Below are 57,671 nucleotides of genomic sequence, written 5' to 3' on the forward strand. Positions count from 1 at the left end.
AAGCCTGCCCGGCAGCCAGCCTCTTCTATGGCTTCTGCTTCACCGGCATGGGCCTGCTCGTCACATTCGTCTTCGAGCACGCCTACCAATACACCTCGGCAGTCACCACTGGCTTCCTGCTCCTCGCCCCGTTCTTCGCGATGGGCCTGTACGAGCTTTCCCGGCGCCGGGAAAAAGGCGAAGCCTGCGCCCTGGCGCCCACTCTCACCGTGTGGCGGCGCAACGCCGGCAACATCGCCGTGTTTGCCGGTGTGCTTACCGTCATCTTCCTGATCTGGGCGCGCGCCTCCCTGGTGGTCTTCGCCATGTTCTACACTCAGGAGCTGCCCAATCTCACGGGCTTCCTGACCCAGGTGCTGGCCCTTGAGAACCTGGAGTTCCTGATCGTCTATTTCGCGGTCGGCCTGGTCTTCGCGCTGCTGGTCTTCGCCGTCAGCGTGGTGTCCATTCCGCTGATGCTGGACCGCAACCAGGATGCCATCACCTCCATGCTGGCAAGCATCCGCGCCCTGGCGGAAAACCCCCTGCCGCTGTTGTTCTGGGCCGTGCTGATCGTCGGAGCCACCCTGCTCGGCTTCCTCAGCTTCCACATCGGCCTGGCCGTGCTGATGCCGGTCGTCGGCCACGCCACCTGGCACGCCTACCGGGATCTGGTGGAACCGTTGCCGCGCTAAGAAGCCGGGCGCTTGCCACGGGCAAGCGCCGCCACCGCAGCCAGGCCCAGCACAAGCGCCGCAAGGACGAAGGTCACCACGGGCTCCAGGGTCGACAGGGTGGCGGCATCCGCGGCCCCAAGACGCCGCAAGCCTGCAAAGAACCCCACCATGGCGACGATGGTGGACACCAGGGCAATCGCGATGACCGCCGCCCAGGCGGTGGGGGTGGTCGGTGGCGCAGGCACCTGCAAGAGCATCTGTACGCCGAACACGGCCGCTGCCGCCAGCATCACCACGGCGGCAGCCGCCAGCGGGTCCTCCTCGCGCAACACCTTGCCCCCGACCAGGATGTAGACCGAATAGATCAGCGCCGCGGCCAGGCCGAAGCCGATCCCGAGCGGGCTGCCATCGATGCCGGAACCCAGGATCAGGGCCGTGCCGCTCAAAGCCGCCAGCACAGCCCCAAGCCGCAGCCGGGTCAGGCGCTCTCCCAGGAAAAGCACGCCCAGCACGGTTACGATGAACGGATAGAGGTACAGCAACAGCGCAACCAGCCCCGCCGAAGCATGCCCGAGGGCTGAGAAGAAGCAGAACGACTGGCCCACGTAGCCGACCGCCCCCATCAGGATAAGGACGCGCTGGTTTCGCCCCACCGGCCAGGGCCGGCCGGACACGGCCATGAAGACCGCGAGCAGGCCACCCGCCACCGCAAAACGCAGGAAGAGCATGGTCGGCACGTCCACACCCTCGGCCAGGGCGAGGCGCGCGAAAATGGCCATCGCCCCGAAGGACGCGGCGGACAAGGCCACCAGGCTGGCACCCAGGGCACGAGAACGATCCATGACAACAATCAGCAAGGCAAAGGGCCTCGATCCTGCCTCCCGCCCCCGGCCGGGTCAAGCCATGGCGGACATTCACCTGTCCTGCGGCCCGTTACAAGCGCAGCTCCTCGCCCGACGCTTGCATCCGCCAGCCATTCGGCGAGAATGACGCCGTTCCGCACAGCCTGTGCCATCAGCCTTCAAGGAGCCGCTCCATGAGCTTCCGTCCTGCCCCCCTCCTCACCCTCCTGGCCGTCGCCCTCACCGCCGGCTCCGCATGGGCCGCCGAGCCTCCAGGGCCGCCCACCGCCGATCTCTCGGTGGAAGCCTCCCGCAGTACCCCCAATGACCTGTTCCGCGCCGAAGTGTACGCGGAGGCCACCGATGCCAGCCCCGGCGAGCTGGCCCGGCGGGTCAATCTCACGGTGACCCAGGCCATCCAGACGGCTCGCGCCTATCCCGCCGTCAAGCTGCGCTCGGCCGGCAACGCCACCTATCCGGTGTATGGCAAGACCGGCAAGAGCATAGACGCCTGGCGCATGCGCTCAACCCTGGCCCTCGAGAGCGGTGACTCGGCGGTGCTCTCCGAATTGCTCGGCAAGCTCCAGCAAAGCATGGCCGTCACTGGGCTAAACGCCAGCCCGTCGCCCGCCACCCTGAAGAAATCGACCGATGAAGCCATCGTCGAGGCCCTTGGCGCCTTCGAGGCCCGGGCCCGGCTGGTGGCCGGCACCCTGGGCAAAAAATGGAAGATCCGCCAGGTGTCGGTGCACACCGGCGGGATCCAGCCCAAGCCGATGATCGCCTATGCCCGCGCCGCGCCCATGATGAGTGCCGATGGTGCTCCGCCCGCCCCCATCGAAGCCGGCGACAGCCCTGTCACGGTAAACGTCAGCGGCCAGATCGAACTCCTCGAATGATCGCCCTGATCCAGCGCGTCCTCGAGGCCCGCGTCACCGTAGCGGATCGGACAGTCGGCGAGATCGGCCCCGGCCTTCTCGCGCTGGTGGCCGTCGAACGGGGCGACGGGCCGGCCAACACCGCCCGCATGGTCGAGCGCCTGCTTGGCTACCGGGTATTCCCGGATGAGGGCGGCCGCATGAACCGTTCGCTGGCAGACACCGGAGGTGGTCTGCTGCTGGTATCCCAGTTCACGCTGGCCGCCGACACAGCCAAGGGCACCCGCCCCAGCTTCACGCCCGCCGCGGCCCCGGACGTGGCGGAACACCTCTTCAATGAATTTGTCGCCCTCGCCCGCCGGCAGCACACCGAGGTGGCCACCGGGGAATTTGGCGCGGAAATGACGGTATCACTGGTCAATCATGGTCCGGTCACCTTTCGGCTTACGGCCTGAGCTCGGCGCCGCCCTGCTGTTGCTTACCGCGCTGCTGGCCGGCTGCGGCCAGAGCCCCAGGCGCTTTGACAGCCCGGCCCCCACCCCCCAGGTCCACCGCCCCCCCAACGGCGGCTGGTTTGCCCTGCCCAGCGAGGACCACGGCCAGGAGATGGTGATGTTCGCCCTGGGGCTGCTCGACACCGGCTATCGGTTCGGAGGCAAGAACCCGGACGCCGGTCTGGACTGCAGCGGCATGGTGAGCTACATCGTGGAGCAGGTGAGCGGGCGCCGCCTGCCCCACAACGCCGCCGGGATTGCCGAGCGGACCCGTCCGATTGCCACCCAGGCCTTGCGCCCCGGTGACCTGGTGTTCTTCAACACCCTCGGCCGCCCCTACTCCCACATGGGCATCTACATGGGCGACGGCAGGTTCATTCACGCCCCCAGCAGCAAGGGCAAGGTCAGGATGGACCGGCTGGACAGCCGCTACTTCGCCGAGCGCTTCGAGGGCGCCCGCACGCTGCTGCCGGAAGGCTGAACACATCTCCAGGGCCATGGCCAGCCCCACTCCTCGCCGGGGCCATGGCCATGAGGCGAACTGGATTCAGGCGCCGTCTTTCAACCAGCGGGCCGCATCCAGCGCATAGTAGGTGAGGATGCCATCCGCACCGGCCCGCTTGAAGCCTACCAGCGACTCCAGCACGCAGGCCTGCTCGCTGAGCCAGCCATTGGCCACCGCGGCCTTCAGCATGGCGTATTCACCGCTCACCTGGTAGACGTAGGTGGGCACCTTCAATTCACTCTTCACCCGGCGCACGATATCCAGGTAGGGCATGCCCGGCTTCACCATGAACATGTCGGCGCCTTCCGAGATATCGAGCGCCACTTCACGGATGGCCTCATCGGAATTCGCCGGATCCATCTGGTAGGTGTATTTGTTGCCCTTGCCCAGGTTGCCCGCCGACCCCACCGCATCCCGGAAGGGGCCATAGAAGGCCGAGGCATACTTGGCCGAGTAGGCCAGGATGCGGGTGTGGATCTGCTGCGCGGCATCGAGCTCGGCCCGGATGCGGGCGACCCGGCCATCCATCATGTCGGACGGTGCAACCACGTCGGCACCCGCCTGAGCGTGGCACAGGGCCTGGCGGGCGAGCACTTCGAGGGTCTCGTCATTCAGCACATAGCCCGATGCGTCGATCAGGCCGTCCTGACCGTGGCTGGTGTAGGGATCAAGGGCAACGTCAGTGATCACGCCCAGTTCCGGGAAGCGCTGCTTGAGGGAATTCACCACGCGGGGCACCAGGCCGTCCGGGTTGTAGGCCTCCTCGGCCCCCAGCGACTTGCGCTCACTGTCGATCACCGGGAACAGGGCCAGGGCCGGCACGCCCAGGGACACGGCCTCCTCGGCCACCTCCAGCAGTTTGTCGAGGGACATACGGCTGACACCGGGCATCGACGGCACCGGCTGCACGATCCCTTCACCCTCGAGCACGAAGACGGGGTAGATCAGGTCGTCCGCCGACAGTCGATGCTCGCGCATCAGGCGGCGGGAAAAATCATCGCGGCGCATGCGACGCATGCGGGTTGCGGGAAACACGGAATGGACTGGACTCATGGAGATCTCGCGAACTTACATCCGGATACGAATCGGGGGCGGAACTTTCCCGCCGCCCGACGAACAAAGGAACAGATGGTGCTGAACCGTCTCCCGCTATACCTCCCTGAGCGGGTGCCTTGAGCAAGCAAGGCATTTTTCTGCCCCCGGCCCCCCTCGCCGGGGGTTTTTTCTTTCTGACCCCGGCCAACAGGCTGCCGTTCGAAGCGCTCCGGATTTTAAGCCCTCACGGGGCTGTCGGGATTTGATCCAGGAAAAAGAAAACCGCCCGAAGGCGGTTTTGCCCGAAGGCATATTTCCCGTCCTACAGCCCGGAAACACAAAGCCCTCAACAACCCATTACGAGCAATTCAGGGTCACTTCTTCTCCGACCCCTCGCCAGGCAATGGCGGCGACCAGCTTACGAGATGGGCCATACAGTTATCCATGACACCCGCCCAGTACTCGATCCACCAGGACATTCCGACCATGACGTTCTCCTTTTACTGTCTTGACAGCTTATGACCGGCCTTGGGGGCATTCTCCCGGAAGAACATCCATTCCGCATCCCCGATTGGCCAGCTCTCTGAGGGACATGTTGAGCATGCACCCGAAACCGGATGCCGCACCCGGAACTATGCCGCATGGTGCACTGCATCAGTGTAAATTCATTGACGTGTCACTTGAATCTCCATCAGCGGCAAGACCTGCATGAAAAAAGGGGACCCGCAGGTCCCCTCCCTTCCGCATCAGCAGCCCGACTCAGAACTGCTCTTCGGACAGCGCCAGCGCACCGCTCGCACCATTGACCACCGCATAGGCCAGGCCGGGAGCCTGGGACAGCACATGATCAGCGTAGAAGCGGGCCGTCACGATCTTGGCCTGGTAGAAGGATGCATCGCCATTCCCCTCGGCAAGACGACGGCTCGCCACCAGTGCGGCACGCCCCATCTGCCAGCCGCCCGCGACAATCCCGAGCAGTTTGAGGAAAGGCACCGACCCCACTGACGCAGCCTTGATGTCGCCACCATAGGTGGCGACGATGTAGGCTACCGCTTCTTCAAGCGCGGTCACAGCGGACGACAGTGACTTGCGGATGGCAGCAAACTCATCGCCCGCAGCTTCGGCCAGCTGGGCCTCCACTTTGCGCATCTCGCCAATCACGGCCTTCACCGTCAGTCCGTTTTCGCGGGCGATCTTGCGGCCGATGAGGTCGTTGGCCTGGATCGCGGTGGTGCCTTCGTAGATGGCGGTGATCCGCGCATCACGGAAATGCTGGGCGGCACCGGTCTCCTCGATGAAGCCCATGCCGCCATGAACCTGCACGCCGGTAGAGGTGATGTCGATGGCAGCCTCGGTGAGCCAACCCTTCACCACCGGAATCATCAGATCCACGAATGCCTGGTTGCTGGCCCGCACGGCCTGGTCCGGGTGGTGATGGGCCATGTCGGTGGCAGCGCCCACCACATAAGCCAGCGCACGCTGGGCTTCGACCTGCGACTTCATGCTCATCAACATGCGGCGAACGTCGGCATGATGAATGATGCTGACCTTCGGGCCACCGCGGACCCCCGCCTCGGTACCCTGGACACGGTCCTTGGCGTAGGCCAGCGCTTGCTGGTAAGCCCGGTCGGACAGTGCCAGACCTTCCATGCCCACGGCGAAGCGGGCTTCGTTCATCATCACGAACATGTACTCGAGGCCACGATTCGCCTCGCCGACCAGGGTGCCGATGGCGCCGCCGTTGTCACCGAAGGCCAGCACCGCCGTCGGGCTGGCATGGATGCCCAGCTTGTGCTCGATGGAAACGCAGTGCACGTCGTTGCGGGCACCCGGCGTGCCGTCGGCATTGAGCAGAAACTTCGGCACCACGAACAGGGAGATCCCCTTCACCCCTTCCGGCGCATCCGGCAGACGGCCGAGCACCAGGTGCACGATGTTGTCGGTCATGTCGTGCTCGCCGTAGGTGATGAAGATCTTCTGGCCGAAGATCTTGTAGGTGCCATCACCCTGGGGAACGGCGCGGGTGCGCACGGCGGCCAGATCGGAACCGGCCTGGGGCTCCGTCAGGTTCATCGTGCCAGTCCACTCGCCGCTGATCATCTTCGGCAGATAAGCCGCCTTCTGCTCGTCGGTGCCGCACAGCTTGACGGCCTCGATGGCGCCGTTGGTCAGCATCGGGCACAGGGAGAAGGCCATGTTGGCGGCCTGCCACATTTCCATCACCACAGTGGAAACCAGCTTGGGCAGCCCCTGGCCACCAAATTCCGGATCGCAGGCCAGAGCCGTCCAGCCGGCCTCGGCAAACTGGGTGTACGCATCCTTCCAGCCGGTCGCGGTGCGGACCTCTCCGTTGTCCCAGCGGGCGCCCTCCTGGTCGCCTGTCCAGTTCAGCGGTGCCAGCACACCGCTGGCGAACTTGTTGGCTTCCTCGATGATGGCATCGACCAGGTCCGGGCTCGCATCCTCACATCCGGGCAGGGCCGATACGGCCTCAATGTCGGCGAGTTCGCGCAGGACGAACTGCATGTCACGGATCGGTGCGTTATAGCTGCTCATTGTTTTTTCTCCACGATGTTGTTGTAGGTGTTACGACCTCCGGACCCGCGAGGCCGGCTTACTTGTTCAGATAGCTGCGGTCATCGAAACTTGCGACCCACTCCGGGCGATACACCACCATCAGGGTCAGGGCCATGCCTGACAACCAGGCCTCGGCAAAGCCCAGCAACAGGAAAAACGGCAGGTATTCGGACAGCAGCTTGTCCGCCGGGTAAGCGCCGGCGGCATACAGGCTCAGGGACGCGACAAAGCCCTGCACGAGGACGATCACCGCGGCGCCCAGGAAGGCATTGACAAATATGTAAACGAAGAAATGCCGGGGCAGCCAGCGCTCGACAGTCCGGAAGAACAACCGCCCCGTAGCGACCGGAACGATCACCATCATCAGCAGATTGATGGGGTAGGCAGCCCACTCGACGCTGCCGTTGAGCGTCACACCGGCAAGCGCCAGGGCCAGCACGACCAGGGCCAATTGCGGGCCGAAGATCAGGGTGGTGGCCATCGCCCCCAGCAGATGGAGATTGAGCCCCGGATAGACCCCGGCATTCATGCTCCACAGGAGGGTCAGGATAACCGCCGCCCCCAGCAAGGCGTTGAGCTGATGCCCGTCACCCAAGCGCCGCCAGGGAGCCGTTCTGAAGACCCACACTCCGACCCCCAACCCGCAAAGCACGGCGAAAGCGTGCCAGCCTGCGGGAAAGAGGTCGGGCGCGAAGTTCATTCAGCCGGCCCTGCGTCTCTTGAAAGCCTGGCTCAGACCGCCGAGGTGAGCTGCGGCACCGCTTCGAAGAGGTCGGCCACGAGACCGTAGTCGGCCACCTGGAAGATCGGCGCTTCCGGATCCTTGTTGATCGCCACGATCACCTTGGAGTCCTTCATGCCGGCCAGATGCTGAATGGCACCGGAGATGCCGACTGCCAGGTAAAGCTGCGGAGCGACGATCTTGCCGGTCTGGCCGACCTGATAGTCGTTCGGCACATAGCCCGCATCCACCGCAGCGCGGGACGCGCCCAACGCGGCGCCGAGCTTGTCGGCCAGCGGCTCGAGAACCTTGTGGTAGTTCTCGCTGCTGCCAAGGCCGCGACCACCGGAGACGATGATCTTGGCGGCGCCCAGTTCCGGGCGAGCCGACTTGGTCAGCTCGCGGCCGGTCAGCCGGGAGAGGCCGGAGTCGGCCACCGCGGCAACCTGCTCCACCGCCGCAGCGCCGCCCTCACCCGCAGCCTCAAAGGCGGTGGTACGCACGGTGATGACCTTCACCGGATCGGCGGACTTGACCGTGGCCAGCGCATTGCCGGCGTAGATCGGGCGCACGAAGGTGTCGGCGGACTCGATCGCGACGATCTCGGAGATCTGAGCCACATCCAGAACGGCAGCCACGCGGGGCAGCACGTTCTTGCCAAAGGTGGTGGCCGGAGCCAGCACGTGGCTGATGGCGCCGCCGGCCGCCTTGACGACTTCCACCACCTGGCTGGCGAGGTTCTCGGCGGACTGGTCGGCGAAGACCGCGGAATCGGCCACCAGGACCTTGCTCACGCCGGCCACCCGGGCGGCGGCCTCGGCGGCGCCACCGGCGCCGGCGCCGGCGACCAGGATGACGACATCACCGCCCAGCTTGGCAGCGGCGGAGACGGTATTGAGGGTTGCGCCCTTCAGGGACGCATTGTCGTGCTCGGCAACAACCAGGATCGTCATCACAGCACCTTCGCTTCGTTCTTGAGTTTTTCGACCAGCTGAGCCACGTCAGCCACCATCACACCCGCGCTGCGCTTGGGCGGCTCGACCACCTTCAGGGTGGTCAGGCGAGGCGTCACGTCCACACCCAGATCCGCCGGTTTGACGGTCTCGAGGGGCTTCTTCTTGGCCTTCATGATGTTGGGCAGGGTGGCATAGCGCGGCTCGTTGAGGCGCAGGTCAGTGGTCACCACCGCCGGCAGGGCGATCTCGAGGGTCTCGAGGCCGCCATCGATCTCGCGGGTCACCGTGGCCTTGCCTGCGCTCACCGCCACCTTGGAGGCGAAGGTGGCCTGGGGCCAGCCCATCAGCGCAGACAGCATCTGGCCGGTCTGGTTGGCGTCGTCGTCAATGGCCTGCTTGCCGCAGATCACCACCTGGGGCTGTTCCTTGTCGCACAGGGCCTTGAGCAGCTTGGCCACAGCCAGCGGCTGGAGCTCGACATCGGTCTCGACCAGGATGCCGCGGTCGGCACCGATGGCCATGGCGGTCCGCAGGGTTTCCTGGCAGGCGCCAACGCCGCAGGACACTGCCACCACCTCGGTGGCCACACCGGCCTCCTTCAGGCGTACGGCTTCCTCGACGGCGATTTCGTCGAAGGGATTCATGGACATCTTGACGTTGGCAATATCCACGCCGGTGCCGTCGCTCTTGACCCGCACCTTGACGTTGTAATCGACCACGCGTTTAACGGGAACCAGGATCTTCAATGCTGCGCTCCTTAAATAGGATTTCTCCACTGATCTTGTCGGCCTGCGGGACTCCCATCCTTGAACCGGGATGCTCCCACGAGCCTTTTCTTGGACTGCCGGCCAGTCGCGCCGTATGCGCGCAGCACGCGCCGGATCAGCAGACGCCAGCTTCTCACAGGCATCTTGCTTTGTCACTTTCCGTACGGTAGCGTATGGGCCAGAAACCGTCAATACTACGCCGAATGGAAAAAACACCCCGCCTGCAACTCGACCGCGCGGCCTGGATTCAGGGCGCCCTCGACATCCTTGCCGAAGAAGGCGTCACCGGCGTGCGCGTCGAAGTCCTGGCCAAGCGGCTGCATGTCACCAAGGGTAGCTTCTACTGGCATTTCAAGGACCGCCAGGACCTGCTCTCGGGCGTACTCGAGACCTGGAAGGAAGGCCGCATCCGCGACATCGTGAAGCAGACCCGGCGTGAACCCGGCGGCGAGGTGGCGCAGATCTTCCACGTGATCGACGTCTACAGCGCCAGCCGCAACCGCAAGGGCATCCTGATCGAGCTTGCCATGCGCGAGTGGGCCCGCCGCGACGCCGCCGCCGCCGCCATCGTCGAGGAGGTCGATGCGTGGCGCCTGCGCTGCGCCCGCGACCTCTTCCTGGCCTGCGGCGTACCCATGCACGAGGCATCCACCCGCAGCATGCTGCTGTATGCCTATGTCTTCGGCGTCTCGATGATGAACTGCGAAAAGTTCGATGGCGACGTGGCGCGCATGAAGGACGACATCCGAGCGCTCATCGCCCGCAGCCCGACCCCGGTGCCAGCGGCCTCCTGATCCGCTCCAGACCTGGAATCGCGGCAAAGGCATTGGCGCCGGTCACCTCGATCACCTCGGCCACATCCATCCCCCTCAACTCGGCCAGCACCTCCGCCATGCGCCGGATGTTGGCCGGATCATTGCGCTGCCCCGCCCCCCAGGCCGGCGCGATATCCGGCGCGTCGGTTTCCAGTACGATGGCCGACAGGGGCAGTGTCGCAGCCAGGTCCCGGATACGCCTTGAGCCGGAATAAGTCATCGCCCCGCCAAAGCCGAGTTTGAAGCCCAGCCCGATGAAGGCCTCGGCCTGCTGCCGGCTGCCATTGAAGGCATGGGCGATGCCCCCCGGCGGACGATGCCTGCGCAAGGCCTTGAGCACGCGGTCCTGGGCGCGGCGCACATGCAGGACCACCGGCAGCCCGAAAGCCACCGCCAGCTTCAGTTGGGCATCGAGGAAACGCTCCTGGCGCGGCAGATCGCCATCCTGCACAAAACCGTCCAGACCGATCTCGCCCACCGCCACCGCCGTCCCGTCCGCCAGCCGGTCGCGCAGGGCATCCACATCCTCTTCGCGGGCCTGCTTCACGTACAGGGGATGAATGCCGTAGGCGTGGACGCAATCCGGGTTGGCCGCAGACAGGCCGGCCACCGCCCCGAAGTTGTCCAGCGCCACCGCCGGCACCAGGAAACCCGCCACGCCCAAGGCGCGGGCGACCTCGATGACCGCCTGGCGGTCGGCATCGAACTCGGCTGCGTCCAGGTGGCAGTGGGTGTCGATCAGCAAGTCAGCGGCTCACTTGCCCGTCCACACCGGCTTGCGCTTGGCCATGAAGGCGTCGATGCCCTCCGCCGCGTCCTCGCACATCATGTTGCAGGCCATCACCTCGGCTGCGTGCTGATAGGCCGCATCCAGCCCCATCTCGAGCTGGCTGTAGAACATCTGCTTGCCCATGGCGATGGCCGCCGGCGACTTGGCGCAGATCGACGCGGTCAGGCGCGCCACCTCTTCGTCCAGGCTGTCGAGGGGCACCACCCGGTTGACCAGCCCGCGCCGCTTCGCTTCCGCTGCGTCGATGAAGTCGCCGGTCACCAGCATCTCGAAGGCCTCCTTGCGGCCCATATTGCGGGACAGGCCCACACTCGGCGTGGCACAGAAGAGGCCGACATTGATGCCCGACACGGCAAAGCGCGCCACGTCGGAGGCCACCGCCAGATCACACATCGATACCAGCTGACAGCCCGCCGCGGTGGCGATGCCGTGGATGCGGGCGATCACCGGCTGCGGCATGGCAACGATCTGCATCATCACCTTGCCGCACAGGCGGAACAGGGCCTGCTGGAAAGACTTGGTGTAATTGCCGCGCATCTCCTTCAGGTCATGGCCGGCACAGAAGGCCTTGCCTGCCCCGGCCAGCACCACCACGCGCACCGACTTGTCTGCCGCGACGGCTACCAGCTCGGCCAGCAGCACCTCGAGCATGGCCTGCGACAGGGCATTGAACTGGCCCGGGCGATTCAGGGTGAGCGTACACACACCATCGACATCACTACGCAGCAACATCGGTTCCTGGACATTCTCAGCTACTGCACTCATGGTCCTCTCCTCCTTGATTGGATGCCGGCACGTGCCTGCCGGTCATGGCTTGAAACTCATGGCGCGCACAGGGCCCGCGGCTTGCGGACATCTGCCGGTGCGGCGCCCTCCTCATTCAGTCCGTTCAGCCAGCCCGCCAGTTCGCGCGCCAGGTCCCGGGTAGCCGCCTGCAAGGCCACCACACCGCCCGCCGCGTCGGCTGCAGGAGCCGGCCGGCTGAGCGAAAAGGCGCGGCTGGCCACCGTCTGCTCGGCCCGCGGTGGCAACAGGCTGGCACGGGCTTCGATGACGCCGCGGCTGTCATCACCCGGCCCGAAGACCTGGGCAAACTCGTCCAGCTCGATGCGCAGGCGGCAAACCCCCTGCCCCGGACCGAGGGCACGCCGCAGGGCCAGTTCGACGAGCGGCGCCGGCGGCGCTGCCCAGCGGCTTTCCGCATAAACCTGGCGGCGCGTCGGCTGAACCTGCAGCAGTCGATAGCCGATGGCAGTGCCAGCCAGCCACGGCGCCGGCTGCACCTCGACGCTGCGCAGCGCCGCAATGCCGGCCGGTGCCGCCACCGCGTCGAGCACGCCAAAGTCATGCACCGCCTGGGCCGCCGGACGGGACGGCACGGCGCAGGCGGCCAGCAGCAAGGCCAGGGGCAAGGCAAGGGTGAATCGGGCAAGGCGCATGAGGGGGACGGACTCCGGAAAGACTATCGGACGGGGGGCCTGAAACCCGCCTCGCCAGGCCCGGGCTGCGGGGTCTCGCGGCCGAGGATCAGCATCTGGGGTGAGCGCTCGACCTCGTCGAGCAGCCCCGACAGTTGCCGGGAGGTCGTGGTCAGCTCCTGCACCAGGCCGTTGATGCGCGGCAGCGTCGAACCCGACAGCCCCTCGCCGACGCTGCTGGTCAATGTCTCCAGGCGAGCGCCGGCGCTTTCCAGACGCACCAGCAGCTTGCGCCCCTCGACGGCCATCGGCGCCGCCTCCGCGCTGGCGCGCTCGAGGTTGTTCAAGGTCCGGCCGATGCGATCAAGGTTGTCCTTGTCCAGGAAGCGGCGCAGATCGGCCACCAGGCGTGGCGTTTCCTGCAAGGTCTGGTCGAGGCCACGGCTGGACGACTCCAGGCGGGCCAGGGTGTTTTCGACACGAGCCAGGTTTTCCGGCCGGGTGAGCGTGGCCAGACGTTCCGACATGTCGCGCAGCTGGCGCAGGGTCTGCAGCGCGCCGGTGGTCAGTTCCTCGATGACGCTGGGTGCCAACGGAATCCGGGGCACCTCACCGACGATGGGCTCCGCCCCATCACCCGGGTCATCCAGCGCGATGAAAGCCAGTCCGGTCACCCCCTGGGTGGCCAGGCGCGCCCGGGTCGCCCGGGTGATCGGCAAGTCGTTGCGGATCCGCACCATGACCAGCAGCTTGCGGTGATCCTCGGGATCGAGGTCGATCCGTGCCACCCGTCCGGCCACGATGCCCCGATAACGGACGGTCGCCTGGGGATTGAGTCCATTGACACTGCCCGAGGTCACCAGGACAAGTTGCCGGGTCGCCTCCCGCTTGTCGGAAAACCACCACAGGGCCAGCACCACCGCCCCGCTGAGCAGGATGGCGAAAAGACCCGTGGCGATGGCGTGGGCCCGGTTTTCCATCAGCGGGACTCCCCTGCCCTGGCCAGCGCGGCACGGCTGCGCTCGCTGTGGAAGAAACGCTGAATGAAGGGGTCCTGCACGGTCATGATCTCTTCCAGGGGGCCAGCGGCGAGTATACGTCCTTCCGACAGCACAGCCACCCGGCTTGCCAGAGCAGCCAGGGTGTCCAGGTCATGGGTCACCAGCACCACGGTGAGCCCCAGGCTGCGGTGCAGCGAGCGGATCAGATCCACAAAGCCCGCGCTGCGATCCGGATCGAGACCCGCCGTCGGCTCATCGAGCAGCAGCAACTCGGGTTCCAGGGCCAGGGCGCGCGCCAGGGCCACCCGCTTGACCATGCCGCCCGACAACTCGGCCGGCATCCGCGCAGCCACCTCGGGCTCCAGCTCCACCATGGCCATCTTGAGCAGCACCAGGTCGCGGATCAGCACCTCATCGGTCAGGCCGAACTCGCGCAGCGGAAAGGCAATGTTGGCGAACACTGTGAGCGCCGAGAACAGGGCACCATGCTGGAACAGCATGCCGAAGCGCCGCCGCCGTGCCAGCCGGGCGCTCCGCCCGCCTTCGCCCAGGGTTTCGCCAAACAGGCGCACCTCGCCCTCCGCCGGCTGAAGCAGACCCACCATCTGGCGCAGCAGCGTCGTCTTGCCACTCCCCGACCCGCCCACCAGCGCCACCACCTCCCCCGCCGACACCGCCAGATCGAGATTCTTGTGGATCCAGGTCTTGCCGAAGCAGGTGGACACACCCTTGAGCTCCACCGGGAGCGCTGGCGGCGGCCTCATCGCTGTGGCGCTCACCGGAACGGCAGCCCGATGGAGCGGGTGGCCACCGCAAACACCGCATCGACGATGATCAGGACGGTGATTGATGCCACCACCGAGGTGGTGGTGTTGGCCGACAGGCTCTCGGTGTTCGGACGCACCCGCAGGCCGAAGTAGCAGGCCACCAGGGCGATCAGCAAACCGAAGACCGCGCCCTTCACCAGGCCGATCACCAGGTTCGCAACCGGCACCGCCCGCGGCAGCGCATTGAGAAAGTAGTCGAAACTCAGATCCAGCTGCAGGTTGGCCGACACCATGCCGCCGAAGATCGCCACCGCCGAGCCCCACAGGGTCAGCAGCGGCATGGCCAGGGTCAGCGCCACCACCTTGGGCACGACGAGGCGGACATAGCGCGAAATCCCCATCACGGTGAGCGCGTCGATCTCCTCGGTCACCCGCATCACGCCCAGCTGGGCCGTCATCGCCGAACCCGAGCGGCCGGCCACCAGGACCGATACCAGGACCGGCCCCAGCTCCCGGATGATGCCCAGGCCGAGGATGTTGACGATGAAGGAATCCGCCCCGAAAGCGCGCAATTGCAGGGCCGAAAGGTAGGACATGACCACCCCGATCAGGAAACCGACCAGCGCGGTCACGGGCATCGCCCGCACACCCACCTTGTAGAAATTGGCGGAGATTTCGAGGACGGGCCAGCGCTTGTGGTCACCGACCAACCCCCACAGGTCGATCAGGATCTGGCCGACCAGCGCCACGAAACCGACCACGTGGTGCCCGATCCCGATGACGATGCGCCCCACCTGGGCGGTGCCGTCCAGAAAGCGGTAAGGCGGCTCGGTCGGGCAGGTCAGCACCGGGATCGCCTCGACCCGCTGGAACACCGCCTCCAGCGCCGGCGGCAGCTCGAGGTTCTCCGGCCGGCGGCGCCCCCAGACCCGCCACAACAACAGGGCGCCGTAACTGTCGAGCCGCGACACGTCGGCCAGACTCCAGGCAGCCTGCACCGGCATGCCCTCAAGTTCGTCGCGCAACCGCCGCGGATCAGCCGTCAGAGCAGCCAGGGTCCAATCCCCCGACAGGCACACCCGGCCGTCACCGGCATCGGCCTCCAGGCGCAGGGCTGGCGCAGGGCTGACCGGTGACATCGGGGCCGGACTAGGCGCTACCCGCCGGATTGCGGGCCGCGGCACGCTCCACCCGCAGCTTAAGGGGCATCCCGATGGACTGCCACTGGCGCTCTTCCTCGTCCAGCGCCGCCGCCGTGAACGGCAGATCGCGCAGCCACTCGGCCTCGGCCACCAGCACATAGCCGCGCCCGTCATGCTTCAGGCGCAGCGGCGGCACGCCACGGCCGTCCCGCGCGCGGTGCACCACCGCCGCCAGGCGCAGGCACAGGATCAGGCGCCACTCGGGGCTGTCCGGATCAAGGGCCCCGACCCGCGACAGCTTGCCCCGGTGTGCCAGCACCATGCGCGCCAGACGCCCCTGGTCCATGCGCGAGAAGCCCGGCATGTCGGCATTGCCGAGAATGTAGGCGCTGTGCTTGTGATAGCTGGAATGGGCTACCGACACCCCGATCTCATGGAGCTTGGCGGCCCACTCGAGAAAACGCGCGTCCACGTTGTCTCCGTCCGCCGAAGCGGGATCGAGCTGCAGCAGAAAGTTGCGGGCCGTTTCGGTGACCTGTCGGGCATGGGCCACGTCCACATCGTAGCGGCTCATGAAGGCCGTCACCGTCGCATCGCGGAGATCGTGGTGGTGGTAGCGGCCCAGCAAGTCGTAGAGCACGCCGAGGCGCAGGGCGCCTTCCGAGAAGGTCATGCGCTCCAGGCCGAACTCCTCGAATACCGCCCACATGATCGCGAAGCCGCCGGGCAGCACCGGCAGGCGATCGGGACGCAGCCCCTCCAGCTGCATCGTGTTGACATTGCCGGCCCTGAGCATCAGGGCACGCAGTTTCTCCAGGCCGCTGCGGGTGATGCCGCCATCGGACAGGCCGTTGAGCTCGAGGATGTCCACCAGGGCCTTGGCCGAACCGCTGGAGCCCACCGCCTCTTCCCAGCCGATCTCACGGTAGGCATGGGAGATCGTCTGGATTTCCTTCTGCGCGGCCAGCTCGGCGTCGCGCAGCCCGCGCTTGTCCACCCGGCCATCCGGGAAATGGCGCAGCGAGAAGCTCACGCAGCCCATGTAGAGGGATTCCAGGGCAATCGGCTGGAAGCTCTTGCCGATCACGAACTCGGTGGAGCCGCCACCGATGTCCACCACCAGCTGCTGCCGATGGGGATTGGGCAGGGTGTGGGCCACCCCCACATATATAAGGCGGGCTTCCTCGCGGCCGGCGATGACCTCAATGGGGAAGCCCAGGGCCGCCTCCGCCTGCACCAGGAAGTGGGGCGCGTTCTTGGCCACCCGCAGCGTATTGGTGGCCACCGCCCGCACCGCTTCCGGCGGATAGTCACGCAGGCGCTCGTTGAAACAGCGCAGAGCGCTGATGCCGCGAAACTGGGCGGCCGCATCGAGCATGCGATCGGCGGACAGGCCGGCAGCCAGTCGAACGGACTCCTTGATACCATCGAGGGGATAGATCTGATCGTTGACGATCCGGCCCACCTGCAGGCGAAAACTGTTGGACCCCAGGTCGATGGCGGCGATCAATTCGCGATTCATGAATGACAGTGAGTGCGCGCCGGGCGGCGCAGAGGTCCCGGATTCTAGCACCGCAGGGCAAACCCGCCGCCCGGTAATACGCAAAGCCGCCCGCTCGTCATCTCCCTGAAACACAATCGTCACATACTCTTGCCCAACAGGACGAATACGAGGAAGAGCATGCACCGCCCCTATCCAGAGCGCCAATTCCCCAGCGGCAACTTCATCAACCGGGAGCTCTCCCTGCTCCAGTTCCAGCGCCGCGTGCTGGCCCAGGCAGCCGACCCGGAAGTCCCCCTGCTCGAGCGGCTGCGCTTCCTGTGCATCGTCTCCAGCAACCTGGACGAGTTCTTCGAAGTGCGGGTCGCCGGCGTCAAGGAGCAGCAACGCCTGGGCAGCCTGGCGCTCACCACCGACGGCCTCACGCCGACGGAGCTGCAGACCCGCATCAGCCGCGAAGTGCATAGTCTCATCACCGACCAGTACAACCTGCTCAACAACACCCTGCTGCCGGCCCTCGCCACCGAAGGCATCGTCTTCCTGCGCCGCTCGGCCTGGACCGATGCCCAGCACCTGTGGGCACGCGACTATTTCATGCGCGAGGTGATGCCCGTCCTCACCCCGATCGGGCTCGACCCGGCCCACCCCTTCCCGCGGGTGCTCAACAAGAGCCTCAACTTCGCCGTCGAACTGGAAGGCCGCGACGCCTTCGGCCGCAGCTCCGGCGCAGCCATCGTCCAGGCCCCCCGCGCCCTGCCCCGCGTGATCCGGCTGCCCAGCGAGCTCACCGGGGTCGAATACGGCTTCGTCTTCCTGTCGTCCCTGCTGCATGCCCACGTGGGCGAACTCTTCGAGGGCATGAACGTGCTGGGCTGCTACCAGTTCCGGGTCACCCGCAATTCAGACATGTTCGTGGACGAGGAAGAGGTCAAGGACCTGCGCGCCACCCTCAAGGGCGAACTGCAGCAGCGCCACTACGGCGACGCCGTGCGCCTGGAGATCGCCGACAACTGCTCGGAGGCGATGGAGCAGTTCCTGCGCACCCAGTTCGGCCTGGCCGGTGAAGACGTCTACCGTGTCCCCGGCATGGTCAACCCGGTTCGCCTCAACCAGGTGCCCGACTGGGTCGAGCGCCCCGACCTCAAGTACCGCGCCTTCCGCCCGAGCCGTCCGCGCGGCCTCGAGAAGACCCAGAACATCTTCACCGCCCTGCGCCGCCAGGATGTGCTGCTGCACCACCCCTTCCAGAGCTTCGAGCCGGTCATCGAGCTGCTCAAGGCCGCCGCCGATGACGCCGACGTGGTGGCGGTCAAGATGACCGTCTATCGGACCGGCACCGATTCGGTGCTGATGGAACACCTGGTGCGCGCCGCCCAGAAGGGCAAGGAAGTCACGGTAGTGCTCGAGCTGATGGCCCGTTTCGACGAGGAGGCCAACATCAGCTGGGCCGCCCGGCTGGAAGAAGTGGGGGCTCACGTGGTGTATGGCGTCTTCGGCTACAAGACCCACGCTAAGATGCTGCTGCTGGTCCGCCGCGAAGAGGGCGCCCTGCGCCGCTACGTGCATCTCGGCACCGGCAACTACCACCCGCGCACCACTCGTTTCTACACCGACTTCGGCCTGCTCACCGCCAACGAGGAGATCGGCGCAGACGTGGCCGAGGTGTTCAAGCAGCTCACCGGCCTCGGCCAGGCCGGCAAGCTGCGCCACCTGTGGCAGGCCCCCTTCACCCTGCAGCCCAACGTGGTCACGGCGATTCTCGAAGAGGCCGAGATCGCTCGCAGCGGACGCAAGGGACGCATCATCGTCAAGGTCAATGCCCTGCTCGAGCCCGAGACCATCGAGGCGCTCTACGAGGCCTCCCAGGCCGGCGTCGAGATCGACGTGATCGCCCGCAGCGTGTGCGCGCTCAAGCCCGGCGTACCCGGCCTGTCCGAAAACATCCGGGTCCGCTCCATCGTCGGCCGCTTCCTGGAACACCACCGGATCTTCTACTTTGGCGCCGACGGTGCCGACAAGCTCTACCTGTCCAGCGCCGACTGGATGGAGCGCAACTTCTTCAAGCGCATCGAGATCGCCTTCCCCATCCTCGATCTGAAAGTGAAACGGCGTGTAATCAAGGAAGGCCTGCGCCCCTACCTGGGCGACAACTGCCAGGCCTGGGAACTGGATGCCGACAACCATTACCGGCGCAAGAATCCCCGGACCACCCGGCGCTCCGCCCAGGAGATCCTGCTCAAGGAGCTGAGCGGCATCTCCATGGCCTGAATTCGGCGGCATGGCGGCCGGCCCTGCACGGAAGGAAAGCAGGACCGGCATGCTGTTGTAGAATCGCGGCTCTGATCCATTTCCGATGGCCTGCCCCATGTCCCAGCTTTCCCGCCCGCTTGTCGCCGCCTTCCTCAGTGCCTCCATCCTGACCGCCTGCGGCGGCGGCGGGTCTTCCGCCTCGGCGCCCGGTGGCGTCACCGTGACGGCGGGCGAGAACCAGGTCTCCCTCAACTGGAATGCCGAATCCGGCGTCGAGTACTGGTTGTGGTTCAAGGAAGGCAGCACGGTCGCCCCCGGCGACAAGACCGCCAGCTACCGCCTCAAGGTCAGCCCGCCCTATCTCCTCACCGGCCTGACCAACGACACCCAGTACGCCTTCAGCCTCAACGGCCGCAAGGATGGCGGCGAAGGCGGCCCGGGCTCCAGCCCGCTCACCGCCACCCCCCGCCTGGCTGCGAGTTCGTGGACCACCGGTGGCACCCTCGGCAGCGGCCAGACCCTGCGCAGCGTCGCCTACGGCCTCACCACCAGCAGCTCCAGCACCTATTCATATGTCGCGGTCGGTGACCGCGGCGCGATCTTCCGCACCCCCGATACCGACGCCGGCCGCCACTACGTCTCCAGCGCCGCGTTGAGCTGGATCACGCCCACCGGCACCGCCGTCGATTCGAGCATCGACCTCAAGGCAGTGGTGTATTCCACCGGGATCGCCAAGTACATCGCCGTGGGCTCCGGCGGCAACATCGCCTACAGCACCGACATCAGCAACTGGACCACCGTGCCCAGCGCCACCACCGGCACCACGGCCACGCTCAACGCCATCGCCTCCAGTGGTTCCACCGTGGTTGCGGTGGGCGACAACGGCACGATCCGCTACTCCACCAATGGCACTAGCTGGTCGGCTCCCGCGTCGGTCACGCCGGCCGTCACCGCCAACCTGCGTGGCGTCACCTACTCCACCAAGGGCGTCTGGGTGGCAGTGGGCGCCGACGGCACCGTGCTCACCAGCACCGACGCCAGCAACTGGAGCGCCACCACCCAGTCCGGGCAGCTCACCGCCGTGTCGACGGTGGCCACCACCACCAACAGCGTGACCACCTACTACTTCGTGGCCGTCGGCTCGGATGGCACCGTGCTGACCAGCACCGATGCCAGCACCTGGACCACCATGGTGCTCGGCGCCTCCCTGCGCACGGTGGCCGCCGGTACCCGCCTGGTGGCGATGGGCAGCGATGGTGCCATCTACACCCGCGAGCTCACCGGCACCACCTGGACCGCCCAGGCCAGTCCGCTGCCGACCACCGCCATGAACGGGCTCATCTACGCCCAGAACATCTACACCGCGGTGGGTGCCAACAGCAGCAGCGTCTACGCCTACTGAGACCTGCCCGACCGGATCGCACCTTCTGCGTGCGGCCCGGTCCACCGAGTGGAGCCGCCATCCCTGGCCGCTCCACTTTTCACTTTCCAAAGCCCTTTCACATGCCGTCCTCGTCCGCCAACGCCTCCTTCCTGTCCCGCTCCCTCAGCGCGGTGTGGCACCCCTGCACCCAGATGAAGCACCATGAACAGCTGCCCCTGATCCCGATCGCCCGGGGAGAAGGCGCCTGGCTGCATGACATGGATGGCCGGCGCTACCTGGACGGGATCAGCTCCTGGTGGGTCAATCTGTTCGGCCACGCCAATCCGCGCATCGGCAATGCCATCAAGGCCCAGCTCGACACCCTGGAACACGTCATGCTGGCCGGCTTCACCCATGAGCCCGTGGTCGAGCTGTCGGAACGCCTGGCAGCCCTCACCGGCCACCACCTGGGCCACGCCTTTTACGCCTCCGACGGCGCCTCGGCCACCGAGATCGCCTTGAAGATGAGCGTGCATTACTGGCGCAACCACGGCCAACCGGGCAAGAACCGCTTCGTCAGCCTCGATGGCAGCTACCACGGTGAAACCGTGGGCGCCCTGGCGGTCACCGACGTGGCTATCTTCCGTGACGCCTACGCACCTCTGGTGCGCGGCAGCACCAGCGTCGCCAGCCCCGACGCACGCCTGGCTGCGCCGGGCGAGAGCGCGGCCGACGTGGCCCGTCGCGCCGCCGCTGCACTGGAAGCCCACCTCTCCGCACATGCAGAGGAAACCGCCGCCCTGATCGTCGAACCCCTGGTCCAGGGAGCCTCCGGCATGGTCATGTACGACCCGGAATACCTGCGTCTGGCCCGTGCCCTGTGCGACCGTTACCGGGTACACCTGGTGGCCGACGAGATCGCCGTGGGCTGTGGCCGTAGCGGCAGCTTCTTCGCCTGTGAGCAGGCCGGCATCCAGCCCGATTTCCTGCTGCTCTCCAAGGGCATCTCGGGCGGCTACCTGCCGTTGTCCATCGTGCTCACCACCGACGAGGTGTTCGCCGCCTTCTACGACGACGACACGGCCCGTGGCTTCCTGCACTCCCACTCCTACACCGGCAATCCCCTGGCCTGCCGGGCCGCCCTGGCCACCCTCGACATCTTCGAGCAGGACGACGTGATCACCACCAACCGGCACAAGGCCGCCCGTCTGGGCGCGGCCTTCGGTGCCACGGTCGGCGGCCACCCGTCGGTGCGCCACCTGCGTCAGCGCGGCATGATCCTCGCCTTCGACGTGGCCGATGCCCCCGCCGGCTTCTCCCGCCGCTTCTTCGCCGAAGCCCTCGAGCGCGAGCTGCTGCTGCGCCCCATCGGCAACACCGTTTACACCATGCCGCCCTACATTCTGGACGACGGCGAGATCGACTGGCTCGCCGCCCGCTGCGGGGAAGCCCTGGAGGCCAGCCTTGGCTGAGCGCCCCGATCCCCTCGACGAAATCCGCAGCAGCCTGGCAGACCTGGATGCAGCGGGCCTGCGCCGCCGCCGCCGCATCGTCACCACCCCCTGCCGGCCCGACACCCGCCTGGCCGACCGCGACGGCCCGGTTCTCGCCTTCTGCTCCAACGACTACCTGGGCCTGGCCGCCGAATCGGCGCTGGGCCAGGCCCTGCAGGCCGGCGCCGCCCGCTGGGGCTGCGGCTCCGGAGCCTCCCACCTGGTCAGCGGCCACTATGCTGCTCACGAAGCGCTCGAAGCCCGGCTGGCCGGCTTCGTCGGCATGGAGGACGCCCTCTACTTCTCCACCGGCTACATGGCCAACATCGGCGTCATGCCGGCCCTGGTCGGCCGCGGTGACGCCATCTTCGCCGACAAGGTCAATCACGCCTCGCTGGTCGATGGTGCCCTGCTGTCCCGCGCCGAGCTGATCCGCTACCCCCATTGCGACCTGGCCGCCCTCGAAGCACGCCTGGCGGCCTCCACCGCGCCACGCAAGCTGATCGTCACCGACGGCGTGTTCAGCATGGATGGCGACATCGCCCCCCTGCCCGGACTCCTTGCCCTGGCCGAAGCGCACCGTGCCTGGCTGCTGGTGGACGATGCCCACGGCTTCGGGGTGCTGGGCCCCGGCGGACGCGGCTGCCTGGCCCACTTCGGCCTCGCCTCGCCACGCCTCATCTACATGGGCACCCTCGGCAAGGCTGCCGGCGCAGCCGGCGCCTTCGTGGCCGGACAAGGGGAGGTGATCGACTGGCTGATCAACCGCAGCCGCAGCTACATCTTCACCACCGGCGCCCCGCCGGCCCTGGCCGAAGCCCTGCTGACGGCCGTGGACCTCATCGAACACAGCGACGCGCGGCGTACCCACCTGGACGCCCTCATCGCCCGCCTGAAGGCCGGCCTGCACCTGAAGCGCTGGCAGCTGCTGCCCTCCGACACCCCCATCCAGCCCCTGGTCATCGGCGACAATCACGAGACCCTGGCGGTCTCCCGCGCCCTCGACGCCGAAGGCCTGTGGGTACCGGCGATCCGCCCGCCGACCGTACCCAAGGGGGCCGCCCGCCTGCGCATCACGCTCTCCGCGGCGCACAGCCTTGAGCAGGTGGACCGCCTCACCGACGCACTCAAGCGGCTGGAGGCCCGGGGCGCATGAGCACCGCCACGAGCCCCCTGCGTCCGCTGGTGCTGCTCCATGGCTGGGGCCTGTCGGCGGCCGTCTGGAAGCCTCTGCTCGGCCACCTCCAGCCGCAGCGTGCCGTACACCTGCCGGACCTGCCGGGCCACGGCAACGCGGCCCCGGCCGGCGAAACCCTCGCCAGCTGGGCCGATGCCCTGCTCCCCGCCCTGCCGGACGACGGCGTCCTCGTCGGCTGGTCATTGGGTGCCCAGCTAGCCCTCGAGCTTGCCCAGCGCCATCCGGAGAAAGTTGCCCGCCTGGTGCTGATCGGGGCATCACCTCGCTTCACGATGTGCGAAGACTGGCCCCACGGCCTGTCCGGCGCGACGCTCGATGACTTCCGGGCCCAGTTCGACAGCGCACCGGAGGCCACCCAGCGCCGCTTCGTCGCCCTGCAGAGTCTCGGCGACCGCGCTCGGAAGCAGGTAGCCAACACCCTCACCGACAGCCTCACCCCGGCCGATTCCAGCCACCACGCGGCTCTTGCCAACGGCCTGCGCCTGCTCGCCGAAACCGACCTGCGCCCCCGGCTTTCCCGGATCGCCCAGCCAGCACGCCTGCTGCATGGCAGCGAAGACAAGCTGATGCCGGTCACCGCCGCCGAGTGGCTGGCCGGTCAGCTCCCGGGTGGCCGTCTCAGCGTCTTCGGACAGTCCGGCCATGCCCCCTTCCTGTCACGCCCCGCCGATTGCGCGGGCCTCATCGAGGGCTTTGCCGATGAGTGACGCCCCCGCCCCGAAGCACGCCGTACGCGCCGCCTTCGACAAGGCCGCCGATGCCTACGATGCGGTGGCGGCCGTGCAGCGCAGCGCCTGTGACCGCCTGCTCGATCTCGTCGCGGCCACCCCGAGCTGCCAGCCTGGACGCATCCTCGATGCCGGCACCGGCACCGGCTATGCCCTGCCCGGCCTGCAGCGCCTGTTCCCGGCTGCGGCGCTGATCGCCCTGGATTTCGCACCGGCCATGCTCAAGCGCCAGCCCGCCGGGCTGGCCCTGCCCCTGTGCGCCGACCTCGAACACCTGCCGCTGGCAGACGCCAGCCTCGACGCCCTGTGGTCCAGCTATGCGCTTCAGTGGTGCGCGCCGCGCCAGGCCCTGCCGGAACTGGCGCGCAGCCTGCGGCCGGGTGGTCAGCTGTGGCTCGCCTCGCTCGGCCCGGGCACCCTGCAGGAGCTGCGCGACGCCTTCCGTCACGTGGACCAGGACGAGCATGTGCTGAGCTTCCAGCCACCGGAAGTCCTGGAAGATGCGGCCGAAGATGCCGGCCTGCGCATCCTCACCAGCGAACGGGACACCCTGCACGCCTGGGCGCCCGACCTGCGCGGCCTGCTGCGAGACATCAAGACCCTGGGCGCCCACCAGACCGGCGCACCGCGCCGGCGCGCACCGCTCGGCAAGCAGGCCTGGAGCCGGCTGGCCGCCGCCTATGAAGTCCACCGCACGCCGGCCGGCCTCCCCGCCTCCTACGACACCCTCTGGATCATCGCTGAAAAGAAATGACCGCCTACTTCATCACCGGCACCGACACCGAGATCGGCAAGACCTTCGTCACCTGCACCCTGCTGCACAGCGCACGCCGGCAAGGCCTGCGCGCCCTCGGCATGAAGCCCGTCGCCGCCGGCGCAGAAACGATCAACGGCGAATCCCTCAACGAGGATGCCGCCCGCCTGCGGGCCGCCGGCAGCTTCGACCCGGGCCTGGCACTGCTCAATCCCTATTGCCTGGCCAGCCCCATCGCGCCGCACATCGCTGCCGCCGAGGAAGGCGTGCAGATCGAGGTGAGCCACATCCTGAAGGCCTTCGAGGCCCTGCGGACGCAGGCGGATGTGGTGCTGGTGGAGGGCGTTGGAGGCTTCCGGGTGCCACTGGGTGATGACTACGACACCGCCGACCTGGCCCGCGACCTGGGCCTGCCGGTGATCCTGGTGGTGGGAATGCGCCTGGGTTGCATCAACCACGCCCTGCTCAGCGCAGAGGCCATCGCCGCGCGCGGCCTGCAACTGGTGGGCTGGGTTGCCAACCAGGTGGATCCGGCGATGCTGCGTTTCGACCAGAACCTGGAAGCCCTGACCCGCCGCATGCCGGCACCCTTGATGGGCGTGGTGCCCTTCCAGGCAGACGGAGACGCCGCGGCCGCGGCTGCCGGCCTGCGTCTACCGGCCTGAGGCGCGTCCCTGGCGGAGCTGCTCGAACAAGCACACTGCCGCCGCCACCCCCACGTTGAGGGACTCCATGCCCCCGGGCATGGGAATGATGATGCGGCGGGTGGCCAGCGCCGCCACCCCGTCCGACAAGCCCTGCCCCTCTGAACCGAAAAGCCAGGCCACCGGCCCGCCCAGATCGATGTCGTAGAGATCGGTGGCATCGACCAGGTCGGCGGCCAGGATCTGGCCAGGGTAGCCGGCCAGCGTCGCGGCCGCCTCCACGCCTTCGCGGATGTCGAGATGGAAATGGGCCCCCATCGCGGCCCGCAAGACGCGGGGCGACCAAGCCTGGGCACAACCCGGAGTCAGCACCACGTCGCGCAGGCCCACCGCCGCGGCAGTGCGCAGGATGGTCCCCAGGTTGCCTGGGTCCTGCACCGCATCAAGGACCACGCAGTTGCCCTGCACCGGGGCCGCAGGCGAATCGGGAATCTCCACCCGGGCCAGCACGCCGCTGGGTGAGTCGACCGGGCTGATCTGCGCGAACAGCCGGTCCGGCACCTCGACCAGGCTGTCCGGTGTGCAGCGAGCCAGCAAGGATTCGATCTCGGGCTGCAGACGTCCGCTCTCGCTGACCACCACCTGCAGCGGCGCCACCCCATGCTGCAGCGCGACTTCAAGCAGATGGGTGCCGTCTAAAAGGGTTTCCCCGGCCTTGCGTCGGTCCCGGGCCGAACCGGCCAGCGCCTGGAGGTGCTTGATCGCCGGATTGTCCCTGGAACTGATGTGCTTCACGATCAGACAGCCAGCCCGAGGGTGGCCACCGCCACGGTGAAGGTGCCGAGCAGCAGATTGATGCCGACCCGCTGGCGGATCCGGTTGAGCGCCGATGCGCCCTGGGCCCAGCTCTCGGCGGCCACCGCCTGCTGCAGCGCCTGCCAGGGGCCAAACCAGATGCTCGCAAAGACGGCCACCATCACCAGCCCGATACCCGCCATGGCATGCCAGGCCACCGGCGCCTGGGCAAAGCCAGTGGCACCGAGCATGGCGAAACCGGAGCCGACGATCAGCCCGATGGCCAGCCACACCACCCGGAAGAAACGCCCGAGCACACCACACCACAGGGTCAGGCGCTGGGCCGGCGGCAACTCCAGGGCCGCGGGGCGCAGGCAGAAATGGGCAAAGGCCATGCCGCCCACCCACAGGATCACACCGGCAAGATGCAGGAAAAGCAGCGCATGATGGAATTTCACTTCAGGTCCTCGTCGGTCCACAGGGGTGGGTTGGCGATGATGTCATGCACCGGCGCAAAACTGCGCCGGTAGATCTCGCAGGCGCCATGGGCGCGCAGGGCCTTCAGATGCGCCGCTGTGGGATAGCCCTTGTGGCCGGCCAGACCGTACTGGGGATAACGCTTGTCCAGTTCGACCAGCTGGGCATCCCTGGCCGTCTTGGCCAGGATCGAGGCGGCCGAGATCTCCTGGACCAGCGCATCGCCCTTGACGATGGCCTCGCAGGGTATGTCCAGCTGCGGGCAACGGTTGCCGTCCACCACCACCTTGTCCGGGCGACGGGCCAGGCCGGCCACGGCCCGCTGCATGGCCAGCATGGAGGCATGCAGGATGTTGAGGCGGTCGATCTCGGCGACGCTGGCTTCGGCGATGGCCCAGGCCAGGGCCTTCTCGCGGATCTCCAGGGCCAGCTTGTCGCGACGCTTGTCAGAGAGCTTCTTGGAGTCAGCCAGGCCCACGATGGGCCGGGCCGGGTCGAGAATGACCGCGGCGGCCACCACCGGCCCGCACAGGGGCCCACGGCCGGCCTCGTCCACACCACACAGCAGGATCACCGGGACGCTCCGCGGAGGTAGGGCAGGATCGCCGCGGCTGCCCGGGCTGCGGTGTCCTGGCGCAGGGTCTGGTGCATCTCGGTGAAGGTCCGGACCAGCTCCGCCGCCTTCTCCTTGTCGGTCAGCCAGCTGTCCAGGGCATCCGCCAGGGCCTGGGGCGTCGCCGCGTCCTGCAGCAGTTCGGGCACCACCTCACGCCCAGCCAGCACATTGGGCAGCCCCACCCAGGGCAGGTAGGCCATGCGCCGCATCAGCCGGTATGACCACTTGCCGATGCGGTAGGTAATGACCATCGGCCGCTTGAGCAGCGCGGCCTCCAGGGTGGCCGTACCGCTCGCCACCAGCACCACATCGGCGGCGGTCATGGCGTCCACCGCATGGCCGAAGAGGATGCGGATGGGCAGGTTGAGATGGGCGTGCCGCGCCAGCGCCTGCTCGAACAGCAGGCGCGTCTCACGGGTGGTCAGCGGCACCAGGAAACGTGCTTCGGGATGGCGCTCATGGAGATTCGCCGCCGTGGCGATATAGGTATCCGCCAGGTTGCGCACCTCGGACTGGCGGCTGCCCGGCAGGAAGGCAAAGACCGGCACGCCATCGGGGATCTGCAGCATCTCCCGGGCGCTGGCCCGGTCTGGATCGAGCGGGAATACATCGGCCAGCGGATGGCCGACATAGCTCACCGGTACGCCGGCCGTCTTGTAGAGCTCGGGCTCGAAGGGAAACAGGCAGAGCATGTGGCTCACCGAACGGGCGATGCCCTTCAGCCGCCCGCGCCGCCAGGCCCAGATCGAGGGGCTGACGAAATGGATGGCCGGTATGCCCCGGTCCTTCAGACGCTTCTCGAGCCACAGGCTGAAATCCGGTGCGTCGACGCCAATGAAGGCCGACGGTGGATCGGCGAGCAGTTGCTTGAGCAGGGTCCGGCGGATACCGGAGAGTTCCCGGTAGTTCTTCAGCGCATCCACGTAGCCGTGGACCGACAGCTTCTCGGCCGGCCACAGGGCCTTGAAGCCCATGGCCTGCATCTTGGGACCGCCGATGCCGAAGAACTCCGCGTCCGGCAAATGGCGCTTGAGCGCCTGGATCAGGTGGCTGGCAAGGAGGTCGCTGGACGCCTCGCCCGCCACCATGGCGATGCGGACACCCATGGACTAGCGGACGAGGCCACGCCCGGAGTCGGCGATGAAATCGGAAAACTGCTGGAGTTCAGGCGCTGAGGCAGCCGCCTCGGCGATCTGCCGGCGCGCCTCGTCGAGGGTCAGGCCGCTGCGGTAGAGGGTCTTGTAGGCCCGCTTGATGGCGGCGATGCCTTCAGCGCTGTAACCGCGGCGTTTGAGCCCTTCACTGTTGATACCGTGGGGCGAGGCCGGGTTGCCGGAGACCGTCACGAAGGGCGGCAGATCCTGCAGCAGCACCGTACCGACGCCGCAGAAACTGTGGGCACCCACCCGCACGAACTGGTGCACGCCGGTAAAGCCGCCCAGGATCGCCCAGTCGCCCACCGTGACGTGCCCCGCCAGGGTCGCGTTGTTGGCGAAGATGGTGTTGTCGCCAACGCTGCAGTCGTGGGCCACATGCACATAGGCCATGATCCAGTTGCCGTTGCCGACCTTGGTCAGGCCGCCGTCCTGGATGGTGCCGGTACTGAAGCTGCAGAACTCGCGGATGGTGTTGCCATCGCCGATCTCCAGGCGAGTCGGCTCATTCGCGTACTTCTTGTCCTGGGGCTCGGAGCCGAGGGAACAGAACTGGAAAATCCGGTTGTTGCGGCCGATCCGGGTATGCCCCTCGATCACCACGTGAGGGCCGACGGTCGTACCCTCACCAATCTCGACGTGCTCGCCGATGATCGAGTAAGGACCGACCTGCACACCTTCCGCGAGGCGCGCTGCCGGGTGAACGATGGCGGTCGGGTGAATGCTCATCGCTTGATCGCGCACATGAATTCGGCCTCGGTGGCCAGTTCGCCACCGACCCGCGCCACCGCCTTGAACTTCCAGATGTTGCGCATCTTGCGCACAATCTCGGCTTCCATGACCAGTTGGTCACCCGGCACCACCGGACGCTTGAAGCGCACGTTGTCGACCGACGCGAAATACACCGTGGAATCATCGTCCGGCGCCGAACCGTCGGTCTTGAAGGCCAGGATCGCAGCGGTCTGGGCCATGGCTTCAATGATCAGCACACCCGGCATGACCGGGTTGTGAGGAAAATGCCCCGGGAAGAACGGCTCGTTGATCGTCACGTTCTTGAGGCCCACCACCCGCTTGCCCAGCTCCAGCTCGGTGATCCGATCTACAAGCAGGAAGGGGTAACGGTGCGGGAGATAACGCTTGATCTCGTTGATGTCGATGATTTCGCTCATGATTTCTTTTCCAGTTCGGCGAGCTTTTTCTCGAGCTCACGCACCCGCTCGGCCATCGCATCGAGGCGACGCAAGTGGGAAAAATTCCTGACCCAGTCTGCATGGGTCTGAATGGGAACCAGCGAGGTGTATACGCCAGCCTTGTCAATGGACTTGGTGACATTGGTCGCGGCGGACACAACTATGTCATCGGCCACCTCAAGATGCCCCGAGAAGCCGGCCTTGCCGCCGACCATCACGCGCTTGCCCACCTTGGTACTGCCGGCAAGGCCAGCCATGGCAGCCATGATCGTGTCGTCACCCACCTGGCAGTTGTGGGCCACGTGGATCAGGTTGTCGAGCTTTACGCCGTTGCCGATGACCGTGTCGTCCAGCGCCCCCCGATCGATGGTCGTGTTGGCGCCGATCTCCACGTCGTCGCCCACCAACACCCGGCCGATCTGGGGGATCTTGACCCAGCGGCGCTCAGCATCGCGGGCGAAGCCCAGCCCGTCGGCACCGATCACGGCACCCGAGTGCAGGATGGCGCGGGCGCCGATCACACAACCGTCGTAGATCTTGACCCCCGCATGCAGCAACGAATCCGCACCGATCACCACACCGTCGCCGATCACGCAGCCGGCACCGATCACGCAGTTCTCGCCGATCCGGCAATCCTGGCCGATGACCGCATTGGCACCGACGCAAACCGACGGATGCAGTTCGGAAGCCACCACCGCGCCCGCCTGCAAACCGGCGACAGGACGCTTCGGCGGGTTGAACAGCTGCGCGGCCCGGGCGAAGTACAGATAGGGGTCAGCGGTAAGGATCCGCGGCCTGTCGGTCAGACCGGCGGCCTTCGGCGTCAGGATGAAGGCCGACGCCCGGCTGGTGGCCAGCGCAGCCCCCAGTTTTGGATTCGACAGGAAGGCCAGCTCACCCTCGGCGGCCGCTTCGATGGATGCGATCTGGCGAATCCGCACCGCGGGATCGCCGACAAGCTCGCCACCGAGCCGACCTACGAGCTCGTCAAGGGACAGTTCCATCCACGCCGCCCTATTTGCTGGCTTCGCTGAGCGCCTTGATCACCTTGTCGGTGATGTCGATCCGGGGGCTGGCATACACCGCTTCCTGGAAGATGATGTCGTACTTGTCCGCTTCCGCGATCTGCTTGATCGTACGGTTGGCGCGCTCGAGCACGCTGGCCAGCTCCTCGTTGCGGCGCTGGTTGAGATCCTCGCGGAACTCGCGCTGCTTGCGCTGGAAGTCGCGGTTCAGGTCATTGAACTCACGCTCCTTGTTGCGACGCTCGGCCTCACCCATGGTCATGCCATTCTTCTCGAGGGCTTCCTGCATGCCCTGAAGCTGCTTGGCCAGTCGCTGCAGGTCCTGGTCACGCTTCTCGAATTCCTTTTCCAGCTTCTGCTGGGCCTTCTTGGCAGGCGTTGCCTCTTTCATCACCCGGTCGGAATTGACGAAGCCGACTTTGACCGCGTCAGCCGCGGCTACCTGGGCAAACCCGGCCAGCAGAAGCGCTGCCAGGGTGGAAATACCGATACCTTTCACTCAAACCTCCGTCTGCAAGCTATGTGCTGCGACCATCAGAAGACCGTGCCCAACTGGAACTGGAACTTCTGGGTCTTGTCGCCTTCTTCCTTCTTGAGTGCCTGGCCCAGACTGAACTTGAGCGGCCCCACCGGGGAACTCCAGGAAAATGCCAGACCGGCACTGTATCGCAAATCCGACGCACGAACCTTGTCGTCCGCTGCCCAGACGTAACCGGCATCGGCAAACAGCGACAGCCGCATCGATTTGTCCTTCTGGGAGCCAGGCATCGGAAAATAATACTCTGCGTTCCCAACCACGCGCCGATTTCCGCCGAGGGCACGGACATAGCCGTTGGTATCGGTATAGCGCGGACCGAGGGTGCTCTGCTCGTAGCCACGCACCGAGCCGATGCCGCCAGCGTAGAAGTTCTTGTAGAACGGCAGCTCCTTGCCGTCATAGCCATGGGCGTAGCCGATGTCGCCATTCAGCATCAGGGCATAGCCACCGCCAAAGGGAATCCAGTACTGATGCTGGTAGTTACCCCGGATGTAACGCATGTCCAGCACTGGCGTCGCCACCTCGACGGAGGCGCGCTGATACACCCCGGAGGTGGGATACAGGAAGCTGTCGCGCCGGTCACGTGCCCAGCCGGCCGTGACGAGCAGGCTGCGGGCAGTATCGCCAAACGTATTGACGAAATTCACGTAAGGCGCGGGACTCGAATCGTAGACCTTGATGGTGGTCTGATCGACTGACAGGCCAAAGTTGATCCGGTCGTCCTCGGCGATCGGATAACCAAAGCGCACGCCACCACCGATGGACGAGCTCTTGTAGGTTGCCACCGACAGCGAGGTTGGATCGACGTTGCGCTGATAGATGTCCCAGCCCACGCTGACACCGTCGATGGTCCAGTACGGGTTGGTGAAGGACAGCGCGATGGTCTTGTTGATCTTGCCGGTGTTGAGCTGCAACGTCATCGCGTTGCCCGTGCCAAACAGGTTCTGCTGCGAGATCGACGCAGACAGGATGATCTTTTCGGCACTGGAGAAACCCGCACCCAGCATCAGGTTGCCGGTGGCACGCTCCTTGACGGTGAAGTTGGCATCGACCTGGTCGGTGGAGCCTGTAACCGCCGGGGTCTCGATGGTGACTTCGTCGAAGTAACCGAGGCGATCAAGGCGGACCTTGGAGCGGTTGAGCGCCTGCCCGTCGTACCACGCACCTTCCATCTGACGCATCTCGCGGCGCAGCACCTCATCGCGGGTCCGTGCGTTGCCGGCGAAATTGATCTTGCGCACGTAAACGCGACGCCCCGGATCGACGAAGAAGGTGAAGGTGACCTCGCGCTTCGCCTTGTCCACCTCGGGCGCGGCATTGACGTTGGCAAACGCATAGCCGGCGTTGCCGAGACGATCGCTGATCGCCTTGGTGGTGGCCGTGACGTTGTCCCGCACGAAAGTATCCCCGGCCTTGAGCTTGACCAGCTGCTGGAGCTCCTCTTCGGGCACCACCATGTTGCCAGCCAGTTTCACGTCGGAGACGGTGTACTTCTCGCCCTCGGTGATGCTGAGGGTGATGTAGATGTCCTTCTTGTCCGGTGTGATCGACACCTGGGTGGAGTCGATGTTGAAGTCGAGGTAACCCCGGTTGAGGTAATGGGTACGCAGCGCTTCGATGTCGGCAGAGAGCTTCTGCTTGGAGTACTGGTCACTCTTCGAATACCAGGTCATCAGGCCCGGCGTGGTCAGGGAGAATAGCTCGACAAGCTCCTTCTCCTTGAAGACCTTGTTGCCGATGATGCTGATCTGCCGGATCTTGGCGGCCTCACCTTCGACGACATTGAAGTTGACGCCAACCCGGTTCCGCTCGAGCGGAGTGACCGTAGTGGTGATCTGCACGCCGTACAGGCCCTTCGACAGGTACTGGCGCTTGAGCTCCTGCTCTGCGCGTTCGAGCACCGCACGGTCGAAGATCCGGGACTCGGCCAGCCCCACTTCCTTGAGGCCCTTCTTGAGCGCCTCCTTGTCGAATTCCTTGATACCCACGAAATCGACTTGCGAGATCGCCGGACGCTCGTCCAGAACGACCACGATCACGTCCTTGTCGACCTCGACACGAACGTCCTTGAAGAACCCGGTGGCAAAGAGGGCCTTGATCGCCTGCGCCGCCTTGTCGTCCGTGAAGCGCTCGCCCACCTTGACAGGCAGATAGCTGAACACGGTACCGGCTTCGGTACGCTGGATCCCCTCGATGCGGATGTCTTTGACAATGAACGGCTCGAAGGCCAGAGCGGGAGATGCCACGAAAAGCGCAGCGATCACCCCGGGAAGAAGCTTGGATTTCATCCGATTTCAGCTTGCAACAAGGCGGTTGATGTCGTTGTAGAAGGCGAATGCCATTAGCGCCGCCAGCAGGACCATACCGATCTGCTGGCCGATCTCCATAACCCGCTCGGAAACCGGGCCGCCCTTGATGATCTCGATCACATAATACAGCAAGTGCCCACCATCGAGCACAGGGACCGGGAGCAGATTGAGGACCCCAAGGCTGATGCTGATGAGCGCCAGGAACTTGATGTAATGAGACCATCCCATGCGGGCGGACTGGCCTGCAAAATCTGCGATCGTGACGGGACCGCTCAGATTTTTGACGGAAACCTCGCCGATAAGCATGCGCCCCATGACCGTCAGGCTCAACGCGCTGGTATCCCAGGTCTGACGCAGCCCCTTGCCCAGGGCATCAAGGCTGCCGTAGCGCACGGTCACGAACATGAGCTCACGCCGGATGTCGGCATCGGCCACCGCCACACCGATCCGACCGATGGTGCGCCCGCCCTCCTCCACCGCGCTGGGAACCACATTCACGACAAGGGGGGCACTACCCCTCAAGGCCTCCAGCTCGAGCGGCCGACCCGGTGCATCACGGACAGCAGAGACCAGATCGGACCAGTCATCCACCTTGAGCTCTCCCACCCGAAGCACCCGATCACCCGTACGCAAGCCCGCAGTTTCTGCAGCACCGCCGGGAACTAGGCGCCCAAGAACAGCTGGCACCCGCGGCCGATACAGCGTCAGCCCGACCTGATGGGCCACATCCTGCTCACCCTGATCCACCACGGTGGCAGCCAGATCGACGCGCCGGAAGGCAATCTCACCCTCCGCGTTGATCGTCTCGATGACCACCACCTGCTTTTCGAGCGCCTGGTTGAGCAGCATCCAGCGGAAGTCCTGCCAAGTCTCAACCTCGCGGCCCGCCACACTACGCACCAGCTCACCCTGCTCAAAACCCGCGCGCTCGGCCAGGCTGCCAATCTCCGGCGGCCCGAGACGCGGGCGCAGCTCCTCAACCCCACCGGTGTAGAGCCCCCAGTAAAGCGCAATGGCGAGAATGAAGTTGGCCAGAGGCCCGGCGGCCACGATGGCGATACGCCGCCAGACGTTCTGGCGATTGAATGCACGATGCAGCTCGAACGCTTCGACAGGCGCCTCGCGCTCGTCGAGCATCTTGACGTAACCGCCCAGGGGAAAGGCCGACAAAACCCATTCAGTCTGATCAGGCCCGGCACGCTTGACCAGCAGCGGCTTGCCGAAACCGAGAGAAAAACGGAGCACCTTCACGCCGCACAGTCGCGCCACCGAATAGTGCCCGAACTCATGGACGACAATCAGGATGCCCAGCGCCAGCAGGAAGGGCAGGATGTAATCCAGCAGCCCCATGCCCGTCACGACGCGAACCCGCTGACGAAACCCTCTGCCAGCTCGCGGGCCTGCCGGTCTGCCTCGAAGACGGCTTCCAGGCTATCGGCCGGCGCCGCCGGAACCGCATCCAGGGTACGCGCGATCACGCCTGCGATCCTGTCGAAACGCAGCCTCCCGTCGAGGAAGCTGGCCACCGCCACCTCGTTCGAGGCATTGAGGACGGCCGGCGCCACACCGCCCTCGCGCAGCGCGCGATAGGCATGTGCAAGACAGGGGAAGCGCTCGAAGTCCGGGCGTTCGAAATCCAGGCGGGCGATCTCGAAAAGATCGAGTGGCCTCACTCCCGCATCAACCCGATCGGGATAAGCCATGGCGTGGGCAATGGGCGTCCGCATGTCCGGATTGCCCAGCTGGGCAATCACCGATCCGTCGGCATAGGACACCATGGAGTGGATGACGCTCTGGGGATGGATCACCACCTCGATGCGCTCGGCCTCGGCACCAAAGAGCCAGTAGGCCTCGATGACCTCCAGCCCCTTGTTCATCATCGTCGCGGAATCCACCGAGATCTTGCGCCCCATCACCCAGTTGGGGTGGGCGCAGGCCATCTCCGGGGTCACATCGCGCAGTTCTTCGACGGGCTTGCGGCGGAAAGGCCCGCCCGACGCGGTCAGCAGCACGCGGGTCACCCCGCTCCCCTGCAGTCCGCGCTCAAAGCCGGCGGGCAGCGCCTGGAAGATCGCATTGTGTTCGCTGTCGATCGGCAGCAGCGTTGCTCCGTGGGCCGCCACTTCCTGCATGAAGAGCGCCCCCGACATCACCAGGGCCTCCTTGTTGGCCAGCAGGATGCGTTTGCCCGCCCGTGCCGCGGCGAGCGCCGGCACCAGACCGGCAGCCCCGACAATCGCCGCCATGACGAGATCGACCTCGGGCGCGCCAGCCACCCGGGCCAGCGCATCGGGGCCTGCCAGCACCTCCGTGGCACAGCCCGCTTCGCGAAGCTGCCCGGCGAGCCGGCCCGCATCATCCGCCTGGTCGAGGACCGCATAAACCGGCCGATGCACCAGGCACTGCTCGAGAAGCTTGTCCACCTGCCGATGCGCGGTCAGTGCAAACACGCCAAAGCGCTCGGGATGCCGGGCCACCACGTCCAGCGTGCTGACACCGATAGAGCCCGTCGCGCCCAGTACGGTTACGAGTTTCTTGCCTTGTTCCATGACTTCAGTGGGCCACCCAGAGCAACAACAGGCCTGCGACAGGAAGCGTGGATGTCAGACTGTCGATGCGGTCCAGCACGCCCCCGTGGCCGGGCAACAGGGAACCGCTGTCCTTCACACCAGCCTGTCGCTTGACCAGGGATTCGAAAAGATCACCAATGATGCTCAGCGCAGTGAATGCGATCAGGGCGGGCACCGCAGCCAGATAGGATGCTTCAACGCCGGCGTGCCCCACGGATGAGATCACCACCAGCCCGTAGACCACCACCGCCACCACCGCACCATACGCGCCCTCCCAGCTCTTGCCGGGGCTGATTCCCGGTGCAAGCTTGCGTCGTCCGAAGGCCCGACCCGTAAAATAGGCCGCGATGTCCGCCACCCAGACGGCGGCCAGCACCCCCAGGAGCAACCATGGGCTGAGCAGGCGCAGATGAGCGATGGCCAGCGCCGGCGGCAATAGGAGCACCAACCCGACCAGTGCAGCGGCGGCGGGGCTCGGCAGGCGCCACTTGGCGCGCAGCCACAAGGGCACGCAGCAGATCCAGAACAGCGCACTGACCGCGTAGACAGGCGCCAGCCCGAAAGGCGCGATCGTCTCGGGGCGATGCAGCCCCGCCACGCCCCCGGCGGCAAAGCACAGGGCGCCGACCAAGGCCGCATAGACCTTGCCGGCGCGAGGCGTGAAGCCGGTCATGCCGGCCCATTCGGCCGAACCGATGGCACAGATGAGGGAAGCAAAGGCCAGCCACAGCGGGGCAGGCAGCAGGAACAGTCCCGCCAGAAGCCCAACCAGCAGGATCAGCGCGGTAATGACCCGCGCTCTAAGCATGATCTGGCGTGGAAGAACCGGCCTCGCCACCGACGACCTGTTCGCTGGTCCGCCCGAAACGACGCTCACGCCCCTGGTAGGACGCAATGGCCTCATCAAGCGCAGCTTCGCCGAACTCCGGCCACAGCTTGTCGGTGAAATACAGCTCGGAGTATGCGAGCTGCCAGAGCATGAAATTGCTGATCCGCTGCTCGCCGCCGGTACGGATGAAGAGATCCGGCTCCGGACTGAAGCTGAGGGCGAGGTGAGGTGCCAGTTCATCCTCGGTGTACTCACCGGCCCGGGGAGCAATGGCGGTCATCTTGCGGACCGCCTGGAGGATGTCCCACCGTCCGCCGTAATTGGCGCAGATGGTGAGGTTCATCTTGGTATTGCCCTCGGTCAGTGCCTCGCCATCGCGGATCAGGGATATCAGCGCCGTATCGAAAGGCTCCAGATCACCCACCACCCGCAAGCGGATGTTGTTGCGGTGGATCCGCTCGATCTCCGCCTTCAGGGACTTGACGAACAACTGCATCAGGAACGAGACCTCATCCTTGGGACGACGCCAGTTCTCTGAACTGAAGGCAAACACAGTAAGGTACTCGACCCCGCGGTCAAGGGAGGTCCTGATGACCTCGCGCAACGAATCGACGCCCTTTGCATGGCCGGCGACCCGCGGCATCAGGCGCTTGCGCGCCCAACGACCGTTGCCGTCCATGATGATGGCGATGTGCCGCGGCACCTTGGCAGCCTCGGGTACCCCCCGGGTCGAGCTGAGAAACGGCAATCGCACCATGTCGTATCCGCCTGGAATGAAAAAACCGGTGGAGGAGATGTCGACCTGGCGGTCAGATCTGCATCAGCTCTTGTTCTTTCTGGGCCAGCAGCTTGTCGATCTCGACAATCGACTTGTCGGTCAGCTTTTGAACCTCTTCCTCGGTACGACGCTCTTCGTCCTCGGAAATGGTCTTGGCCTTCAACGCATCCTTCAGGGAGGCGTTGGCGTCGCGACGCAGGTTGCGGATCGCCACCTTGGCGCCCTCGCCTTCCTGCTTCACGACCTTGATCAGTTCCTTGCGGCGCTCTTCGGTCAGCGGCGGCATCGGCACGCGGATGACTTCCCCCTGAGCAGCCGGATTCAGACCCAGATCGGAATCACGGATCGCCTTCTCGACCTTGCCCACCATGGGCTTTTCCCACGGCTGCACGCCGATTGTCCGCGCATCGATGAGCGTGACATTGGCAACCTGATTGATGGGTACAGGATTGCCATAGTACTCGACCATGACATGATCGAGAACGCCCACGTGAGCACGGCCGGTCCGCACCTTGGCGAGATCCAGCTTGAGCGCCTCGATGGACCTCTGCATCTTGTGTTCAGTAGTTTTCTTGAGCTCGGAAATCATTGCGTCATCCTCAGCAATAGACCAGCGTACCTTCATCCTCGCCCATCACGACACGCTTGAGGGCGCCGCTCTTGAACAGGCTGAAGACGTTGATGGGCAGGCGCTGGTCGCGGCACAAGGCAAAGGCCGTCGCATCCATCACCGCGAGATTGCGGGTGATCGCCTCGTCGAAGGAAATCCGGTTGAAGCGGGTCGCGGTCGGATCCTTCTTGGGATCTGCCGTGTAGATACCATCCACCTTGGTCGCCTTCAACACGATATCCGCACCAATCTCGGACCCGCGCAAAGCGGCGGCGGTGTCGGTGGTGAAGAAGGGATTGCCGGTACCGGCCCCGAAAATGACGACGCGTCCCTCTTCGAGGTAACGAATTGCCTTGCCCCTGATATAGGGCTCGACCACCTGGTCGATGCGCAGCGCCGACTGCACGCGCGCATTGACCCCCGCGGCACGGAACGCGTCCGCGAGGGCCATTGCATTCATCACGGTGGCCAGCATCCCCATGTAGTCGGCAGTGGCGCGATCCATGCCGGTCGCTGCGCCTGCCATACCACGGAAGATATTGCCGCCGCCTATGACGACCCCGACCTCCACACCGAGACGGGTCACTTCGACCACATCGGCCACTATCCCAGCGACCACGTCACGGTTGATACCGTAGGCGTCGTCACCCATCAGGGCTTCGCCGGAGAGCTTGAGGAGGATGCGTTTATAGGCGGGCTGGCTCATCGTGTTGAAGACCTCTTACTTTTGGGCAGCGGCGGCTGCGGCCTGGGCGGCCACTTCGGCGGCGAAGTCGGTCACCTTCTTCTCGATGCCTTCACCCACGATGTAGAGGGTGAAACCGGCAACGGAGGCGCCCTTGGCCTTCAGCAGCTGAGCAACGGTCTGCTTGCCGTCTTCGGCCTTGACGAAGACCTGGTCAAGCAGGGTCACGTCCTTCAGGAACTTCTGCACGGTGCCTTCGGCGATCTTCTCGAGCATGGCTTCCGGCTTGCCGGCTTCGCGGGCCTTCTCGATGGCGATACGACGCTCGACATCCAGCAGCTCGGCGGGAACACCGGAGGCATCCAGGGACTTCGGCTTGGACGCGGCGATGTGCATGGCCAGATCCTTGGCCAGGGCTTCGTCGCCACCGACGAGGTCGATCAGCACGCCGATCTTGGAGCCGCCGTGGATGTAGCTGGCAGCAGCACCCTGGGCTTCGGTACGCACGAAGCGGCGGATGGACATGTTTTCGCCGATCTTGCCGATCAGGGCCTTGCGCACTTCCTCAACGGTCTGGCCGTTGATTTCGAGGGCGGACAGGGCTTCCACATCGGCGGGATTCTTGGTCGCCACGAGCTCGGCAACGTTCTTGACCAGGGCCAGGAAGTCGTCGTTCTTGGCCACGAAGTCGGTCTCGCAGTTCACTTCGACCATGGCGGCCAGCTTGGCATCGGCAGAGATGTAGATGCCAACAATGCCTTCGGCGGTCACGCGGGCAGCCGCCTTGGAGGCCTTGTTACCCAGCTTGACACGCAGGATCTCTTCAGCCTTGTCCATATCGCCGGCGGCTTCGGACAGGGCCTTCTTGCACTCCATCATGGGCGCGTCGGTTTTCTCGCGCAGCTCCTTGACCATGCTTGCGGTGATTTCCGCCATGCTTGCTCCTAATAGATCTATGGGTTTGGATTCAGTCGATCGGGCGCCCAAAGCGCCCGATCGCAAAAAGATCAGGCCTGTTCTTCAGCGCTGTCTTCGACTTCCACGAACTCGTCGGAACCGGCCGCGACGATTTCCTGGATCACCTGGTTCTTGCCTTCGAGCACGGCATCGGCCACGCCACGGGCGTACAGACGGATCGCACGGGAGGAGTCATCGTTACCCGGGATCACGAAATCCACGCCTTCAGGGGTGTGGTTGGTATCGACCACGGCCACAACCGGGATGCCCAGCTTGTTGGCTTCGGTGATGGCGATCTTGTGGTAACCCACGTCGATCACGAACAGGGCATCCGGCAGACCGCCCAGATCCTTGATGCCGCCCAGGCTCTTCTGCAGCTTCTCGAGCTCGCGGGAGGCCATCAGGGCTTCTTTCTTGGAAAGGCGCTCGATGGAGCCGTCTTCCACCATGGCTTCCATGTCCTTCAGGCGCTTGATGGAAACCTTGACGGTCTTGAAGTTGGTGAGCATGCCGCCCAGCCAGCGCTCGTCAACATAGGGCAGACCGGCACGACGGGCTTCTTCAGCCACGATTTCGCGAGCCTGACGCTTGGTGCCGACGCACAGGATGGTGCCGCGGTTGGCCGCCAGCTTGCGCACGAAATCCATCGCCTCGTTGTACTTGACGAGGGTCTTTTCGAGGTTGACGATGTGGATCTTGTTGCGCTGACCGAAGATGTACGGTGCCATCTTCGGGTTCCAGAAACGGGTTTGGTGGCCGAAGTGAACGCCCGCTTCGAGCATTTGACGCATGGTGACAGACATTGTGTGACTCCAATACAGAGGTTTGACCGCCGCCCGACCTGCCCGGCCCGCCAATGCGGCGCCGAACACTGCCTCGAACACCCGGCCTTCAGCCGTGGCGCCCCGGACCTCAATGGGCCGGACGTGTGAATTTTGCCCAGCTCAATACCAGACAAGCCTCCGATTATATCAGCTTTCCATTACCTCCCTCAAGACCGGCTCCACAGAACGATGAGCGGCCAGATTGCCCGGGCGGGCCGCATGAGCTAGCCTAGCGCGTTCGACACCCAAACCAAGAGTTTCCATGAGCGTCACCATAAAAACACCGGACGAAATCGAGAAGATGCGCATTGCCGGCCGTCTCGGCTCGGAAGTCCTGGACTACATCACCCCCTTCGTGAAGCCTGGCGTCACCACCGCCGAGGTTGACCGCCTGTGCCACGACTACATGGTCAACGTGCAGGGCTGCATTCCCGCGCCGCTGAATTACGCGCCGCCGGGCTACAGCCCCTACCCCAAGTCGATCTGCACCTCGATCAACCACCAGGTCTGCCATGGCGTCCCCGGCGACAAGGTGCTCAAGAAGGGCGACATCGTCAATCTGGACATCACCGTCATCAAGGACGGCTACCACGGCGACACCAGCCGCATGTTCCTGGTGGGCGGTGACAACAATTGCAGCATCCTGGCCCGCCGCCTGTGCCAGATCACCTACGAATGCCTGTGGCTGGGCATCGCTCAGGTCAAGCCGGGCGCCCATCTCGGCGACATCGGCCACGTCATCCAGAAGCACGCCGAAGGCAACGGCTTCTCGGTGGTCCGTGAGTTCTGCGGCCATGGCATCGGCGCCAAGTTCCACGAGGACCCGCAGGTGCTGCACTACGGCAAGCCGGGTACCGGCATCGAGCTCAAGCCGGGCATGATCTTCACCATCGAACCGATGATCAACGCCGGCAAGGCAGCCATCTCCGAACTGCCCGACGGCTGGACCATCGTCACCCGCGACCGCAGCCTGTCGGCCCAGTGGGAGCACATGATCCTCGTCACCGAGACAGGCGTGGAAGTCCTCACCCTTTCGGCCGGCTCCCCGCCGCGCCCGGACATCGTCGCCAACCTCCTTCCCTGACCCGTCCGCCAAGATGTCCGAATCAGCACCCATCCTGTCGCCCGACACCACGCGGGCACTGATCACCCGCTACAAGACGCGCCTGAAGACCGGCGGCGAAGCCCTCCGCGAGGCATACGAGGCCCGCCCGCTGACAGACCCGATCCTGAAGGGGCGCTCCCATCTGGTGGATGCGGTGCTGGCCGACCTCTGGCAGGACTTCCAGCTGCCCGCCGGCGCCAGCCTTGTCGCGGTGGGCGGTTATGGGCGGGAGGAGCTCTTCCCCTGTTCGGACGTCGACCTGCTATTCCTCCTCGACAGCGAAGCGGACGCCGACCTGGAAGAGCGCCTGGCACAGATGATCGGCCTGATCTGGGACATCGGACTGGACATCGGGCACAGCGTGCGCACCGTGGCCGAATGCCTGGACGAGGCCGGCCGCGACGTGACGGTCATGACGAACCTCCTCGAGGCCCGCTTCATCCACGGCAACCGGCAGCTCTACGACGCGTTTGAAACCGACCTGCGCGGTCTGCTCAACCCCGGCCAGTTCTTCAAGGCCAAGCGCCTGGAACAAGAGCAGCGCTACACCCGTCACAACGAGACCCCCTACTCCCTCGAGCCCAACTGCAAGGAGAGCCCCGGGGGGCTGCGCGACCTCCAGCTGATCGGCTGGATCAGCCGGGCCGCCGGCTTTGGCACGCACTGGCGCGACCTGGCCCGCCACAGCCTGATCACCGACGAGGAGGCCACCGAGCTGCGGGAGCTGGAGCGCTTCCTGCAGCACGTGCGGATCCGCCTGCACCACCTGACCGGCCGGCGCGAAGACCGCCTGCTGTTCGACCACCAGGAAAAGCTCGCCCGCAAGTTCGGCTACGACGCCACCGAGACCCGGCGGGCCTCGGAAGTCTTCATGCAGGAGTACTACCGGACGGCCAAGAAGGTCACCCAGCTCAACACCATCCTGCTGCAGAACTTCGGGGTCGAGTTCTTCCCCAACCGCTACCCGGCGGCCATCAACATCAACGAACGCTTCCAGTGCGTCCGCGAGCTTCTGGACGTACGCGACGAAGGCGTCTTCGACCGCCACCCGAGCGCCCTGCTCGAGTGCTTCCTGCTCCTCGAGCAGCGCTCCGAGCTCAAGGGCATGACGGCCCGCACCCTGCGCGCCCTGTGGCGCGGGCGCAAGCTGATCAATGCCGAGTTCCGCCAGAACCCGACCAACCGCGCCCTCTTCCTGCGCCTGCTGCAGCAGCGCCGCGGCGTGGTGCACGAACTGCGCCGGATGAACCAGTACGGCATCCTGAGCTTCTACCTGCCGGCCTGGCGCCGCATCGTCGGCCAGATGCAGCACGACCTGTTCCACGTCTACACCGTTGACCAGCACATCCTGCAGGTGCTGCGCAACGTGCGCCGCTTCATGGTGGCCGAGCACGCCCACGAATACCCGCTGCTGACACGCATCTGCACCGGCTTCGAGAAACCGTGGCTGATCTACATCGCCGCGCTGTTCCACGACATCGCCAAGGGGCGCGGCGGCGACCACTCCAAGCTGGGCATGAAGGACGCCCGCGACTTCTGCGAAGCCCACGGTCTCGAAGAACCGGACACCGCGCTGGTGGTATGGCTGGTCGAGCACCACCTGTCGATGTCCAACGTGGCGCAGAAGCAGGATCTCTCAGACCTCGAAGTCATCCAGCGCTTCGCCACTCTGGTGGGCAACGAGCGCTATCTAAACGCCCTCTACATCCTCAGCCATGCCGACATCCGCGGCACCAGCCCGAAGGTATGGAACGGCTGGAAGGGCAAGCTGCTTGAGGATCTCTACTTCGCCACCCAGCGCCTGCTGCGCGGGGCAACACCGCAACAGGCGCTGGGCACCCCGATCCGCCAGGAGGACGCCCGCAACCTGCTGCGCTACTACGGCCTGCGCCCCGGCACCGAGGACACGCTGTGGGATCAGCTCGACACCGTGTACTTCCTGCGGCACGACGCCGAAGACATCGCCTGGCATGCGCGCATGCTCTATTTCCGCGTGGAAACCGGCGAGCCCATCGTCAAGGCACGCTTGAGCCATGTTGGCGAAGGCCTGCAGGTGATGGTCTACATGAAGGACCAGAAGGATCTCTTCATGCGCCTGTGCGGATTCTTCAGCCGGCTGGGCTTCTCCATCGCCGACGCCAAGATCCACACCACCCGCCATGGCTACGCTCTCGACAGCTTCGTGCTGCTCGACCCGGGCCAGGAACTCCATTATCGGGACCTGATCAACCTGCTCGAGCACGACCTGACCGAGAGGCTGGCCACCCATGCCCCGGTAGACCGGCCCGCCGGCGGCCGCCTGTCCCGCGAGGTCAAGCACTTCCCGATCACCCCCGAGGTCAGCATCCGCCCGGACGAGCGGGGACAGCACCACATCATGTCAGTCACCGCCGCGGATCGCCCGGGCCTGCTCTTCGGCGTTGCCGAAACCCTGGTGCACTACGGAATCAACCTGCACACGGCGAAGATCGCAACCCTCGGCGAGCGCGTCGAGGACACCTTCCTGATCAGCGGACCCGGGTTGTCCCAGGACGCCCAGGTACTGAAGATCGAATCCGACCTGCTGGAGAAGCTCGCCGTATAGAGCCAGGACAATTCGCGGCGCTGTCAGAAGGATTCAGCCGCGCCACCAGGCAGCACGGGACGGAGCGTTCAATCGTCGCTCGCGAGCGAAGCATCCGGGAACAGCACCTCGGTGAAACCGAAGCGCGAAAAATCCCGGACGCGCATCGGATACAGCACCCCGTCCAGGTGATCGCACTCATGCTGCACGACGCGGGCATGAAAGCCTTCGGCGCGCCTGTCGATGGGGCTCCCCGTTTCATCAAAGCCGGAATACTGCAGCGACCTCCAGCGCGGCACCCAGCCGCGCAGGCCCGGCACCGACAGACAACCTTCCCACCCCCCCTCCTCGTCTTCACCGAGCGGTGTCAGCAGGGGATTGATCAGCACGGTATCGGGCACCGCGCTTGCATCAGGGTAGCGCGGGCTGGGCCCGCCACCGAAGATCACCACCCGCAGATCGACACCGATCTGCGGCGCGGCCAGCCCGGCACCATTGAGATGGGCCATGGTATCCCGCATGTCGCGGATCAAGGCCGCCAGCTCCGGCGTGCCAAATACCTCGACCGGCTGCGCCCGCCTCAGCAGGCGCGAGTCACCCATGCGCAGGACTTCGCGGATCATGCTTCGCAGATGTGGTCGAGCACCTTGCGGACCCGCCCCATCGCCTCGCGCAGGACCAAGTCGATCTCGTCGAAACAGATCCGGTTGGTGCTGTTGGCACGGCCGGCCGCATAGTTGGCCACCACGTTGATGGCCGCATAGGGAATGCCCAGTTCGCGGGCCAGCGCAGCCTCCGGCATGCCGGTCATACCCACCACGTCGGCACCATCGCGCTCCAGGCGGTTGATCTCGGCTGCCGTCTCGAGACGCGGGCCCTGGGTGGCCGCATAGACACCGCCATCGAAGACCTTCTCGCCGGCTGCCGCCCCCGCACGCAGGATGCGCTGGCGGATCCCGTCATCGTAGGGCTCGGTGAAATCGATGTGCACCACGGGCTCGTCCGAACTCTCGTGGAAAGTGCTCTTGCGACCCCAGGTGTAATCGATGATCTGATCGGGCACCACCAGGGTCCCTGGACACAGATCCGCCCGGATGCCACCCACTGATGCCACAGAGATGATCGCGTCCACCTTCGCATTGTGGAGCGCCCACAGATTGGCCTGGTAATTCACCCGGTGCGGTGCGATGGTGTGGCCGTAGCCGTGACGGGCCAGGAAAACCACCGGCTTTTCACACAGTTTTCCGAAGGTCAACGCCCCTGAGGGCTCTCCGTAAGGGGTGCGCACCACCTCGCGGCGAATCAGGTCCAGGGTGGCCAACTGGGTCAGGCCGCTACCGCCAATGATTGCCAGCATGCGTGGCTACTCCTCGAAAAAGCGTGTCGGGCGCGAATATTAGCACGGCCGGAGATCGCAACCTGTAATGCTGCGACGCGCAAAGACGTGCTAAAATTTTATGTTTACAAGTACTTCCGGTATCCAACCACATGTCCCGCGCCATTCGTAACATCGCCATCATCGCCCACGTCGACCACGGCAAGACCACCCTCGTCGACCAGCTCCTGCGCCAGTCCGGCACCTTCCGTGAAAATCAGCAGGTCAGCGAACGAATCATGGATTCGGGCGATATCGAAAAGGAACGGGGCATTACCATCCTCTCGAAGAACTGTGCGATCCAGTACGGCGAGACCCACATCAACATCGTCGACACCCCGGGCCACGCCGACTTCGGTGGCGAGGTCGAGCGCGTGCTGTCGATGGTCGACAGCGTGCTGCTGCTGGTTGACGCGGTTGAAGGCCCGATGCCCCAGACCCGTTTCGTGACCCGCAAGGCCCTGGCCCTCGGCCTGAAGCCGATCGTCGTGGTCAACAAGATCGACCGTCCGGGCGCCCGTCCTGACTGGGTGATCAACCACACCTTCGATCTCTTCGACAAGCTCGGCGCCACCGACGAACAGCTCGACTTCCCGGTCATCTACGCCTCCGGCCTCAATGGCTTCGCCGTCGAGAACGTGGACGACGAGCGCGTCGACATGCGCCCCCTGTTCGAGGCCATCCTCAAGCACGTGCCGGCCCCCGAAGTGGATGCCGAAGGCCCCCTGCAGATGCAGATCTGCTCCCTCGACTACTCCACCTACATGGGCCAGATCGGCATCGGCCGCATCAAGCGCGGCCGCATCCGTCCGAACCAGGAACTCGTCGTGATGTACGGCGACGAGAACCGCGGCAAGGGCAAGGTCAGCCAGATCCTGACCTTCAAGGGCCTTGAGCGCTCCCCCGCCGAAGTGGCCGAAGCCGGTGACATCGTGCTGGTGGCCGGCATCTCCCAGGTCAACATCGGCGTGACCCTGTGTGATCCGGAATGCCTGGAAGGCATGACCCCGATCGCGGTGGATGAACCCACCCTGACCATGAACTTCATGGTCAACTCCTCCCCGCTGGCCGGCCGCGAAGGCAAGTTCGTGACCAGCCGCCAGATCCGCGAGCGCCTCGAAAAGGAACTGCTCAAGAACGTCGCCCTGCGCGTCAACTTCACCAGCGACTCCGACACCTTCGAAGTCTCCGGCCGCGGCGAACTGCACCTGACCATCCTCCTCGAGAACATGCGCCGCGAAGGCTACGAGCTGGCTGTCGGCCGCCCGCGCGTAGTGTTCAAGGACATCGACGGCGTCAAGTGCGAGCCGTACGAAATGCTCACCGTGGACGTCGAAGAAGACCACCAGGGCGGCGTGATGGAAGAGCTCGGCCGTCGCCGTGGTGAACTCCAGGACATGCAGCCGGACGGCAAGGGCCGCGTGCGCCTCGAGTACCGCATCCCGGCCCGTGGCCTGATCGGCTTCCAGGGTGAATTCCTGACCATGACCCGCGGCACCGGTCTGGCCAGCCACGTGTTCGACGACTACGGTCCGATGGGCGGCACCCTGGCCGAGCGCCGCAACGGCGTGCTGATCTCCCAGAACGACGGTGAAGCCGTGGCCTACGCCCTGTGGAACCTGCAGGATCGTGGCCGCATGTTCGTGAGCCCGGGTGAGGCGCTGTACGAAGGCATGATCATCGGCATCCACACCCGTGACAACGACCTCGTGGTGAACCCGATCAAGGGCAAGCAGCTGACCAACGTGCGCGCATCCGGCACCGACGAAGCCGTGCGCCTGATCAACCCGATCCAGCTGACCCTCGAATCGGCCATCGAATTCATCGCCGATGACGAGATCGTCGAGATCACCCCCAAGAACATCCGCCTGCGCAAGCGCTTCCTCAAGGAGCACGACCGCAAGCGCGCTGCCCGCGAAGAGGCGTAAGCCACACCGGAATGTCTGCCGGACTCGCTCCGGCGGCAGCCAGCAAAAAGCGCGGCCCGAGGGTCGCGCTTTTTGCTGGCCTTTTGCGTCTTTACAGCCGCCCTGGCGGGCGGCCGTGGAGACGCGCTCAGCAGTCGCAGCGGGAAGCCAGGAAGGCAGCGAACTCCGCCCCCACCTCCTGGTGGCGCAGCCCCAGCTCCACCGTAGCCTTGAGATAACCCAGCTTCGAACCGCAGTCGTAGCGCTTGCCGCGGAACTGGTAAGCCAGGATCGCCTCCTCCTGCAGCAGGGAGGCAATGGCGTCGGTGAGCTGCAGCTCACCGCCAGCCCCCGGCTTGAGCTGGCGCAGATGCTCGAAAATACGGCCTGTCAGGATGTAGCGGCCGATCACTGCCTGGGTCGACGGTGCCTCCTCCGGCTTCGGCTTCTCGACGATGCCCGTCACGCGCTGAAGCTCACCGCTGTTCTTCTCGGTACTGACAATGCCATACTGGCGCGTCTCTTCCGGCGCCACGTTCATCACGCCGAGCACGGAACAGCGGTGGTAGTTGTAGACCTCAGTCATCTGCTTCATCACCGGCGTGTCACCGAGGGAATCCACCAGATCGTCGGCCAGCAGCACGGCAAACGGCTCCTCACCGACCACGGACGCTGCGCAAAGCACCGCATGGCCAAGCCCCAGGGCCTCAGCCTGACGGATATAGATGCAGTTGACGTGGGACGGCACGGTGTCCCGCACGATCTTCAGCAGCTCCGCCTTGCCACGCATCTCGAGCTCGGTCTCGAGCTCGTAGGCCTTGTCGAAGTGGTCCTCGATGGCCCGCTTGGAACGGCCGGTGATGAACACCAGGTCGGTCATGCCGGCGGCCACCGCCTCCTCCACCGCGTACTGGATCAGCGGCTTGTCCACGATGGGCATCATTTCCTTGGGGCTCGCCTTGGTGGCCGGCAGGAAGCGGCTCCCCAGACCCGCCACCGGGAAAACGGCCTTTCTCACCTTCTTCAGCATCATCACTCTCCGAACAATGTTCCCTGCCCGTCCGGCACCACGGCCGTTACGGGTAGCAGCAGACGGCGCAGACCATCCTCGTCGAGGATGCTGACACCCAATTGCTGCGCTTTTTCGAGCTTGCTGCCAGCGTCCTCGCCGGCAACCACGTAATCCGTCTTCTTCGACACGGAGCCGACTACCTTGCCGCCCGCCGCTTCGATCATGGCCGTAGCTTCGTCCCGGCTCAGGGTGGGCAGCGTGCCGGTGAGCACAAGCTTCTTTCCCGTCAGAACTCCCGGTTCGGGCGTGGCGGCCGGTTCTGTCTCGGGCCAGCGCAGGGCCTGCTCGAGGGCCGCGATGACCTCCCGGTTATGCGCTTCGGCCAGGAAGTCGAGAATCGAACGGGCCACCACCGGCCCCACATCCGGCACTGCCATCAGAGCGGCCTCGTCGGCCGCCAGAAAGTTGGGCAGGCGCCCGAAATGGCGGGCCAGATCCTTGGCCGTGGTTTCTCCCACATTGCGGATGCCCAGGCCGAAGATGAAGCGGGCCAGGCTGGTGTCACGGCTCTTGTCGATGGCTTCGACCAGGTTGGTGGCGGACTTTTCACCCATCCGCTCCAGCCCGGCCAGCAGCGTTTCGTTCACCCGCTCCCGGTCATACAGGTCGGCCGGATTGCGCACCACGCCGCCACTGACCAGCTGATTGACGATCTGCTCGCCCAGGCCGTCGATCTCCACTGCCCGCCGGCTGGCGAAATGCAGGATGGCCTGCTTGCACTGGGCCGGACAGAACAGGCCGCCCGTGCATCGCGCCACGGCCTCGTCCTCGCCGCGCGTCACGTGGGAGCCACACTCCGGGCACTGGTGGCCGATGCTCTCAAGCAGATCGAAACGGGCCGGTTCGCCCTCGCGGCGCTCCAGGATCGGGCCGACGACCTCGGGGATCACGTCACCGGCCCGCCGCACCACCACCCAATCACCGATGCGCACATCCTTGCGATCGATCTCGCCCTGATTATGCAGGGTGGCATTGGTCACCGTCACCCCGCCGACGAAGACGGGTTCGAGGCGTGCCACCGGCGTCACCGCTCCGGTGCGCCCCACCTGCACGTCGATGCCGAGCAGGCGGGTTGCCACCTCCTGCGCCGGATACTTGTGGGCCACCGCCCAGCGCGGCTCGCGGGACACGAAGCCGAGCTCCCGCTGCAGCTCCAGGCTATCCACCTTGTACACCACTCCGTCGATGTCGAAGGGCAGCGTGGCGCGCAGCGCGGCCATCTCGGTGTGGAAACGAGCCAGCGCCAGCGGCCCCTCGGCGCGGCAGCGGTGCGCGCAGAGCGGCAGCCCAAAGGCCTCGAGCGCATCGAGAATGCCGCTGTGGCTATCCGGCATCGCCCAGCCCTGCACGTCCCCCAGCCCATAGGCGAAGAAGGACAGCGGGCGCCGCGCGGTAACGGAGGGATCGAGCTGGCGCAGGCTGCCGGCCGCCGCATTGCGTGGATTGACGAAGATCTTCTGGCCCGCCGCTTCCTGGGCCGCGTTGAAGCGCTCGAACTCGTCCCGGCGCATGTAGATCTCGCCGCGCACCTCCAGCACCGGCGGCGCCTCGCCCTTGAGGCGCAGGGGGATCTGGCGCACGGTGCGCACATTGGCGGTGACATCCTCGCCGGTGCTACCGTCACCGCGGGTCGCCGCCTGGACCAGGGTGCCGTACTCGTAGCGCAGGCTGATCGCCAGCCCGTCAAACTTCAGCTCCGCGGCATAGGTGATGGGCGCGGCGGCCTCGTCGAGCCCGAGGGCGCGGCGCACCCGTGCATCAAAAGTCAGGGCACCCTGCTCGGTGGTATCCGTCTCGGTGCGGATCGACAGCATCGGCACCACGTGGGCGACCGACGCCAGCTCCGCAGCCGGCTGGCCTCCGACCCGCCGGGTCGGCGAGTCGGCGCTGATCAGGTCGGGAAATTCGTCCTCCAGGGCCTGCAGGGCCTGGAAGAGGCGATCGTACTCGGCGTCCGGCACGGTGGGCGCGTCAAGCACGTAATACGCGTATTCATGGCGTTCGAGCTCCTCGCGCAGGGCCGCCGCCCGGGCGCGGGCATCCGCAGGGGCTGTCATCGACCGGCCGCGTCAGGAGAACAGGCGGCGGGCCAGGGGCGAACCCGGCGCAATGCCGTACTCGGCCATCTGCCCCTGATACTGTTCGATCTGTGCACGGATCAGGCCGGCGGCCTTCTCGCCAAAGGGGGAACGGTTGTCATCCACCACCGCCCCGTTGAGGGCCTCGGCCAGCTGCTGGGCCAGCGCCATCATGCGGTCGAAGGTCTTGACACCATCGGACACCCGCGGCACGTCGACGCTCAGGGTGACCCCCTGGGTGACGAGGCCGCGCATGTCCTCGGCCACGAACACGCCGGGCTCCAGGTTGCTCAGCACGAACTGGCTGTTCCCCGTTTCATCCAGCGCATGGAAGCAGCCATCGGTCAGCAGTTCAAGCCCTGCCGCCTCGGCCAGGCCACGCAACTTGGTGCCCGCGAACGGCAGGTCGCGCGCCACCACGTTGACGCCGATCTGGATATCCACCCCGGCACAGAAGCGGTCAAGTTCGGCTGCCTGGGCGACGGACTCGCCACGGGCCGGGAGGGACGGGATCGCCATGAAAATGTCGCACATGTGCTGCAGCCCGTCGCTCAGGCGGCCCAGGTCTGCATCAGAGGCAGGGCCGCGGCGATCCACCAGCTGGAGCGCCGCGCACACCCAGTGATAGGCGCCTGCGCTGTTGGGGCCGACCACTTCCCAGCGGTTGCCGGAGTCGGAAAAGCCGAACCAGCGCACCGGCTTTGCGATGCCGTCGAGCTGCTGGGCCGCCGCCTGCCACAGCCTGCCGGCCACGACGGGTTCGATGGATTCGATACGAACGACCCAGTCGGCACGCTCATCAACCTCCGCCGGCAAAAGCGGTGGCACGCGACGGGCGCTGGCATCCTTCACCGTCTTGGCGCTGGGCTGCACGCGGGGCGCGGACTCCGCGCCGATCACAGGTTCGACGCGCTCGGGCTTCAGCACACCGGCGGGCAGCTCGCTGAGCACGGGCTCCTGGACCGTCGGCGTGGCCGCCTCGATGGCCTTGCGCTGCTTGCGCTCCTGCCACTTGTTGAAGGCGAAGATGCCAACGACGACGACACCGCCGACGCCGACCAGACCCATTTGCAACTCACTCATTGCCATCGATTTCCCTTGTTTCCGATCAGGCCGCGACAGATTCTGCCAGCCTCAGCGCTTCCTCGATATCCACTTCCACGACCCGCGATACGCCCTGCTCCTGCATCGTGACCCCGACCAGCTGCTGCGCGATCTCCATGGTGATCTTGCTGTGGCTGATGAACACGAACTGGGTCTGCGACGACATCCGCTTGACCATCTGGCAGTAGCGCTCGGTATTCGAGTCGTCGAGAGGTGCATCGACCTCGTCCAGCATGCAGAAGGGTGCGGGATTGAGCTGGAACATGGAGAACACCAGCGCAATGGCCGTCAGGGCCTTCTCGCCGCCCGAAAGCAGCTGGATCGAACTGTTTTTCTTGCCCGGCGGCTGGGCCACGATGGTAATCCCCGCATCGAGGATTTCATCACCGGTCAGTACCAGCCGTGCTTCGCCCCCACCGAACAACATGGGGAAGAGGCTGCCGAAATGACGATTAACCGTATTGTACGTCTCTTGCAGCTGCTCACGCGTCTCCCTGTCGATACGCCGGATTGCATCTTCCAGCGTGTCGATGGCGCCCAGCAGGTCTTCCGTCTGGGTGTCGAGATAGGTTTTGCGTTCAACAGCAGACTTCAACTCGTCAAGCGCCGCCAGGTTGACCGGACCCAGTTCGGCGATCTCCCGGCCCAGGCGGGCCACCTCGCGCTGCAGCGAGCCTTCCTTGAGATCCGGCGTGAGCAGCGGCAACAGGGCGACCTCGTCGGCCTGGGCTTCTTCCAGACGCGCGGCATGCTGGCCCTCCGCCATGTCGGCGGCCTGCACCCGCAGGCGCAGATCGGCCACCCGCTCCCGCTGTGGCGCCGCGGCATGCTCGGTGCGCTGACGGTCGTCCTCGAGCGCCCGCAGCCGGCCGTTCACACCCTCGAGAAGATTTCGGCTCTCGGCCAGCGCCGCCTCGCGTTCGCCGCGCAGCGCTACTGTCTCCTGCAGGCGGGCCGATACGGAGGCCTCGTCGATCTCCATCAGGCTCTCGCGGCGCTCCTGCAGCTCCTCGGCAATACGCTGCAACTGCTCACCGGCCAGCGTCCGGTTGCGCGAGATGTCCTCCAGCTTGCTGGCGCACTCCCGCTCCGAGTGGCGGGCCTCCTGCAGCTCCCGGCCCAGGGCCTGGTCCAGCGCGCGGGTCTCCCGCAGCGCGCTCTCGCGCTCCTGCCGCACCGCCTCGGCGGCATCCAGGCGCCCCCGCTGCAGCTCCGCCAGTTCGCGGCTGCGCTCCAGCTCGGTTTCGGCGCGCATCAGACGATCACGCTCGGCCTCCTCGCCGTGGGCGATCTCGCCCAGATCCCGGTCCACCTGGCCGCAGCGCTCTTCGTAACGGATCCGCGCCTGGTTGAGCTTGAGCACCTCCACCTGCTCGGCATGCACGCGGGCCTGCAGGCCCTGCGCATCCCGGCGCAGGCTGGCGAGGCTGTCCTGCAGACGGGTGGCCAGCGCCTCGGCTTCACCCACGGCATCCCGCGCCAGGGCGGCCTCATCCTGGGCGGCCTCGACCTCGGCGGTCAGTTGTTCGATCTCCCGCTGGCGTTCGATGACGCCATGGGTGCGCGCATCCGGGGCGTAATGGCTCAGGGCATGGCGGTCGAGCAGGCGCCCTTCGCGGGACACCAGCAGGCAGCCGGCCGGCAAGCTGTCGCGACGATCCACCCATGAGGCCAGCTCATCCGCAACGAAAACCCGGGCCAGCCAGGCCTCCAGCACGGCTTCCAGCCCCGCCTCCGGCTGCACAAGGTCAAGCAGCGCACGCGTGCCCTCCGGCGCCGGACAGGGCATCACAGGCTCAGGCAGGACAGGCAACAGGAAGGTGATGGCACCCGGCACCCGATCGGCCAGCGCCGCCAGGGCGGCCTGCCCGTCCGCTGCCGGCAGCGCGCCGAGGCGCTCGCGCAGCACGGCCTCCAACGCCAGCTCCCAGCCGGCTTCGACCTTCAGGCGCTGCCACAGCGGCTTGAGGCCCTCCAGATGATGGCGCCGCAGCCAATCTCCGAGTTGCCCCTGCACCTGGACCTTGTTCTGCAGCTGGACCAGGGCCTCGCGGCGGGCCCGCAGTTCGGTGGCCCGCTTCTGGGCATGACGCTCCGCGTCCACGGCCTGCTTCAACGCAAGCTGGGCGTGCGGCAGGCGTGCCCCCGCATCGCCGATCTCGCCCTGGGCGCGCTCGAGACACTCCTCCAGCTCATTCAACGCGGCCTCGCGCTCGGCCACCAGACGCAGGTCGGGTGCCTGCACGGCGGCCTGCTCCTGCAGCAGGCGGGCGCGCCGCTGGGCCAGGGCCTCCAGGCTGCGCTCGCTGCTCTGGCGGTGGGTGTCCTCGACGCGGATCTGCTGCTCGGCCTGGTTGAGCTCCCGACGCACCGCCGCCGCCGTGGCATCGGCGCCGCGCAGCGCCTCCTCCGCCTCGGGCAGACGCTCGCTCACCTCCATGTGGCGGGCCTCCGCCTGTTCGGCGCGCAGGGCGGCATGCTCGAGCAGGCCCTGCCAGCGCTCGCTCTCTCCGGCGAGGCTGTCCAGCTGGCTGCGCCACTGGGCATCGTCGCGCTCAAGCTGGGCCAGGCGGCTTTCGAGAATGCGCCGGCTGTCCCGCAGGCGGGCCAGCTCGCCCTCCAGGCGGGTCAGTTCGGAGCTGACCGCGAACAGCGCCGACTGGGCCAGCTGGACGCCCTCGTTGGCCTGCAGCTGGGACTCGCGCGCCTCCTCGAGCTGGGCCTCCAGCTCCTGCAGGCGGCTCGAATCCGCCTCGATGCGCCGCGTGGCGTCAGCCAGTTCGCCGGACAGACGCGCCTTCTCAGCCCGCGCCTCGTAGCACTTGAGCAGCCACAGCAGGTTCTGCCGCTCGGACAGGCTGGCATTGAGCTGGCGATACTTCTCGGCAACGGCGGCCTGGGCCTCCAGCTTGCCGATCTGCTGCCCGAGCTCGTTGCGGATGTCGTCCAGGCGCGTCAGGTTGTCGCGGGCGTCCGACAGGCGCCCTTCGGTCTCCTTGCGCCGCTCCCGGTACTTGGTGACCCCCGCGGCCTCTTCAAGAAACCCCCGGACCTCTTCCGGCTTCGCCTCGATGATCCGAGAGATCATGCCCTGCTCGATGATCGCGTAGGCCCGCGGCCCCAGACCGGTGCCGAGGAACAGGTCGATCACGTCCTTGCGGCGGACCTGCGTGCCGTTGATGAAGTAGGTGGACTCACCGCTGCGGTCGAGCACCCGCTTCACCGCCACCTCGGCGTAGGGCTTCCACTGCCCGGCGGCCTTGCCTTCGGCGTTGTCGAAGACCAGCTCGACGCTGGCCCGCGACACCGGCTTGCGGGTCGTCGAGCCGTTGAAGATCACGTCCATCATGGAGCCGCCGCGCAGGGCTGAAGCCCGCGACTCGCCAAGCACCCAGCGGACAGCATCGATGATGTTGGACTTGCCGCAGCCGTTGGGGCCCACCACCCCCACCAGATTTCCAGGCGTGAGGACGGTTGTCGGGTCGACAAAGGTCTTGAAACCGGCAAGCTTGAGTTTGGCCAGGCGCACGTGAAAACCGGGAGAAGTAAGGCTCGAGGAGGGTGGAAAGGGTTCAGATGCTGCATCGCCGCATCAGCAGCGGCCGCTATAATACCACTCGCAAAAAAAGCGGCCAGCAGCCTCCGTCCAACCCCATCCCGGAACCCTGCCATGCCCGCCTGGCGTGCCCTGCCGCCCGCCCGCAATATTCACTCCACGCCCGCCCAGGGCCGACAACAGGATCCAACCCGAACGTGAACCCGCATCTCCAGGCGCTCCACCCCTACCCCTTCGAAAAACTCCGCGCCCTTTTCGAAGGCATCACGCCGCCTGCCGGCCTGGCACCGATCCGCCTGTCCATCGGCGAACCCCAGCACGCCACCCCGGATTTCATCCGCCAGTCCCTGGTGGACAACCTCGGCGGCCTGGCCAACTACCCGACTACCCAGGGCTCCGATGCCCTGCGCCAGTCCATCGCCGGCTGGCTGCAGCGCCGCTACGGCCTGCCGTCGGTCAAGGCCGCCACCCAGGTGCTGCCGGTCAACGGCTCGCGGGAGGCACTGTTCGCCTTCGCCCAGTGCATCATCGACAGCAGCCAGCCCGACGCGCTCGTGGTCTGCCCCAATCCCTTCTATCAGATCTACGAAGGTGCAGCCTATCTGGCCGGTGCAAAGCCCTACTTCATCAATAACCAGCCTGGTGACAACTTCGGCTCTAACTTTGCAGCGGTCCCCGAAGCGGACTGGAAGCGGGTCCAGCTGGTGTATGTCTGCTCCCCGGGCAACCCCACCGGACGGGTGCTGTCCCTCGACGAATGGAAGCAGCTCTTCGATCTGTCGGATCGCTACGGCTTCGTGATCGCAGCCGATGAGTGCTACTCCGAGATCTACTTCGACGACGCCAACCTGCCCATCGGCGGCCTGGAGGCGGCCCACCGCCTGGGGCGCAGCGATTTCCGCAACGTGGTAATGTTCTCCAGCCTGTCCAAGCGCTCCAACGTGCCCGGCATGCGCTCCGGCTTCGTCGCCGGTGATGCAGAGATCCTGAAGCGCTTCCTGCTCTACCGCACCTACCATGGCTGCGCCATGAGCCCGTCGGTGCAGGCCGCCTCCGCCGCCGCCTGGGACGACGAGGCCCATGTGGCCGAGAACCGTCGCCAGTACCGGGAGAAATTCGCCGTGGTGACGCCCATCATCTCGGCCCACCTGGATGTCGCCCTGCCGGATGCAGGCTTCTACCTGTGGGCCAATGTCTCCCGCCTCGGCCTGAGCGACACCGAGTTCGCCCGGCGTCTGCAGGCCGAATATAATGTAACAGTGCTGCCGGGCTCCTACCTCGCCCGGGAAGCTCACGGCGTCAATCCCGGCTCGGGTTTCGTCCGCATCGCCCTGGTCGCCGACCTGGCCGAGTGTGTCGAGGCCGCCGGACGCATCGCTGCTTTCGCCCAACAACTTTCGAATAATTCATGACCGTACCCATGCACATCATGCCCCATCACGAGAACCCCTTTGCCGCGCTGATCGAAGACCTCTGGGAGCGTCGTACCGATCTGTCGGCGGCCACCGTCACCGCCGAGCAGCTCGAAGCCATCGAGCACGTGATCGAAGAACTCGACCAGGGCAAGCTCCGGGTCGCCGAGAAGATCGACGGCGAGTGGGTCACCCACCAGTGGATCAAGAAGGCCGTGCTGCTGTACTTCCGCACCCATGACAACAAGGTCATGGAAGGCGGCGACACCCGCTACTTCGACAAGGTCCCGACCAAGTTCGACAACTACGACGCCCACGACTTCGCTGCCGGCGGCTTCCGCGTGGTGCCCAACGCCGTGGCCCGCAAGGGCAGCTTCATCGGCAAGGGCGTGGTCCTGATGCCGTCCTACGTCAACATCGGCGCCTATGTCGGCGAAGGCACCATGGTGGACACCTGGGCCACCGTCGGCTCCTGTGCCCAGATCGGTAAGAACGTGCACCTGTCCGGCGGCGTCGGCATCGGTGGCGTGCTCGAGCCACTGCAGGCCAACCCGACCATCATCGGCGACAACTGCTTCATCGGCGCCCGCTCCGAAGTCGTCGAAGGCGTGATCGTCGAAGACAACTGCGTCATTTCCATGGGCGTGTACATCGGCCAGAGCACCAAGATCTACGACCGGGCCACCGGCGAGGTCATGTACGGCCGCATCCCCGCCGGCTCCGTGGTGGTCAGCGGCAACCTGCCCTCCGCCGATGGCAAGTACAGCCTGTATTGCGCTGTGATCGTCAAGAAGGTGGATGCCCAGACCCGCGCCAAGACCAGCATCAACGAACTGCTGCGCGACTG

The 57,671-nt window shown here is 65.9% G+C and carries 53 protein-coding genes (1 of these 53 running past the window's edge); 17 read left to right on the forward strand and 36 right to left on the reverse strand.

The annotated features are described in order from the left end of the window. Window positions 1–674 (forward strand): DUF2189 domain-containing protein (locus tag HHL15_RS06220; RefSeq protein ID WP_169144979.1); only part of this gene is annotated, 674 nt, incomplete at its 5' end. Here HHL15_RS06220 and HHL15_RS06225 read toward each other — a convergent pair. After that, the gene (locus HHL15_RS06225) at window positions 671–1,498 is read right to left on the reverse strand and encodes a DMT family transporter (RefSeq protein WP_169144980.1); all 828 of its coding nucleotides are present in this window, start codon (window positions 1,496–1,498) and stop codon (window positions 671–673) included. The two genes, HHL15_RS06220 and HHL15_RS06225, sit on opposite strands and share 4 nt — an antisense overlap. 194 nt (window positions 1,499–1,692) lie before the next feature. Here HHL15_RS06225 and HHL15_RS06230 point away from each other — a divergent pair, with 194 nt between their 5' ends. The 3 genes from HHL15_RS06230 to HHL15_RS06240 are packed head-to-tail and all read left to right on the forward strand — an operon-like array spanning window position 1,693 to window position 3,351. Continuing rightward, on the forward strand, window positions 1,693–2,397 hold the full coding sequence (locus HHL15_RS06230; protein WP_169144981.1) for an SIMPL domain-containing protein: 705 nt from the start codon (window positions 1,693–1,695) through the stop codon (window positions 2,395–2,397). Beyond that, window positions 2,394–2,831 carry a D-aminoacyl-tRNA deacylase gene (gene dtd / locus HHL15_RS06235; protein WP_169144982.1) on the forward strand — a complete coding sequence of 146 codons (438 nt, stop codon included), beginning with the start codon at window positions 2,394–2,396 and terminating at the stop codon, window positions 2,829–2,831. The genes HHL15_RS06230 and dtd overlap by 4 nt, the downstream gene beginning before the upstream one ends. Window positions 2,832–2,850: 19 nt before the next feature. Next, on the forward strand, window positions 2,851–3,351 hold the full coding sequence (locus HHL15_RS06240) for a C40 family peptidase (protein ID WP_235943264.1): 501 nt from the start codon (window positions 2,851–2,853) through the stop codon (window positions 3,349–3,351). Window positions 3,352–3,417: 66 nt separating this feature from the next. Here HHL15_RS06240 and hemB read toward each other — a convergent pair whose 3' ends face one another. From hemB to HHL15_RS06265, 5 genes are all read right to left on the reverse strand, one after another. Continuing rightward, on the reverse strand, window positions 3,418–4,428 hold the full coding sequence (gene hemB / locus HHL15_RS06245) for a porphobilinogen synthase (protein WP_206198630.1): 1,011 nt from the start codon (window positions 4,426–4,428) through the stop codon (window positions 3,418–3,420). 741 nt (window positions 4,429–5,169) lie between these two features. Then, complete coding sequence (locus tag HHL15_RS06250; RefSeq protein ID WP_169144984.1) at window positions 5,170–6,966, reverse strand: acyl-CoA dehydrogenase; 1,797 nt, start codon at window positions 6,964–6,966, stop codon at window positions 5,170–5,172. A 58-nt stretch (window positions 6,967–7,024) separates the two neighbouring features. Further along, window positions 7,025–7,687, reverse strand: coding sequence for an energy-coupling factor ABC transporter permease (locus HHL15_RS06255; RefSeq protein WP_169144985.1), 663 nt, complete (start codon window positions 7,685–7,687; stop codon window positions 7,025–7,027). A 32-nt stretch (window positions 7,688–7,719) separates the two neighbouring features. Beyond that, window positions 7,720–8,661, reverse strand: a complete 942-nt coding sequence (locus tag HHL15_RS06260) for an electron transfer flavoprotein subunit alpha/FixB family protein (protein ID WP_169144986.1) — start codon at window positions 8,659–8,661, stop codon at window positions 7,720–7,722. After that, window positions 8,661–9,410, reverse strand: a complete 750-nt coding sequence (locus tag HHL15_RS06265; protein ID WP_169144987.1) for an electron transfer flavoprotein subunit beta/FixA family protein — start codon at window positions 9,408–9,410, stop codon at window positions 8,661–8,663. The genes HHL15_RS06260 and HHL15_RS06265 overlap by 1 nt, the downstream gene beginning before the upstream one ends. Before the next feature lie 224 nt (window positions 9,411–9,634). Here HHL15_RS06265 and HHL15_RS06270 point away from each other — a divergent pair, with 224 nt between their 5' ends. Next, window positions 9,635–10,225, forward strand: a complete 591-nt coding sequence (locus HHL15_RS06270; RefSeq protein ID WP_169144988.1) for a TetR/AcrR family transcriptional regulator — start codon at window positions 9,635–9,637, stop codon at window positions 10,223–10,225. Here the strand turns inward: HHL15_RS06270 and HHL15_RS06275 are convergent. Genes HHL15_RS06275 through ppx form a run of 7 tightly spaced genes read right to left on the reverse strand, consistent with a single transcriptional unit; the run spans window position 10,185 to window position 16,886 of the window. Then, entirely contained in the window at window positions 10,185–10,991 is an 807-nt protein-coding gene (locus HHL15_RS06275; protein WP_169144989.1) for a TatD family hydrolase, read from the reverse strand. The two genes, HHL15_RS06270 and HHL15_RS06275, sit on opposite strands and share 41 nt — an antisense overlap. A gap of 9 nt (window positions 10,992–11,000) precedes the next feature. Next, complete coding sequence (locus HHL15_RS06280) at window positions 11,001–11,801, reverse strand: enoyl-CoA hydratase (RefSeq protein WP_169144990.1); 801 nt, start codon at window positions 11,799–11,801, stop codon at window positions 11,001–11,003. 56 nt (window positions 11,802–11,857) lie between these two features. Then, the gene (locus HHL15_RS06285; protein ID WP_169144991.1) at window positions 11,858–12,475 is read right to left on the reverse strand and encodes an ABC-type transport auxiliary lipoprotein family protein; all 618 of its coding nucleotides are present in this window, start codon (window positions 12,473–12,475) and stop codon (window positions 11,858–11,860) included. Between the two features lie 23 nt (window positions 12,476–12,498). After that, the gene (locus tag HHL15_RS06290; RefSeq protein WP_169144992.1) at window positions 12,499–13,434 is read right to left on the reverse strand and encodes an MlaD family protein; all 936 of its coding nucleotides are present in this window, start codon (window positions 13,432–13,434) and stop codon (window positions 12,499–12,501) included. Next, window positions 13,434–14,219, reverse strand: a complete 786-nt coding sequence (locus tag HHL15_RS06295) for an ABC transporter ATP-binding protein (protein WP_169144993.1) — start codon at window positions 14,217–14,219, stop codon at window positions 13,434–13,436. Before HHL15_RS06295 ends, HHL15_RS06290 begins: the two co-directional genes overlap by 1 nt. Window positions 14,220–14,230: 11 nt before the next feature. Continuing rightward, the gene (locus HHL15_RS06300; RefSeq protein WP_169144994.1) at window positions 14,231–15,361 is read right to left on the reverse strand and encodes an MlaE family ABC transporter permease; all 1,131 of its coding nucleotides are present in this window, start codon (window positions 15,359–15,361) and stop codon (window positions 14,231–14,233) included. Between the two features lie 10 nt (window positions 15,362–15,371). After that, the gene (ppx, locus tag HHL15_RS06305; protein WP_169144995.1) at window positions 15,372–16,886 is read right to left on the reverse strand and encodes an exopolyphosphatase; all 1,515 of its coding nucleotides are present in this window, start codon (window positions 16,884–16,886) and stop codon (window positions 15,372–15,374) included. A gap of 159 nt (window positions 16,887–17,045) precedes the next feature. Here ppx and ppk1 point away from each other — a divergent pair, with 159 nt between their 5' ends. The 7 genes from ppk1 (at window position 17,046) to bioD (ending at window position 25,316) form a co-directional block, all read left to right on the forward strand. Further along, a complete protein-coding gene (ppk1, locus tag HHL15_RS06310; protein WP_169144996.1) occupies window positions 17,046–19,133 on the forward strand; it encodes a polyphosphate kinase 1 in 2,088 nt (695 codons plus the stop codon). Between the two features lie 97 nt (window positions 19,134–19,230). Next, window positions 19,231–20,517, forward strand: coding sequence for a WD40/YVTN/BNR-like repeat-containing protein (locus HHL15_RS06315; protein ID WP_169144997.1), 1,287 nt, complete (start codon window positions 19,231–19,233; stop codon window positions 20,515–20,517). Window positions 20,518–20,618: 101 nt separating this feature from the next. Further along, window positions 20,619–21,950: an adenosylmethionine--8-amino-7-oxononanoate transaminase gene (gene bioA / locus HHL15_RS06320; RefSeq protein WP_169144998.1), complete on the forward strand. Its 1,332-nt coding sequence runs from the start codon at window positions 20,619–20,621 to the stop codon at window positions 21,948–21,950. Beyond that, the gene (bioF, locus tag HHL15_RS06325) at window positions 21,943–23,127 is read left to right on the forward strand and encodes an 8-amino-7-oxononanoate synthase (protein ID WP_169144999.1); all 1,185 of its coding nucleotides are present in this window, start codon (window positions 21,943–21,945) and stop codon (window positions 23,125–23,127) included. Before bioA ends, bioF begins: the two co-directional genes overlap by 8 nt. Beyond that, the gene (locus HHL15_RS06330) at window positions 23,124–23,876 is read left to right on the forward strand and encodes an alpha/beta fold hydrolase (RefSeq protein ID WP_169145000.1); all 753 of its coding nucleotides are present in this window, start codon (window positions 23,124–23,126) and stop codon (window positions 23,874–23,876) included. Before bioF ends, HHL15_RS06330 begins: the two co-directional genes overlap by 4 nt. Beyond that, window positions 23,869–24,651, forward strand: a complete 783-nt coding sequence (locus HHL15_RS06335; RefSeq protein WP_169145001.1) for a methyltransferase domain-containing protein — start codon at window positions 23,869–23,871, stop codon at window positions 24,649–24,651. The genes HHL15_RS06330 and HHL15_RS06335 overlap by 8 nt, the downstream gene beginning before the upstream one ends. Next, window positions 24,648–25,316, forward strand: a complete 669-nt coding sequence (gene bioD, locus HHL15_RS06340; protein WP_169145002.1) for a dethiobiotin synthase — start codon at window positions 24,648–24,650, stop codon at window positions 25,314–25,316. Before HHL15_RS06335 ends, bioD begins: the two co-directional genes overlap by 4 nt. Here bioD and HHL15_RS06345 read toward each other — a convergent pair. The 17 genes from HHL15_RS06345 to rpsB form a co-directional block, all read right to left on the reverse strand. Then, a complete protein-coding gene (locus tag HHL15_RS06345) occupies window positions 25,305–26,090 on the reverse strand; it encodes a TrmH family RNA methyltransferase (protein ID WP_169145003.1) in 786 nt (261 codons plus the stop codon). The genes bioD and HHL15_RS06345 overlap by 12 nt on opposite strands. A 2-nt stretch (window positions 26,091–26,092) precedes the next feature. Then, window positions 26,093–26,548, reverse strand: coding sequence for a CopD family protein (locus HHL15_RS06350; protein WP_169145004.1), 456 nt, complete (start codon window positions 26,546–26,548; stop codon window positions 26,093–26,095). Further along, a complete protein-coding gene (gene rnhB, locus HHL15_RS06355; protein ID WP_169145005.1) occupies window positions 26,545–27,141 on the reverse strand; it encodes a ribonuclease HII in 597 nt (198 codons plus the stop codon). Before rnhB ends, HHL15_RS06350 begins: the two co-directional genes overlap by 4 nt. Continuing rightward, window positions 27,138–28,289: a lipid-A-disaccharide synthase gene (gene lpxB, locus HHL15_RS06360; RefSeq protein WP_169145006.1), complete on the reverse strand. Its 1,152-nt coding sequence runs from the start codon at window positions 28,287–28,289 to the stop codon at window positions 27,138–27,140. Before lpxB ends, rnhB begins: the two co-directional genes overlap by 4 nt. 3 nt (window positions 28,290–28,292) lie before the next feature. Next, window positions 28,293–29,066: an acyl-ACP--UDP-N-acetylglucosamine O-acyltransferase gene (lpxA, locus tag HHL15_RS06365; RefSeq protein ID WP_169145007.1), complete on the reverse strand. Its 774-nt coding sequence runs from the start codon at window positions 29,064–29,066 to the stop codon at window positions 28,293–28,295. Next, window positions 29,063–29,494, reverse strand: a complete 432-nt coding sequence (gene fabZ / locus HHL15_RS06370; RefSeq protein WP_169145260.1) for a 3-hydroxyacyl-ACP dehydratase FabZ — start codon at window positions 29,492–29,494, stop codon at window positions 29,063–29,065. The genes lpxA and fabZ overlap by 4 nt, the downstream gene beginning before the upstream one ends. Before the next feature lie 8 nt (window positions 29,495–29,502). Next, entirely contained in the window at window positions 29,503–30,531 is a 1,029-nt protein-coding gene (lpxD, locus tag HHL15_RS06375; RefSeq protein WP_169145008.1) for a UDP-3-O-(3-hydroxymyristoyl)glucosamine N-acyltransferase, read from the reverse strand. 10 nt (window positions 30,532–30,541) lie between these two features. Then, window positions 30,542–31,042 (reverse strand): OmpH family outer membrane protein, encoded by a 501-nt coding sequence (locus tag HHL15_RS06380; RefSeq protein ID WP_169145261.1) that lies wholly within the window; start codon window positions 31,040–31,042, stop codon window positions 30,542–30,544. A 44-nt stretch (window positions 31,043–31,086) separates the two neighbouring features. Then, a complete protein-coding gene (bamA, locus tag HHL15_RS06385; RefSeq protein WP_169145009.1) occupies window positions 31,087–33,378 on the reverse strand; it encodes an outer membrane protein assembly factor BamA in 2,292 nt (763 codons plus the stop codon). A 6-nt stretch (window positions 33,379–33,384) separates the two neighbouring features. Further along, a complete protein-coding gene (rseP, locus tag HHL15_RS06390) occupies window positions 33,385–34,749 on the reverse strand; it encodes an RIP metalloprotease RseP (protein ID WP_169145010.1) in 1,365 nt (454 codons plus the stop codon). A 5-nt stretch (window positions 34,750–34,754) separates the two neighbouring features. Continuing rightward, entirely contained in the window at window positions 34,755–35,948 is a 1,194-nt protein-coding gene (ispC, locus tag HHL15_RS06395; RefSeq protein ID WP_169145011.1) for a 1-deoxy-D-xylulose-5-phosphate reductoisomerase, read from the reverse strand. A 4-nt stretch (window positions 35,949–35,952) separates the two neighbouring features. Next, complete coding sequence (locus HHL15_RS06400) at window positions 35,953–36,777, reverse strand: phosphatidate cytidylyltransferase (RefSeq protein WP_169145012.1); 825 nt, start codon at window positions 36,775–36,777, stop codon at window positions 35,953–35,955. After that, a complete protein-coding gene (gene uppS / locus HHL15_RS06405) occupies window positions 36,770–37,555 on the reverse strand; it encodes a polyprenyl diphosphate synthase (RefSeq protein ID WP_169145013.1) in 786 nt (261 codons plus the stop codon). Before uppS ends, HHL15_RS06400 begins: the two co-directional genes overlap by 8 nt. A 52-nt stretch (window positions 37,556–37,607) precedes the next feature. Further along, complete coding sequence (gene frr, locus HHL15_RS06410) at window positions 37,608–38,165, reverse strand: ribosome recycling factor (RefSeq protein WP_169145014.1); 558 nt, start codon at window positions 38,163–38,165, stop codon at window positions 37,608–37,610. A gap of 10 nt (window positions 38,166–38,175) precedes the next feature. Next, a complete protein-coding gene (pyrH, locus tag HHL15_RS06415; protein ID WP_169145015.1) occupies window positions 38,176–38,892 on the reverse strand; it encodes a UMP kinase in 717 nt (238 codons plus the stop codon). Window positions 38,893–38,907: 15 nt separating this feature from the next. Then, window positions 38,908–39,807, reverse strand: a complete 900-nt coding sequence (gene tsf / locus HHL15_RS06420) for a translation elongation factor Ts (protein WP_169145016.1) — start codon at window positions 39,805–39,807, stop codon at window positions 38,908–38,910. A gap of 71 nt (window positions 39,808–39,878) precedes the next feature. After that, the gene (rpsB, locus tag HHL15_RS06425) at window positions 39,879–40,631 is read right to left on the reverse strand and encodes a 30S ribosomal protein S2 (RefSeq protein WP_169145017.1); all 753 of its coding nucleotides are present in this window, start codon (window positions 40,629–40,631) and stop codon (window positions 39,879–39,881) included. A gap of 283 nt (window positions 40,632–40,914) precedes the next feature. On the opposite strand from rpsB, the gene map reads away from it, so the two are divergent. After that, on the forward strand, window positions 40,915–41,736 hold the full coding sequence (gene map, locus HHL15_RS06430) for a type I methionyl aminopeptidase (protein ID WP_169145018.1): 822 nt from the start codon (window positions 40,915–40,917) through the stop codon (window positions 41,734–41,736). Between the two features lie 13 nt (window positions 41,737–41,749). Then, window positions 41,750–44,341: a [protein-PII] uridylyltransferase gene (locus HHL15_RS06435; RefSeq protein WP_169145019.1), complete on the forward strand. Its 2,592-nt coding sequence runs from the start codon at window positions 41,750–41,752 to the stop codon at window positions 44,339–44,341. A 68-nt stretch (window positions 44,342–44,409) separates the two neighbouring features. Here the strand turns inward: HHL15_RS06435 and def are convergent, their stop codons facing one another. Continuing rightward, a complete protein-coding gene (def, locus tag HHL15_RS06440; RefSeq protein WP_169145020.1) occupies window positions 44,410–44,943 on the reverse strand; it encodes a peptide deformylase in 534 nt (177 codons plus the stop codon). After that, window positions 44,940–45,677 (reverse strand): S-methyl-5'-thioinosine phosphorylase, encoded by a 738-nt coding sequence (locus tag HHL15_RS06445; RefSeq protein ID WP_169145021.1) that lies wholly within the window; start codon window positions 45,675–45,677, stop codon window positions 44,940–44,942. Before HHL15_RS06445 ends, def begins: the two co-directional genes overlap by 4 nt. Before the next feature lie 131 nt (window positions 45,678–45,808). On the opposite strand from HHL15_RS06445, the gene typA reads away from it, so the two are divergent. Further along, window positions 45,809–47,623 carry a translational GTPase TypA gene (typA, locus tag HHL15_RS06450; RefSeq protein WP_169145022.1) on the forward strand — a complete coding sequence of 605 codons (1,815 nt, stop codon included), beginning with the start codon at window positions 45,809–45,811 and terminating at the stop codon, window positions 47,621–47,623. 127 nt (window positions 47,624–47,750) lie between these two features. Here typA and galU read toward each other — a convergent pair whose 3' ends face one another. The 4 genes from galU to smc are packed head-to-tail and all read right to left on the reverse strand — an operon-like array spanning window position 47,751 to window position 55,385. Further along, on the reverse strand, window positions 47,751–48,629 hold the full coding sequence (galU, locus tag HHL15_RS06455) for a UTP--glucose-1-phosphate uridylyltransferase GalU (protein WP_169145262.1): 879 nt from the start codon (window positions 48,627–48,629) through the stop codon (window positions 47,751–47,753). Between the two features lie 5 nt (window positions 48,630–48,634). Next, entirely contained in the window at window positions 48,635–50,731 is a 2,097-nt protein-coding gene (ligA, locus tag HHL15_RS06460; protein ID WP_206198632.1) for an NAD-dependent DNA ligase LigA, read from the reverse strand. A 12-nt stretch (window positions 50,732–50,743) separates the two neighbouring features. Further along, the gene (locus HHL15_RS26210; protein ID WP_206198633.1) at window positions 50,744–51,835 is read right to left on the reverse strand and encodes a cell division protein ZipA; all 1,092 of its coding nucleotides are present in this window, start codon (window positions 51,833–51,835) and stop codon (window positions 50,744–50,746) included. Between the two features lie 25 nt (window positions 51,836–51,860). Next, window positions 51,861–55,385, reverse strand: coding sequence for a chromosome segregation protein SMC (gene smc / locus HHL15_RS06465; RefSeq protein ID WP_169145023.1), 3,525 nt, complete (start codon window positions 55,383–55,385; stop codon window positions 51,861–51,863). A 224-nt stretch (window positions 55,386–55,609) separates the two neighbouring features. On the opposite strand from smc, the gene dapC reads away from it, so the two are divergent. After that, window positions 55,610–56,824, forward strand: a complete 1,215-nt coding sequence (gene dapC, locus HHL15_RS06470; protein ID WP_169145024.1) for a succinyldiaminopimelate transaminase — start codon at window positions 55,610–55,612, stop codon at window positions 56,822–56,824. Beyond that, window positions 56,821–57,671, forward strand: partial view of a 2,3,4,5-tetrahydropyridine-2,6-dicarboxylate N-succinyltransferase gene (gene dapD / locus HHL15_RS06475; RefSeq protein ID WP_235943265.1) — the 5' portion only. It continues 1 nt past the right edge of the window; only the first 851 of its 852 coding nucleotides appear in the window; it begins with the start codon at window positions 56,821–56,823; its stop codon straddles the right edge of the window (only 2 of its three bases are visible, at window positions 57,670–57,671). Before dapC ends, dapD begins: the two co-directional genes overlap by 4 nt.

This window comes from Zoogloea dura, assembly GCF_012927165.1.
GTDB lineage: Bacteria > Pseudomonadota > Gammaproteobacteria > Burkholderiales > Rhodocyclaceae > Zoogloea > Zoogloea dura.

Bases quoted from the DNA above. Each gene is read 5' to 3' on its own strand.
- HHL15_RS06315 (WP_169144997.1), top strand. From the start codon at position 19,231: ATGTCCCAGCTTTCCCGCCCGCTTGTCGCCGCCTTCCTCAGTGCCTCC.
- tsf (WP_169145016.1), bottom strand. From the start codon at position 39,807: ATGGCGGAAATCACCGCAAGCATGGTCAAGGAGCTGCGCGAGAAAACC.
- HHL15_RS06270 (WP_169144988.1), top strand. From the start codon at position 9,635: ATGGAAAAAACACCCCGCCTGCAACTCGACCGCGCGGCCTGGATTCAG.
- def (WP_169145020.1), bottom strand. From the start codon at position 44,943: ATGATCCGCGAAGTCCTGCGCATGGGTGACTCGCGCCTGCTGAGGCGG.
- HHL15_RS06230 (WP_169144981.1), top strand. From the start codon at position 1,693: ATGAGCTTCCGTCCTGCCCCCCTCCTCACCCTCCTGGCCGTCGCCCTC.
- HHL15_RS06435 (WP_169145019.1), top strand. From the start codon at position 41,750: ATGTCCGAATCAGCACCCATCCTGTCGCCCGACACCACGCGGGCACTG.
- rseP (WP_169145010.1), bottom strand. From the start codon at position 34,749: ATGGGGCTGCTGGATTACATCCTGCCCTTCCTGCTGGCGCTGGGCATC.
- ispC (WP_169145011.1), bottom strand. From the start codon at position 35,948: ATGGAACAAGGCAAGAAACTCGTAACCGTACTGGGCGCGACGGGCTCT.
- HHL15_RS06280 (WP_169144990.1), bottom strand. From the start codon at position 11,801: ATGAGTGCAGTAGCTGAGAATGTCCAGGAACCGATGTTGCTGCGTAGT.
- HHL15_RS06335 (WP_169145001.1), top strand. From the start codon at position 23,869: ATGAGTGACGCCCCCGCCCCGAAGCACGCCGTACGCGCCGCCTTCGAC.
- ppk1 (WP_169144996.1), top strand. From the start codon at position 17,046: ATGCACCGCCCCTATCCAGAGCGCCAATTCCCCAGCGGCAACTTCATC.
- HHL15_RS06260 (WP_169144986.1), bottom strand. From the start codon at position 8,661: ATGACGATCCTGGTTGTTGCCGAGCACGACAATGCGTCCCTGAAGGGC.
- HHL15_RS06295 (WP_169144993.1), bottom strand. From the start codon at position 14,219: ATGAGGCCGCCGCCAGCGCTCCCGGTGGAGCTCAAGGGTGTGTCCACC.
- typA (WP_169145022.1), top strand. From the start codon at position 45,809: ATGTCCCGCGCCATTCGTAACATCGCCATCATCGCCCACGTCGACCAC.
- rpsB (WP_169145017.1), bottom strand. From the start codon at position 40,631: ATGTCTGTCACCATGCGTCAAATGCTCGAAGCGGGCGTTCACTTCGGC.
- uppS (WP_169145013.1), bottom strand. From the start codon at position 37,555: ATGGTGCGATTGCCGTTTCTCAGCTCGACCCGGGGGGTACCCGAGGCT.
- HHL15_RS06445 (WP_169145021.1), bottom strand. From the start codon at position 45,677: ATGCTGGCAATCATTGGCGGTAGCGGCCTGACCCAGTTGGCCACCCTG.
- lpxA (WP_169145007.1), bottom strand. From the start codon at position 29,066: ATGAGCATTCACCCGACCGCCATCGTTCACCCGGCAGCGCGCCTCGCG.
- HHL15_RS06400 (WP_169145012.1), bottom strand. From the start codon at position 36,777: ATGCTTAGAGCGCGGGTCATTACCGCGCTGATCCTGCTGGTTGGGCTT.
- bamA (WP_169145009.1), bottom strand. From the start codon at position 33,378: ATGAAATCCAAGCTTCTTCCCGGGGTGATCGCTGCGCTTTTCGTGGCA.
- HHL15_RS06255 (WP_169144985.1), bottom strand. From the start codon at position 7,687: ATGAACTTCGCGCCCGACCTCTTTCCCGCAGGCTGGCACGCTTTCGCC.
- ppx (WP_169144995.1), bottom strand. From the start codon at position 16,886: ATGAATCGCGAATTGATCGCCGCCATCGACCTGGGGTCCAACAGTTTT.
- HHL15_RS06300 (WP_169144994.1), bottom strand. From the start codon at position 15,361: ATGTCACCGGTCAGCCCTGCGCCAGCCCTGCGCCTGGAGGCCGATGCC.
- bioD (WP_169145002.1), top strand. From the start codon at position 24,648: ATGACCGCCTACTTCATCACCGGCACCGACACCGAGATCGGCAAGACC.
- bioA (WP_169144998.1), top strand. From the start codon at position 20,619: ATGCCGTCCTCGTCCGCCAACGCCTCCTTCCTGTCCCGCTCCCTCAGC.
- lpxD (WP_169145008.1), bottom strand. From the start codon at position 30,531: ATGGAACTGTCCCTTGACGAGCTCGTAGGTCGGCTCGGTGGCGAGCTT.
- hemB (WP_206198630.1), bottom strand. From the start codon at position 4,428: ATGAGTCCAGTCCATTCCGTGTTTCCCGCAACCCGCATGCGTCGCATG.
- HHL15_RS06330 (WP_169145000.1), top strand. From the start codon at position 23,124: ATGAGCACCGCCACGAGCCCCCTGCGTCCGCTGGTGCTGCTCCATGGC.
- ligA (WP_206198632.1), bottom strand. From the start codon at position 50,731: ATGACAGCCCCTGCGGATGCCCGCGCCCGGGCGGCGGCCCTGCGCGAG.
- HHL15_RS06290 (WP_169144992.1), bottom strand. From the start codon at position 13,434: ATGGAAAACCGGGCCCACGCCATCGCCACGGGTCTTTTCGCCATCCTG.
- map (WP_169145018.1), top strand. From the start codon at position 40,915: ATGAGCGTCACCATAAAAACACCGGACGAAATCGAGAAGATGCGCATT.
- pyrH (WP_169145015.1), bottom strand. From the start codon at position 38,892: ATGAGCCAGCCCGCCTATAAACGCATCCTCCTCAAGCTCTCCGGCGAA.
- HHL15_RS06285 (WP_169144991.1), bottom strand. From the start codon at position 12,475: ATGCGCCTTGCCCGATTCACCCTTGCCTTGCCCCTGGCCTTGCTGCTG.
- frr (WP_169145014.1), bottom strand. From the start codon at position 38,165: ATGATTTCCGAGCTCAAGAAAACTACTGAACACAAGATGCAGAGGTCC.
- HHL15_RS26210 (WP_206198633.1), bottom strand. From the start codon at position 51,835: ATGAGTGAGTTGCAAATGGGTCTGGTCGGCGTCGGCGGTGTCGTCGTC.
- HHL15_RS06250 (WP_169144984.1), bottom strand. From the start codon at position 6,966: ATGAGCAGCTATAACGCACCGATCCGTGACATGCAGTTCGTCCTGCGC.
- HHL15_RS06225 (WP_169144980.1), bottom strand. From the start codon at position 1,498: ATGGATCGTTCTCGTGCCCTGGGTGCCAGCCTGGTGGCCTTGTCCGCC.
- lpxB (WP_169145006.1), bottom strand. From the start codon at position 28,289: ATGGGTGTCCGCATCGCCATGGTGGCGGGCGAGGCGTCCAGCGACCTC.
- dtd (WP_169144982.1), top strand. From the start codon at position 2,394: ATGATCGCCCTGATCCAGCGCGTCCTCGAGGCCCGCGTCACCGTAGCG.